The sequence below is a fragment of the Pseudomonas putida genome (assembly GCF_028682475.1).
GTDB classification, from domain to species: Bacteria; Pseudomonadota; Gammaproteobacteria; order Pseudomonadales; family Pseudomonadaceae; genus Aquipseudomonas; species Aquipseudomonas putida_AG.
The window spans coordinates 1-57,671 of record NZ_JANHLE010000003.1 but is presented as its reverse complement, the minus strand read 5'-3'; the positions used below and the strand labels follow the sequence as shown (position 1 = coordinate 57,671).

The following is a 57,671-nucleotide window of genomic DNA, read 5'->3' as shown; positions in this document are numbered from 1 at the left end:
CTTCAGCCAGGCCGCACACAACAAGATCGTCCCGACCCTGTTGCGCGACCCCGCGGATCACCTGCAGGTCATGCAGGACGAAATCTTCGGCCCGCTGCTGCCGATCAAGCCCTACGACACCATCACCGGGGTGATTGCCCAGATCAACGCCCGGCCGCGGCCACTGGCGCTGTACTACTTCGGCAACGACGCAGACGAAGAGGCCCAGGTGCTCAGCCGTACCTGCTCAGGTGGCGTCACCCTCAACGGTGTGCTCAGCCACGCCAGCACCGAGGGCCTGCCGTTCGGTGGCGTCGGCCCCAGCGGTATGGGCGCCTATCACGGTATCGATGGTTTCCGCACGTTCAGCCATGCCAAGGCGGTATTGCGCGCCGTACCGAACCCGGCCTGACCCCCACTTCATTGTTGAGAGAGAACTGTCATGAAAGCTGCCGTATTCCACCAGGTAGGAAGCCCGCTGGTCATTGAACACGTAGGCATCAGCAAGCCGGGCCCGCGCGAAGTGCTGATCCGCACCAAGGCTGTCGGCGTCTGCCATTCGGACCTGCACGTGATCGATGGCTCGTTCCCGTTCCCGGGGCCGCTGGTACTGGGCCACGAGGCGGCCGGGGTGGTCGAGCAGGTCGGCGCTGAAGTGCGTTCGGTCAAACCCGGTGATCATGTAGTGACCTGCCTGACCGTGTTCTGCGGCCATTGCGAGCATTGCGTGACCGGGCATCTGGCGCGTTGCGTTTCGCCGGAAACCAAGCGTGGTGCCGACGAGGAGTCACGCCTGACCTACGTGCAAAAGCCGATTCCGCAGTTCGTCAACCTGTCCGGTTTTGCCGAGCAGATGCTGGTGCATGAGAACGCCTGCGTGGCGATCCGTCGCGACATGCCGCTGGACCGCGCCGCGCTGCTCGGCTGTGCGGTCACCACCGGCACCGGCGCGGTTTTCAACACCGCCAACGTACGTCCGGGCGAGACCGTGGCGGTGATCGGTTGCGGCGGTATCGGCCTTGCCGCCATCAACGGTGCGGCGCTGGCCGGGGCAGGGCGGATCATCGCCATTGACATGCTCGACTCCAAGCTTGAGCTGGCCCGCCAGTTCGGCGCCACGGATGTGGTCAACGCCAAAGACGGCGATGCCGCCAAGCAGGTGCTGGAACTGACCCGCGGCGGTGTGCATCACGCCTTTGAATGCATTGGCCTCAAACAGACCGCCGAGCAGGCCTTCGCCATGCTCGCCCGCGGAGGCACCGCGACAGTGATCGGCATGCTCAAACCGGGTCTGAAAATCGAGGTGGACCCGCTGCAGCTGCTGCACGAGCGGCGTATCCAGGGCTCGTTGATGGGCTCCAACCGCTTCCCGGTGGACATGCCGCGGCTGGTGGATTTCTACATGGCCGGCAAGCTCAAGCTCGACGAAATGATCTCCCAGCGCATCAAGCTGGAGCAGATCAACCAGGCCTTCGACGAGCTGCGCCGCGGTGAACTGGCGCGCTCGGTGATCATTTTCGACGAATGAGTCACGCCCCCACGATCAGGCTGCCGCCCCGCCTGGCGGCAGCCCCAGGCCTACGGAGTTGATGGATGGACATTGAATACACCGCGTTCGAACAGGCCTTTCGCGAGGAGGTCCGGGGTTATCTGCGCGACCACTTGCCCGGTGAACTGTCCGAGCGCATCGCCCTGGGCAAGCGCCTGAGCAAGGCGCACCAGGTGCAATGGATGCAGACGCTCAACGAGAAAGGCTGGCTGGCACCGGGCTGGCCGGAAGAATATGGCGGCACCGGCTGGAGCGCCGTGCAAAAGCATATCTTCGACGAAGAATGCTTCGCTGCAGGGGCGCCGAAGGTGTCGTCGTTTGGCCTGAAAATGGTCGCACCAGTGATCATCAAGTTCGGCACCGCCGAGCAGAAAGCCCGCTTTTTACCGCGCATCCTGACCTGCGAGGACTGGTGGTGCCAGGGCTATTCGGAGCCGGGCGCAGGTTCTGATCTGTCGTCACTGAAGACCCGTGCGACCCGCGAGGGCGATCACTATGTGATCAACGGCCAGAAGACCTGGACCACCCTGGCGCACTTTGCCGACTGGATGTTCTGCCTGGTGCGCACCGACCCCGAGGCCCGCCAGCAGCGGGGGATCTCCTTTGTGCTGATCGACATGCAGACCCCGGGTATTACCGTGCGGCCGATCATCACCCTGGACGGCGAACACGAAGTCAACGAAGTGTTCTTCGACAACGTGCGGGTGCCGGTGGCCAACCTGGTCGGTCAGGAGAACGAAGGCTGGACCTGCGCCAAGTACCTGCTGACCCACGAGCGCACCAGCATCGGCGGTATCGCCCAGAACAAGGCGTTGCTCGCACGTCTCAAGCATATGGCGGCGCAGGAGCTGTGCGATGGTCGGCCGTTGATCGAGGCGCCGTTGTTCCGGGCCCAGGTGGCCGAGGTCGAGATGCAGCTGATGGCCGCCGAGATGAGCACCCTGCGAACTTTGGCGGCGGCACAGGACGGCGCGGCACCGGGGGCGGAAAGCTCGTTCCTGAAGATCAAAGGCACCGAGATTCGCCAGGCCATCACCTACCTGATGAGCAAGGCCGTCGGCCCTTATGCGCTGCCGTTCATCGAGGATGAACTGGGCTACGGGGAAGAACCGTTGCTGTACACCGATTACAGCAGTGCCGCCACCTACCAGTATCTGGACGCGCGCAAGGCCTCGATCTATGGCGGCGCCAATGAAATCCAGAAGAACATCATCGCGAAAATGATCCTCGAACTCTAAGGCGCCCCGACCATGGATTTCAAACTGACACAAGAGCAGTTGATGCTGCAGGACACCGCCGCACGGCTGGTGCGCGACACCTATGGTTTCGAGCAGCGTGAGCACTATCGCCACAGCGAACAGGGCTTCAGTGCTGCGTTCATGCAACAACTGGGCGAACTGGGCCTGTGCGCGGTGCCCTTTGCCGAGGCCTACGGAGGGTTTGGCGGCAGCGGTGTGGAAAACATGCTGATCATGACCGAACTGGGGCGCGGTCTGTGCCTTGAACCCTACCTGCACTCGGTGATTTTCGCCGGTGGTCTGGTCGCCCAGTTGGGGAGCGAAGCGCAGAAGAACACTCTCTTGCCGCAACTCGGTAGTGCCAGTCTGCAACTGGCCGTCGCGCTGCAAGAGCCGCAAAGCCACTACCACTTGCACGACGTGCAGACCGTGGCCACGCCCGTGCCGGGCGGCTGGATCCTCAATGGCCGTAAATCGGTGGTGATCGGCGGGCAAAGCGCCGGCTTGATCCTGGTGTCGGCCCGCAGCAGCCACAGCGCGCGGGACGAGCAGGGCATCAGCCTGTTCCTGGTCGATCCGCAGGCGCCTGGCGTGCATCGGCGCTCATTTCCGACCATGGACGGGCGCATGGCCTGCGAGCTGTATCTACAGGACGTGCAGGTCAGCGCTGAGGCGCTGCTCGGGCAGCCGGGACAAGCCCTGGGCGCGCTGCGTTACCAGCAGGGGCGCTGCCTCGCCGCACAGTGCGCCGAAGCGGTGGGCAGCATGGAGGCAGCCTGTGCCTTGACCCTCGACTACCTGAAGACGCGTCAGCAGTTCGGTCAGCCCATCGGCAAGTTCCAGGTGTTGCAGCACCGCATGGTGGATATGCGCATCGAGCTGGACCAGGCCACTTCCATGGCCCTGCTCGCCGCGTGTGTCGCCGACCAGCCGGACAGTGAGCAGCGCAGCCGTACACTGGCGGCGGCGAAGTTCATCGTCAGCCGCGCCAGCCGTTTTGTCGCCGACCAGGGTATCCAGCTACACGGTGGCATTGGCCTGACCTGGGAATACCAGCTGTCGCACCATGCCAAGCATCTGCTGATGGTGGCGCGTCAGTTTGGCGATGACGATCACCATCTGCAGGCGTACGCGAAGTTGATGCAAGTAGCCTGAACAGCCCCTCGGCAGGCTGGCAACAGCGACCCTATGCAAAGGAGTGTTCCATGAATAATGTCGTTGAACTGCCGGCCGAGGCCGGCCCGCTTACCCAGGATACCCGCGCGGTGTACCGCAAGGTCATCCTGCGCCTGTTGCCTTACCTGTTCCTGGCCTATGCCATCAACACCATTGACCGCTTGAACGTGTCCTTCGCCAAGTTGCGCATGGCCGAGGATATCGCCCTCACCGATGCCGCCTACGGTATCGGTGCCGGGATTTTCTACCTGGGCTACATCCTCTTCGAAGTGCCCAGCAATATGTACCTGCAGCGCATCGGCGCACGTGCCACGCTGACGCGGATCATGGTGCTATGGGGCATGGTGACGGTGGCCACGGCCTTCGTTACCACCGCCGAGCAACTGATTGTCGCGCGGTTTTTTCTCGGCGTGGCCGAAGCCGGCTTCTTCCCGGGGGTGATTCTCTACCTGACCTACTGGTTTCCTCCGGCGCTGCGGGCACGAATCACTGCGGTGTTCCTGATGGCAGCGATGATCGCCGGGATTGTCAGCGGTCCCTTGGCCGGCGCGATCATGACCCACTTCGATGGCTGGCTGGGGCTACGCGACTGGCAGGTATTGTTCGTCCTCGAAGGCGTTCCAGCGATCCTGCTAGGGCTGTTTGGCTGGTTCTGGCTGGTCGACCGGCCGGAGAATGCCCGTTGGCTGAGCGCGGGTGAGAAGCAGCTGCTGGCTGCCGCGCTGGCCCAGGGGCGACCGGCTGAAACCGTCCATGCCAGCCTGGCCGAGGTACTGCGCAATCCGAGGGTGTACATCGCCGGGGTGGTGTTTTTTTGTCTCTACAGCGGTTCGAACACGGTGTCTTACTGGATGCCGACACTGATTCGTGGTTTTGGTGTGGAGGATCTCAAGACTATTGGGCTGCTGGCCAGTATCCCTTACGTCGCTGCCCTGGCCGGGATGTATCTGCTGGCGCGCAGTTCCGACAAACACCTGGAGCGACGCTGGCATGTGGGCTTGACGGTGTTGGTGGGCGCGAGCTGTTTCTTCCTGCTCGGGCCGGCCCAGGGGCATCTGCTGCTTTCGGTGGTGCTGATGAGCATCGGTGCAGCTGCGGCGATGTCGTCCCTGTCGTTGTTCTGGAGCATTCCACCGGCGCTGCTGGCACCTTCGGCGGCACCTATAGGCATCGCAGTAATCAGTTGCATTGGCGGCCTGGCCGGGGTGATCAGCCAGGTGGTGGTAGGCGCGATCAAGTCGGCAAGCGGAGATCTGTACCTGGCTTTCGATGTGATCGGCGGCGTGCTGGTGGTGGGGGTAGTGGTGTTGCTGGTGGGGATTCCTGCGCGGCAATTAAGTGAGCGCAGTGCTGCCTGAGCCGGACGTGTGGCGGACAGCTAACAACCGGTTTTCCTTGTCACCTGTTTTTTGGTGCAACTGTCTACAGGGAGGACAAGCGGGCTCGCCCGCTTGATCATGCCTACCAACCCTTGACCCCATGCATGTCGGGTAGTCTGTGGGCGATACCCTTGTGACAATCGATACAGGTGGCTTCGCCCTTGGCCAACGAGGTGGAGTGCATGGCCGCCGCGCGTTTGCTCTGGCGGGTGAAATCCATGAACTCGAAGTTGTGGCAGTTGCGGCATTCGCGTGAGTCGTTGGCCTTGAGCCTGGCCCACTCATGCTCAGCCAGCTCGCGGCGCAGGGCCACGAACTTGTCGCGGGTGTCGATGGTGCCGAAGATTTTGCCCCAGACCTCTTTGGAGGCCTGCATCTTGCGCGCGATCTTGTGCGTCCATTCATGCGGCACGTGGCAATCCGGGCAACTGGCGCGCACGCCGGAACGGTTGCTGTAGTGGATGGTTTCCTTGAGTTCGACGAACACGTTGTCACGCATTTCATGGCACGACACGCAGAACTTCTCGGTATTGGTCAGCTCCAGCGCGGTGTTGAAGCCGCCCCAGAAAATGATCCCGGCAATGAAACCACCGAGGGTCAAAAAGCCCAGGCTGAAATAGACGCTTGGCCGACAGAGGATGCCCCAGTACTCCTTAAGCAGGGCGAACAGTGCTTTCATGGCGCCTCCTCAAGGTTTCTTCGTGGCGTTGGCGTCGTCTTGCAGGATTTTGTCGATGGTTTCGAAGCTGTTGCCCACCAGCGGCTGCACTTCTTTCTGCGGCACATGGCACTGGTTGCAGAAGTAGCGGCGCGGCGATACCGCCGCCAGGGCCTGGCCGTCGCGGTCCATGTAGTGGGTAATGCTGATCATCGTCGCTTGGCTGCGGGCGCTGTTGGCGCGGCTGTGGCACGACAGGCACTTGTTGCCGTTTATGTCGATCTGGTAGCCGCGAATGCTGTGGGGAATGGTCGGCGGCTGATCAGGGTAGTTGCGCTCGCGCTTGAGGTCCTTGTTTTCATCGTTGGCAATCGGTGGCGCCGGCATGCTCTGGGTCAAGGTACCACCGGGGCGGCGGCCATCCGGGCCGGGCGCATCGAGCGGGTAGTTGATTTCGGCAGCGATCACCACGCCAATCGCAGCGAGCAGGCACAACGGCAGGATTCGAAAGGTCATGACGGTGCTCCTCAGGCGACGCTGATCAACTCGATGCGTATGGCGCATTTTTTGTAGTCGGTCTGCTTGGAGATCGGGTCGGTGGCGTCGAGCGTGACCTTGTTGATCAGCTTGTTGGCATCGAAGAACGGCACGAACACCAGGCCTTGCGGCGGCTTGTTGCGCCCGCGGGTTTCGATGCGCGCACGGATTTCGCCACGCCGGCTGATCAGCTTCACTTCGCTGCCGCGCCGCGCATTCAGGGCTTTGGCGTCGTCGGGGTGCATATAGACCAAGGCGTCGGGCACGGCCTTGTACAGCTCTTCGACCCGCTGGGTCATGGTCCCGGTGTGCCAGTGCTCAAGCACCCGGCCGGTGCTCAGCCAGAACGGGTAGTCGGCATCCGGGGCTTCGGCCGGCGGCTCATAGGGCAGGGCGAAGATGATCGCCTTCTTGTCCGGATAGCCATAGAACTGCACGCCGCTGCCGGCCTCGACGTAAGGGTCAAGGCCTTCACGGTAGCGCCAGCGCGTCTCCTTGCCATCGACCACCGGCCAGCGCAGTCCGCGCTCGTTGTGGTATTGGTCAAACGGTGCCAGGTCATGGCCATGACCGCGGCCAAACTGGGCGTACTCCTCGAACAGGCCTTTTTGCAGGTAGAAGCCGAACGCCTTGGCCTCATCGTTCTTGTAACCGGCCTCCAGTTGCTCGACCGGGAACTGGTCGACCTGGCCGTTCTTGAACAGCACCTCGAAGAGGGTCATGCCCTTGTATTCCGGCGACTTGGCCAACAGCTCGGCAGGCCAGGTTTCATCCGTGGTAAAGCGCTTGGAAAACTCCACCAGTTGCCACAAGTCCGACCTGGCATCGCCGGGTGCAGTGACCAGCTGGTGCCAGAACTGGGTACGGCGCTCGGCGTTGCCAAAGGCGCCTTCCTTTTCCACCCACATGGCGCTGGGCAAGATCAGGTCGGCAGCCTGGGCCGAGACGGTGGGGTAGACATCGGAGACGATCACGAAATTCTCCGGTTTACGCCAGCCGGGCAGTACCTCCTGCATGATGTTGGGGCCGGCCTGCATGTTGTTGCTGGCCTGGGTCCAGTACACGTTGAGCACACCGTCCTTGAGCATGCGGCTTTGTTGCACCGCATGAAAACCGACCTTTTCCTCGATGGTCCCAGGCGGCAGCTTCCAGATCTTTTCCGCCGTGGCGCGGTGCTTGGGATTGCTCACCACCAGATCGGCGGGCAAGCGGTGCGAGAAGGTTCCGACTTCACGGGCGGTACCACAGGCCGAAGGCTGGCCGGTGAGGGAGAAGGGGCTATTGCCCGGCTCGCTGATCTTGCCGGTCAGCAAGTGAATGTTGTAGATCAGGTTGTTGGCCCAGACCCCACGGGTATGTTGGTTGAAACCCATGGTCCAGAACGACACGACCTTGCGTTTGGGGTCGGCATAGAGTTCGGCCAGGGCCTTGAGGCGTTCGGCGGGCACGCCCGACTCCTTGGCGGCGCGCTCCAGGGTATAGGGGCGGACGAAGGCGGCGAACTGTTCGAAATCGATATCGCTCCAGGTGTTGGCCTTGTCAGCGTTCTTTGCTTTGGTCTCGAGCGGGTTGTCCGGCCGCAGGCCGTAGCCGATATCGTCGGCACCCTGGGCGAAACGGGTGTGCTTGCTGATGAAGTCCTTGTTGACCGAGCCGCTTTCAATGATGTGATTAGCGATGTAGTTGAGGATCAGCAGATCGGTCTGTGGCTTGAACACCATGGGAATGTCGGCCAGTTCGAAGCTGCGATGCTCGAAGGTCGACAGCACCGCGACCTTGACCTGCGGCTGGCTCAGGCGCCGGTCGGTGACCCGGCTCCAGAGAATCGGGTGCATCTCGGCCATGTTCGAGCCCCAGAGCACGAAGGCATCGGTGGCCTCGATGTCGTCGTAGCAACCCATCGGCTCATCCATGCCGAAGGTGCGCATGAAGCCCATCACCGCCGAGGCCATGCAATGGCGGGCGTTAGGGTCGATGTTGTTGCTGCGAAAGCCGGCCTTCATCAATTTGTTGGCGGCGTAACCTTCCCACACCGTCCATTGCCCTGAGCCAAACATGCCAACCGCACTGGGGCCTTTGTTCTTCAAGGCCTCCTTGAACTTGGCTTCCATGATGTCGAAGGCTTTCTCCCAACTGACCGGCTGGAACTCGCCCTGCTTGTCGTACTGGCCGTTCTTCATGCGCAACAGCGGCTGGGTCAGGCGGTCGTTGCCGTACATGATCTTCGACAGGAAGTAGCCCTTGACGCAGTTCAAGCCGCGATTGACCTCGGCTTTGACGTCGCCGTGAGTCGCCACCACGCGGTTGTCGCGGGTGGCGACCATCACGCTGCACCCGGTGCCGCAGAAGCGGCAAGGCGCCTTGTTCCAGTCCAGGGTGACCATGTCCGCCTCGGTAATCAGATTACTGGCGGTGGTATAGATCGGCAGGCCGGCTGCCGCTGCGGCAATGGCGGCGGCCTGGGCTTTGGCGAATTCGCGGCGGGTCATGCTCATTCGGTCTCTCCTGCGGGGTCGAGGAGTTCGTGATAGATCAACGCCGCATTGAGTACGCCCGGCAAATTGTTGATCTGGTCGATGCGTTGCAAAATCTGGTTTTCATCTACCGCCTCAAGCACCACCACCAACTTTCCGGCGCTACTTTGCTGATGCAACTCCAAGCCATCGAGCAGGCACAAGTTGGCTTTGACGGCATCAAACAGTTCCGGGCGGGCAAGTACTACAAGGCTGGCAATATGTCGGGCTTCGTCCATGCGCGGGCTCCACTGGATAGCGTTGGCGGTCTATCAGTTGGGCGGCCCGGGCGGGCCGTAGAGCATTTGCAAAAACCAGATGATGAAACCGTAGCCACCGACGATTGCCACCGATAGCAGGGGGAACAGGCAGGCGACGAGGAAGACGAACAGCAGGGCTTCCTTGCGCCGTACAGGTTTTTGTTCTTCAGCCAATGACATTGGAGGCTCTCCAAGCAGACTTGGGTTGAGCGTAGATCACCTTGGTGAGGCAGTTACATCATGACCGCTGAATTAGACCGGCGGCTTTTTGCCTATCTGTGGAATTTCATAAGATTACTTATGAGACTGGTAAGATTATTGATTATCACTTGCCTTGCGCCAGGTCCCGGAAACGCTATTGCGATTGCTTGGGCTGGCTTCGTAAAACAGCTCGCTTGGATGCTTCGGATCTAAATCAAAATCTGATCTACGCTGAATAATGGCGATCAAATTAGATGTAACCACATTCTAACCACGTCCATCTGCCGTCCAATGGACGCCCAATATGATCCGATGAGGATTGTTGTATCGGAAAGCAGGATGCTGAGATGAAAAGTACATCGGTGACCAATCTTCACTTTCGCACTCCCACTTTGATATCGATTGACCCACGTGGCTTGCCGATCATCACTGTGGGTTACCATCGATTGTCTGTTGCTGAAAAACCTCAGGCACGGATCGAACGCCAATTGCATAACGCAGCGCGCCAACTGAGTTGTCAATGGGACACACGATTGTGGGCTGATGGTGGCGATACCGGTGTTCCCAACCAGTCAACACTTTTCAGCCTATCGAGCCAGGCTTTGTGCTCCGACAGTGTGGATTCCGGGTGGAAGATTGCAATGTTTGGTGATGCCGGCCAGTCGGTTGAGGACTGGGATGGGCGCGGCGGACACCGTGAAACTCGGTATGACTATCTTATTCGGCCAATCAGCGTATATGAGCAGATGGGCGAAGGCGCCCGGCGTTGCGTGGAGCGCTTTGCCTATGGCGATGCCGCACAAACCGCTGCCAATCGCTGTGGACGGGTCATTCGCCAAGACGATACCGCCGGCAGCCAGGAATTTCCAGCATACGGGCTATTGGGCCAGTGTCAGGTGCAGACTCAGTGGTTCCTGGGATCGCTGGAAACACCTGACTGGCCAGACACAGTGACCGCACGTGATGAGCTGCTGGAACACAATGAACAAGGCACAGCGATGTCGTATACGACTAGATGGCAGCATGACGCGCTAGGTGCAGCGCTGCACCAGACCGATGCAGCAGGCAATGTTCAAAGTTGCAAGTATGACGTAGCGGGGCAGTTGCTACTCAACAAACTCAAGCCGCTTGAAGAGGGCCCCACCACGGTGGTCCGGGATATTGTTTACAACGCCTTCGGCCAAGTGACGTCGCAGCTACTTGGCAATGGCGCCACCACCACCGCGAACTACTCGGCGGTGGATGGTCGACTTGAAGAGTTGAGAACAATTAAAGCGAACAAAGTGTTGCAGGCGCTTAGCTACAACTACGACCCAGTGGGTAATGTACTAAGCGTTCTGGATACGGCGCAGCCCACGGACTGGTTCAACGGAGAACAGGTCAATCCGATGAGCGTCTATCGTTACGACACCCTATACCAGTTAGTCGAGGCCAGTGGACGGGAGAGCTTGCAGGCGATTATTCAACCGGGCCTACCAGATTTGAGGCTACCCGGGGGCGGTGATACCAGTCGGCGGCGTAATTACACCCAGCGCTTTGAATATGATGCCAGCGGCAATCTGCTGACACTGAAACATGATCAACTGCCAACGCGGGTTATGAAAGTGGACCCGCGCAGTAACCGGAGCCTTTATCAAGCTGATGCGGCCAATCCACCGGACATCAGCCAAGGGTTCGACGCCAACGGCAACATGCTCTGCATGCAAAGTTCACAGGAATTGTACTGGAATGTACGTAATCAACTGCAGCGTGTTACGCACGTTGCACGCCAAGGCGGCGCTAGTGACAACGAAGTGTATGTGTACGGCGCTGGTGATCAGCGCAGGCGCAAGGTGCGGGTGCGGCAGGCCAGGACGGTTGAGCATGTGTCCGAAGTGCGCTATCTGCCGGGGCTGGAGATCCGGTGGGACACCGCAACGGGGGAAGTGATGCACAACCTGACTGTGCAGGCTGGACGTAGCCAAGTCAGGCTTTTGCGCTGGCGTGCGAGTCGCAGGACGTTACCGAGCCCGCAGTGGCGTTATGGGCTGCATGACCATTTGGGCAGCAGCACGTTGGAGCTGGATCATGATGGGACGGTGATCAGTCATGAGGGTTTTTACCCATTTGGTGGAACGGCTTGGTGGGCGGCGCGCAGCGAGGTGGATGTCCAGTACAAGGTCATTCGCTACACCGGCAAGGAACGCGATACAACCGGGTTGTATTACTACGGCTACCGCTATTACGCACCCTGGCTAAATCGTTGGCTCAATCCAGACCCTGCAGGTGATATCAATGGGCTGAATGTGTACAAAATGTGCGGCAACAATCCAACCACACATTTTGATAATGATGGGCGCCATTGGCCGATGAGTACTTCAACTATTACACGTAGCCCTTCCCGAATAGTTACTGACATTGAATCAAGTACTGTACAAGACCAACAGTACCCTCCACTAGGGCTAGATGCGAGGCCAGGTGTTCTCTGGGGCGACTCCAGTGAATTTCTTGACTCGGCCCATGCTTATTTTATTGCGGATTTTAATCAGAAAGCAGAGAAAATAGAGCGGCGCCTTGATCATGTTAGCAAGCTTCTATCTGACGAATTTGTACATACGATAAACCCAGTCGATCCTTACGAAGTGACCTCGGTGCACAAAAATGGGCTGGACTCGTTTACTAATGCATTCACACCCGAAAGGTGGGTGCTAAAGAGTAACTACAAGTCAAGTAAGGTCAGTGAGTATCATGCGAATGATGTCATACGCCATCAATATAAGTTGATCTCGAAAGGCATTGGTTTTTATGGCACACTCCCCAGTGTTATCGAAAATCGCTTTGTGGTGAGTAGACCCACGAACGAAATCGGATCGCGATTTTCCTCAAAGTCACCCGCGCTGCTAAAAAATTTTCTTACTCAGACGCCGATCGGTAAAGGGACACTGATTGCCTTAAATGACTTTGGTATGGAGCCACTATGGGTGGACTATCAGAAAGATTCTCTACTTTTCAGCGCTACATTACCGGTCGCGCACCTATATCTTGGTGTAAGACCAATTTCCAGACCTCAAACGTCTCAGCGCTTACAACGCTCGTTATAGGAGTGTAGCTAACACTTCTTGGTCCTGACGTTTAAAGGGTCAGTTACGCCGGGTGCTGCCTTACTTGAGACTGCTCTTGAGGAATTGTTCGCGGTCTTGATGCATCTGCAAATGGGTTTTTCCCGCCGCATACTCCAGACCGGCGAGGCCCATTTTCAGCCCAAGGTCGGGATGCCGCGCCGCATGAAGAATAGCCTCTGCCAGACTGGACGGATTGCCCATTTCGAAGGTGAGTGCGGTGTCCTTGTCGGTAATATCGAGGATGCCGTAAGTGTCTGAGGCGATGACCGGGGTGCCTTGGCTGAACGCGTCAAAAATGATCCTGGGTTGTTCCTGCTTCAAGGTGGGCACCAACACCCAGTCATGCTGGGAGATGACCTTGAAGAATGCCTCTCCGTAATTGACATTGTCTTGATACTTCACACTAACGCCGCCATGGCGTTGCCCTGCAAAGCGCCGGCAGGTGTCTTCCAGATCGCCTGAGCCCATGATGGTGATGTTTATATTCACGTCGTGCGAATGCAATTGCTCGATGGCGGCGAGCACGACAAGGACGCCTTTGTCGGCGACGAGGCGTGAGGGGAAGAGGATATTCAGTTTGCCATCGGTTTTGTCATTGAATCTGCGCTTGACCGCTTCCGGGGTTGAAAAGTTGCTGTTGTCGACCCAGGTTGCCGGATTGATAAGTGTTCGGCGCTTATCGTTGCCGAGAAAATAATTCCGGTAAAATGACTGGGTGAATATTCTTGAGTTTGCTGCCCGCAAACAGCACCTCAAGAGTTTTTTATGCGCGTAATGTTCAATTCTTTTTCGGGTGGTTTTCGCGTCGCCCCGACGGAGCATCCAGAAGGACGATTCGATGACGATAATCCATTGAAAGGACATGAACGGCTTGAGCAGCAATAAATAAAAAGACAGCGGGAATGCCCAGCCGGCACCATCGGAATGGACGATCTTTGCTTGTCTGCATGCCTTGATGACGGTGATAAAGTTTGGCAGAAAATTTTTCAGTACCGATGGAATGCCACGGTCATTCTTCAGTTCGAAAAGCCACTTTATGTCAAGGTCGCTAATGTCTTGCAGGCCCTCCAGGCTTCTGCTTTTGACCACCGGGCAGCAGATGCCGAAGTTCTGTATATAGTTCAAGTGCAGTTTCAGGTCTTTGGCCCACAACGGGTCGGTAAATATTCGCCCTTGGTTGTCTTTTTTTATCACGATCCTGGTGAACAGGATGTAAGGCGCATTGATCATATTTTCCTCACATGGAGTTGCTGACTGCTGCAAGTGATCTTCCCTAAGCTATCAACCACTTCATGTGATGAACAGGCTGCCAACAAGGACAGCACTGGTACCATAAAAACTGATTTACCTGAGTTTCGCCTTGACCTGCCAATTGTTTGTTTACCCATAAACCTGAAGCCTGCGCCACCTGTTTGGCCAAATGTGTTCATCCCGACGGTGGTTGCAGGAAACGCAGTCCAGTGTCGTGTGCGAGCCAGCACAATGATGTCCAATTGTCATCGTGACAAACGAAAGGATAGCCATGCCCTACAAAATCGGGAGGGATCGGCAGCTTTTTTTTAAACAGCGCCGCCAGGCTCCCGGTAGGAGCGGGCTTGCCCCGCGATGCGATATATCTGACAGTTCGCAATCGCGGGGCAAGCCCGCTCCCACCGGGAGCCTGGGAGCCTGGCTGGCTAGAACTTGACCTTGACCCCAAGCATCCCTTCGTAGCCGTGGCTGTCGTTGTCCAGCCCTTTCTCGTAGCCGGCAGAGACATGGATCGTGGTTTTCTCGCTGACTTGATAGTCCACACCCAGGTTCACTTCAGTCCAGGTACCGCCCAGGTCAGTGGTGAAGGGGATAAAGCCGTCACTGGACGAGAACTCGGTTTTCGGTGAGCTCTTGAACTCGTGCCAGATGCTTGGGCGAACCCAGATGTTGGTGCGGTGCAGTTTGCCTTTGTCGTCCTCACGGAACAGGTCTTTGTCGATGCGTACCCCCAGACGGCCTGTCAGTGAATCGACGTCTTCGAAGCGCACCTCGGAGGCGGCATCGTGGCTGTCATTGATCTTGATCTTGCTGACAATCACTTGGGCTTGCGGCTCGATCTTCAGCGATTCGTCCTTGTTCAGCTTGAACGGATAACCGGCTTCCAGCGACGCGGTGATGCCTTTGCCCTTGGTCTTGAAGCGCGGCAGGTCTTGCGGGTTGGCCTGGATATCGAAGTGGTTGAATTGCAGCACACCGTCCAGGTACCAGCCTGCCGGGCCAAAGTGCGTCCAGTAGCCACCCAGGCCAACGGCGCGCACCTTGGCATCGCCGGCGGCAGTGCCATCGGTGTGGTCGATGTCACCGGCGATCTTGCCGGCGGACAACGAGATCCCGGCCTGATCGGTACTGCCATCGGTGTCTTCACCGTGGTACAGGTCGATACCGACCTGGAACGCTTGCTGGCTGTAGTCATAACGGCTGCCATTGCTCAGGTCCTGGTCACCCTGGCCATAGATCAGGCGGCCCCAGCCCAGCGATGGGCCATAGTCACTTTGGGCTTCGCCAGGGAGCGGGTCGACCGAATTGCGAACTTCTTCGCCCATGCGTTCGTGCAGGGTATCGACCAGCATGCGGCTGTAGCGCAGGGTCATGCCGGGGATGGCGCTGTACAGCGAGGTTTCCGGGCGGTAGTTCGGCACCTGGGGTGAAGGTTGAGGGCGATTGTCGACGGGCTTCGGTGCCGGATCGACAGGGGTAGGGTCAACGGGAGTCGGGTTAACCGGGGTCGGATCAACGGGAGTCGGGTCAACCGGAGTCGGATCAACCGGAGTGGCATCCTTGGTCGAACGCAGGTACCAGGCCTGCGCGTTGCTGTCGTCCAGGCTGGCGCGGTGCAGGGTGTACTCGTACGGGCCAGCCTTGACACGGCTGAGCAGTCTGAACGCTTGCTCCTGGGTGGTGCCACCGTTGATCGCATCGACGACCTGGATACCGTTGCCTTTGGTCAATGCGCCGGGGCCTGCGGCGTTCTTGATCTGCAGGTTGCTGCTGCCGCTTGCCTGGCCGCCATCGATGACCAGCTTGTCGGACGGCGATTGATCGTCATACAAATAGGTATTGAGGGCGATGGTGCCGTTGTTGCCCTGGTACTGATTGACCGTGAGAGTCTTGTAGCTGCCGCCGGAGGGCGCGCTGAAGTCGATCAGGCTGTTGTCGTTGCTCAGGCTGCTGAGGTTCGAGTCGTCGGTGAGCTTCCACAGGCTGGTGTCACTCATGCTCAGGTTCGAGGTGCTGCCCGCTGCGGTGGTGGCACTACCATTGACCTGGGAGCTGGCCAGGTTGAGGGTGGCAAGACCCGCTTGGCTGGCATTGGCATCGACGTGCAGCCATTGGCCGCTGCCGCCTGCGATCACATCTTTGAAGTCAATGTCAGCCGTACCGTCCACTGCGACCGTCGCGCCGTTCTGGTTATGCAACACCGTGCTGCTCAGGTCGGCCTGGCTTGCACCCGCGCTGCTGCCTTGCAGGTACAGGGCCGAAGCATTGCTGCCAGCGGCGCTGACTGTCGACTGTTCGGCGCTGAGCTGGCCACCGTCTTTGACCAGCATGCCATGGGCGTCGGCGCCCTGGGTGATGACGCTGGCCTGTTTGAGGGTTGCCGAACTCGGGGCGCTGCTGACCAGTACGCCATGGGCACCAATGCCGCTGGTGCTGGCAACGCTGTTATTGGCTTGTAACTGACCGCCGCGTTCGGCCTGCAAGGCGGTCGAGTTGTCGCCGTGGGTGCGGATGCTGGAGTCCTTGAGCTCCAGGGTGGCGCTCAGGCCGTCCTTGAAGTTGCGGCTCACCCGGGCACCACTGGCGTTGGCGCCAAGGGTTTCGACGGTCACGCTGTTGGCCTCCAGCACCACACTGCCGGGCTTAGGGCCGCCGATACCAGCGTACAGGCCAATCGAGCGATCACCTTCGGTTTTTACCGACACGCCATTGAGCTGCATGCTGCCGCCATCATCCACGGCGGCGCCGTAGGCCTGCTGGCCCTTGGTCAGCAGGTGGGTGCCGTTGGCAATCAGCAGGGCACCTTCGTTACGTGAGGCCAGGGCATGCGGGAAGGTCAGGTTGGACTGCACGGGCGAGCCGTTGCCGCTGGTAGTCACGGTGCCACCATTGAGGATCACGGTGGCGTTCTGGTTGGCGACCACGCCCATGGCATTGTCGTTGCCGGCGGTGTAGACGTTGACGTTGTCAGCAGTGACGGTCGCATTGGCGGCGCTGATCCCGGTCGAGTAATTACCCTCGGTGCTGACGGTGCCGTTGCTGATCTGGACGTCCGCGCCATTGACTGCGTTGATGCCATAACTGGTTTGCGGTGAGGTGCGTACCTGGCTGTCAGTGAGAACCAGGCGCGAACCTGCGCCATCGACCAGCACACCCGGCGACCAGGGGCCGGTGGCGTTGAGGGCGTCGACAGCGATTTTGCTTTTGCTCACCTGGACCTCGGCACCGGCGACAACATTGAGGCCGATCGAGCGGGCACCGAGTACCGAGATATCACTGTTGGACACCTGGGCCTGGCTACCGGCACCTTCGACTGACACGCCGTGACCGAAGATACCCTGAGTCGCCAGGACGCTGTTGTCGAGTACCAGGCTGCCGCCGGCCATGGCCCTGGCGGCGGCGGCAGGGTTGGCAATATTGCCGCCACCACTGACACTGATGTGGCTGTCCTTGAGCGAAATGCCGCTCGCGTCGGCCCGCGCCCCGCCTACGGAGGCACCGCTGGCGTTCACGTTCAAGCCGCTACCGGTGATCTGCGAACCGCCTAAAGCGTGGAGCACCGCAGTGGTTGTGGTACTGCTCGCCGCATTGGTGGAATTGAAGGTGCTGTCGGCCAACACCATCTCACTACCGCCCTCGGCACGCGCGCCGCTGGCTGACGCGCCGCTGGTGTTGACCGTGATGTCGCTCGCGCTGATACGGCTGGCGCCTTCGGCTTTGAGGCCATGACTGAGGTTGCTACCGCTGGCGGCGCCGCTGGTGGTCACCGTGGTGCCGTTGCTCAGCGCGATGCTGGCACCGTCCTTGGCCAGCACGCCAACGGAGCCTTTGGCCAGGGTGCTGATGGCGCCGCCGCTGAAGTCGATGACGCTGCCATTGCCGCTGGCCAGCAGCGCGACGTTGTTACTGCCGGTGGCGCTACCCATGCTCACCTGGCTGTTGGCAAGGCTGATCACACCCACATTTTGCGCGGTGACACCGGTCATGTTGCTGGCGGTGAAGGGCACGCCAAGGGCGGTCTGCGGGAGCATTTCGATCCGTACGCCGCTGCCGCTGATCTTGCCGCCGTCTTCTGCCAGCAGGCCTTTCTGGCCGTTGGCCGTGGCGCTGGTCACGGCGCCGTTGACGACACTGCCGTGCTCGAAGCTGATCTGCACACCCGCACCGGCTTTCACCCCGATGGCATTGGCCGCCTTCAGTATTACGCTGGAGCTGTCCGGGGCACCGCTGGTGATGCCGATGCCATTGGCCAAGGTCACACTGATCGGCGCAGGCACGCCGAGCATCCCCAGCAGGGCGACGCGGCCGAAGTTAAAGCCGGCGCTCGATGGCTGCGGTTCTTCGCGAAGTTCAGTCGCGATCACCACGTCCTCTGCTTGTGCATCCTCGATGGGCAGGTAGCACAGGCTGCCGAGGATCAGGCTGATGGCCAGGGCCAGACGGTTGTGCACCAGATGGTCCAGAGGCAGTGCACTTTCGTTGATGTGTTTCATGGCAACCTCCAAAAATGTATGGAGGAAGTGTCTGCCTAGGCAGCTATTTGCTCTGTAGGAGTGGCCTTAGCCGTTTGTAGGAACTTCACTGAAGGCCGCGCTGGTCTAGGCTTGTTGATCAGGCCGGCGTCGGCCTGCCAGGAGGCGTTCCATGAGTCGGGTGATGATCGTCGAGCCGCTACCGTTGTTGCGTCTGGCCATCGGCCAGGTGCTGCAGCGTCTGGGGCACCAGCTGGTGGCCGAGGTCGATAACGGCCAGGATGCGCTGCTGCACGCCCGTGGCGACGCCCCGCAGCTGGTGGTGCTTGAACTGGCGATCAGCGGGCTCGGCGGCCTCGACCTGATTCGCCGCCTGAAGCTGCGCGACCCGGCGTTGCAGCTGTTGGTCTACACCGGGCAGAGCAGCAGCCATTTCGCCCGGCTGTGCGTGCAGGCCGGGGCGGACGGGTTTGTCAGCAAACACGATGAGCCGCTTGAGCTGGAACGGGCATTGAGCGCGGTGGCGCATGGGCGCCGCTATTTTCCCCGGGACGCGCTGAAGGCGCCGGCCCCGGTGGGCGGCAAGGAGCTCGACACGCTATCGGCGCGGGAACTGACGGTGCTGCAGCTAATCAGCGAAGGGCGCTCCAATCAGGCCATCGCCGAGCAACTGTCGATCAGTTACAAGACCGTCAGCACCTACAAAACCCGATTGCAGGAAAAGCTCCAGGTTAATTCACGCCTGGCATTGGCGACCATCGCGCAACGCAATGGCATCGGCCAGTCGGCCGCAGCGCCACCGGCCGAACCTGAGCAGTCGCCTGAGGCGCTCGATGACCCGATCCAGCAAACCTTTTTGCGGACACTGCTTGATACCTCGCCCAACCCGATGTTCGTACGCGACCGCGAGGGGCGTTTGCTGATGTGCAACCAGTCCTTTCTGGCGCTGCACCACACCTCCCGGGAGCGGGTGCTGGGTGAGCGGCTGACGGACGCCTTCTGGTACACCGCCGAGCAAGGCCGCAAGTATCAGGCTCATTATGATGAGCTGGTAGAGAAAGGCGAGACAGTCAGTTCTCAGGCTACTCTCGAGTTCCTGGGTGAGCCTCATCATGTGCAGTTCTGGGCCGAACCCTGGCGTGACGCGAAAGGCACTGTTCTGGGCATGGTCGGCGGTTTAGAGGACGTGACTGATTGGCAGATCCTCCTCGGTCAATTGCGCGATGCTCACGAACAGGCCCAGGCCCGGTATCGGGAAGTCACCCGTTTTGCCCGGGTTGTTCATGAGGAGCTGAACGATCCGTTACAGCGCCTACGATCCAGTCTGGGCCCCGCGAACTTGGCAGATTCCGGCCAAGTCGCCTTGCAGCGCTTGAGCCAGCGTCTGGATCAGCTCGATCAGTTGCTCAACCTGGATCAGTTGCGTCCACCGCTGGTTCCGCTCCAGCTGGACATCGTCCAGTGGATCACTGCGCGACTGGCGGCTTTCAATGCACAGTTGCCCAACGCTGCCGTACTGCCGACGCTGGCCTTGGAAGGAGTAACCGCCAGACAGCTGTGGGTCGATGGCGAACGCCTTGGCATGTTGTTCGACAGCCTGATCCAGCACCTGAGTGAGGAGGCCGTGCAAGCCCCGCTGCGCATCAGTCTGGCCACGCGGATGCAGGTCAATGGCGTAGTCACCCTGAACCTCGCGGTCACGCTCTGCCAACCCCTGGCTCACCGTCAAGGCATTGCCTTGCAGTTGTGTCGAAACCTGACCCAGTCGATGGAGGGTAGCTTTCGCGTTGTCCACGAGAATGGCGAAACGGCGTTTCTGATCGAACTTGAATGCCCTGCAGCACTGCCAGGCTGAGTGCTGTCGGGCATACCTTCAAAATCCGCTCTCACGCAACAGCACTGCAGCTAAATGGATCAGGCCATCGCCCAGCCAGCTGCGGCGTTCCCCGTCGATCTGGATCAGTACACTTGCGTTTACTGGTGACTCAAACGGGCCTTGAGCTCGGCTTATCGCTCGATCTGGCGATTCCAGCGGGCGTTCCATTCCGGGCGTTGGCTGTTGACCTGGTCCCAGTCGATGGTCACGGCAGTCTGCAGATAGGTCTGCATGGCCTCGACCTGTCCACGGGTCTTGTCGCTGGTCGGGGTGTTGGGGTTGGACGGGATCTGGTCACCCAGTTCTAGGGCCGGTGCCTGCGCCTCGGGGCTGAGCAGGAACTCGGCAAGCTTTTGCGCAAGCTCAGGCTGGTCGTTGTTGGCGGTGACGCATTCGGCCTGGTTGAGTACCACGGCACCTTCCTTGGGCGCAGCGTATTCCACCGGGATGCCTTTGAGTTTCAGCGCCGCCACTTGGGTGGGGGTGAGGGGGAACAGCGCGGCTTCGTCGGTTTGCACCATTTCAGAAAGCTTGGCCGAGTTGGGGATGTACTCCAGCACGTTCGGACCAACGTTCTTCTGCCAGGCGCTGAAACCCGGGTTGACGTTGGTATCGCTGCCGCCATGCAGACGGTTATACATCAGGAAGCCGTGCAGGCCGAAGGTGGATGATGCCATCGACTGGAATACCACCTTGTCCTTGAAGCGGGTGTCGGCCAGGTCGTTCCACGAGGTGGGTGGCGCCCAGTTTCTTGCCTTGAACAGGCGGCTGTTGTAGGCAAGCCCGGTAACGCCCAGGCTGACGGCGGCAGCCTTGTCCTTGATCAGGGCCTTTTCCGGCAACTGGGTTAGCATCGGGTTGGGTTTGAGCGTGCTGCACAGACCCATGCCGATGGCGCGGTACATGATGCCGTCATCCAGCACCATCACGTGAATTGGCGGTTTGTTCGGCGTGGCCTGCACTTTGGCCAGGATGTCGGCCGAGGTACCAGGGACGATCACCACTTTCACGCCGTTGGCCTGCTCGAACTTGGGCAGGATATCGTCGCTGAACAGTCGCTCCATGGTGCCGCCGTTCATACCCAGATACAGCGTGGGTTGAGCCATGGCGGGCAGGCAGGCGAACAGGCCGGGCACGGTGCAGAACAGCGCGAGCATACGTTGTTTTTGCGTCATGACAGGTTTTCCTTGTGGTGATGGTTGGACTGAAAACGATGGATGGAAAAGGCCGCCAGGCTGGTGGCCGGTGCGCCGTGAAGGATGCATTGCGCCAGCGCTTCGCCAGCTGCTGGGCCAATCTGAAAGCCCGCACCGGCAAAACCGAAGCCATGCAGCAGGCCTGGTTGGCACAGGCTGGGGCCGAGCACCGGTTCGCCATCAGGCAGGTAGCCTTCGGTGCCGCTCCAGGTGCGGATGGCCTGTGCGCCGGCCAGGGCCGGGTACAGTTCGGTGGCGTTGCGCAGGATGTCGAGCACCGCCGCCTGGCCCGGGCGGGCCGTGGTCGGTGAAAGAGCAAAGCCGCGCCCGCCGCCCAGCACACAATTGCCGCGCGCGACCTGGCGAGCGTAGATGCCGCCGCCTTCGACTCCGGTGCTGGCCGTCATGAACAGCGGCAGCGGTTCGGTAACCAGCATGGCCGGATGGGCTGCCGTCAGCGGCACCGGTTCGCCGAAGTCCTCGGCCAGCTGCGCCGACCAGGCACCGGCGCAGTTCAGCAGCCAGGGCGCCTTGAAGCACTGGTCGGTACTGGTGCGCACAGTGAAGCGCTGGCCGTCGTGCTCCACGTCAAGCACTTTGCATTGCTCGTGCAACTGGGCACCGCTGTGCCGGGCAGCCTGGGCGAAGGCTGGTGACACCAGGCGCGGGTTGGCGTGGCCATCCTCGGGGCAATACGATGCACCGACGGCGATGTCGCCGACCCACGGGAAGCGCTGACGCAATTCGCGGCGTTCCAGCAGTTGCAGGCCCAGGTCGAAGGCCTGAGTACGCTGGGCATAGGCTATCAAGGCGTCGAAGTCGGTTGCGCTGCGTGCCAGTTTCAGGTGGCCACAGCGGGCATATTCGCCGTCGATGCCTATCCAGTCGCGCAGTTGCCCCCAGATGGCATGGGCTCGCATCGACAACGGCAGCTGAGCCAGCGAACGGCCCTGGCGGCGCACGCCGCCGTAGTTCACTCCGCTGGAATGCGAGCCGCAGAAGTCACGATCGAGCAACGCCACCTGCTGACCGCAGCGGGCCAAGGTCAATGCGGCGCTGCTGCCGACGATACCGCCGCCGACGATGATGGCGTCCACTTCAATCAGCTTCATGGTTGTATCTCCAGGCCGAAGGGCAGGGGCTTGACCGGCGCCTGGCCACGCAGGCGCCCGACCTGGTCGAGGGGCTGGCCGCTTTCGCAGGCAATCAGCTCGGCCGCGGCGGCGCCGCACACACGGCCCTGACAGCGGCCCATGCCGACCCGGCACATGGCCTTGACCCGGTTGATTTCCCTGTGCCCGGCGCGCACGGTGGCGCGGATGTCGCCGGCGCTGACGTGTTCGCAACGGCACACCGTGAGCGAGTCCGGGGCTTGCCGTGCCCATTGTTCGGGGAACGGGAAGGCTTGCTCCAGGCCTTGGCGAAAGTGCTGCAGGATGGTCAGACGCTTTTCCAGCTGCTGCTGGCGCTCTGGGTTGCCGGAGTTGCCGAGGTCGGCCAACAGCGTCAGCGCAGCCAGTTCACCGGCCATTTCGGCGCCGTCCGCACCGAGGATGCCGGCACCGTCGCCCGCCAGGTACACGCCGGGGCTGCTGGCCCGGCCTTGGGCGTCGCGCACGGGGAGCCAGGCGCGGTTGAGGGTGTTCCAGGCGAACTGGCACCCCAGCAGGTCGGCCAGTTGGGTTTCACTGCGCAGGGCATGGGCGAATGCCACGGCGTCGCATGGCAGATGATGCTGCTGGCCGTTGCGCGACCAGCGCACGCCGCTGGCACGCTGCTCGCCGTCGATGCCCAGCAGCGTCACGCCCTGGTGCACCGGCACCCCCTTGCTTGTCAGCCAGGCACGGTAATAAAGGCCTTTGGCAAAGGTGCCGGGTTGCAGCAACAAGCGTGGCAGAGCCCGTACCTGGGCGCTGAACGGTGAGGTGTCAAGCACCGCACTGACCGTGGCACCGGCCTTGGCGTACTGGTAGGCCACCAGGTACAGCAGCGGTCCGCTGCCAGCCAGCACTACCCGTTCGCCGATGGCACAACCCTGGAATTTCAGGGCGATCTGCGCAGCGCCCAGGGTGTACACCCCGGGCAAGGTCCAGCCGGGAATCGGCAGCACCCGGTCGGTGGCGCCAGTGGCAACGATCACCTGGTCATATGCCAGGCGGTCAGCCAACTGGCCCTGGTGCAGTGTATCGAGCACCTGCTGCTCGGCGTTCCACACCAGGGTTTCGGGGTGGTAGTCGATGTGACCACATAGCTGTTCAAGGGTACTGTGCAGCGCCTGGGCCTTGCCAGCCTCGAAACCATACAGGGTCTTTGCCGGGCGGCTGAAGTTGTCCGGCTGCTGGCGGTAGATCTGCCCACCGCCGCGGCTGGCTTCGTCAAGCAGGACCGGGCGTACGCCGTGGGCCACCAGGGTTTGTGCAGCGCGGATGCCGGCCGGGCCGGCGCCAATGATCACGATCGCACTCATGGCCGGCGCCCCGAGTCGCGGGTAACGCACTGGCCCGCTTGCAGAAAGGTGGAGCAGGCGCGCACCCGGCGGCCGTCCTGCAGGCGCACCCAGCAGTCCTGGCAGGCGCCCATCAGGCAGAAACCGGCGCGCAGTTCGGCGCTGAAATCGCTGCCACGCAGGTGCTCGGCGTTGGTCAGGATGGCGGTGAGCAGGGTGTCGCCGTTCATGCCCAGGGCCGGTTGGCCGTCGAGCAGGAAGGGCAGGGGCTCGCGGTCGTGTTCGGCCACGCGTTTGAACAGGGGCATAGGGGAACTCCGTGTCATTGCTTGCCCACCAGCACGCGGTCCAGGCCATACACACGGTCCAGGGCGATCATGGTCAGGGCAGTGACGGCGATCACCAGTGCCGATACGGCGGCCATCATCGGGTCGATGGACTCGGTGGCGTACACATACATGCGCACCGGCAGCGTCTGGGTGGCCGGCGAGGTGACGAAGATCGACAGGGTCACCTCGTCGAAGCTGTTGATGAACGCCAGCAGCCAACCGCCGGCCACGCCGGGCAGAATCATCGGAAGGGTGACCTTGCAGAACAGCGTGACCCGGCCGGCGCCGAGGCTTTGTGCGGCCTGCTCGGCGCTGCGGTCGATGCCGATGGCGGCGGCCAGCACCAGGCGCAGCACGTAGGGGGTGATCACCACCACATGGGCGAACACCAGCCAGGCGAAGCTGCCATTGACCCCCAACAGGGCAAACAACCGCAACAGGGCCACGCCCAACACCAGGTGCGGGATGATGATCGGCGACAGCAACAGGCCGTTGAGAAAGCCCTGGCCGGGGAAGCTGTAGCGGGTGATGCCCAGGCCCGCCGGCACGGCGATCAGGGTGGCCAGCGAGGCGGCCAGGGCCGCGAGTTTCAGGCTGTTGTAGAACGCGTCGAGGAAATCGGCGCGCTCGAACACGGCGCTGAACCAGCGCAGCGAGAAGCCGGCGGTAGGCAGGCTCAGGGTGTTTTCCGGGGTGAATGCCACCAGGCATACCACCACCAGCGGGGCGAGCATGAACAGCATCACCAGGGTGTGGAAGGACAGGGCCAGCGGGCCGTTACGGGTCATGGCTTCAGACTCCAAGTGCGCGTTTGTAGCGACGTTCGATCAGCCGGTTCCAGCTGAGCATTACCAGCAGGTTGACCAGCAGCAGGGCAACGGCGATGGTGGCACCCATCGGCCAGTTCAGTTCGGCCAGGTACTGGTCGTAGATCATGGTGGCGACCATCTTCAGCCGGCGCCCGCCCAGCAGGCCGGGGATGGCGAACGAGCTGGCGGCCAGGCCGAATACGATCAGGGTGCCCGACAGCACGCCGGGCATGATCTGCGGTAGCACGATGCGGCGGAACACCGTCCACTGGCTGGCGCCCAGCGACAGCGCGGCCTGCTCGGCAGCCGGGTCGAGTTTCTGTAGCGAGGTCCACACCGGGATGATCATGAATGGCAACATCACGTGGACCAGGCCGATGATCACCGCAAAGGGCGTGTACAGCAGCTTCACCGGCTGCCCGCCGAGGGCACTGATACCCTGGTTGACCAGGCCGTCGGCGCCCAGCAGCAGGCTCCAGCCAAAGGCCCGCACCACCACCGAAATCAGCAGCGGGGTCAGCACCAGGATCAGGAATATCGAGCGCCAGGGGGCGGCCATGCGGCTGAGTACCATGGCCTCGGGGATACCGATCAGCACGCACAGCAGGGTGACCAGGGCGCTGATCCAGAAGGTACGCAAGAAAATCTCGTAGTAGTAGGTGTCGGTCACCAGGCTCAGGTAATGGCTGAGGGTGTATTGGCCGGTCTGTATGCCACTGGTGTAGTCAAATGCATTGAACGACAGCAGCACGGTCAGTCCCAGCGGTACCACCAGCAAAGACAGGAACAGCAGCAGGGCAGGGCTGCTCAGGCCATAGCCCCAGGCGCTACTGCGCAGTTTTACCGCGCTCATGCAGCCACCTCGCCCGCGTTCAGCACCCGCAGCAGGGCATCGCTCCAGTCCAGACCTACGGGGGTACCCTCGTCCAGCGGCGCGCTGCCATCATTGGTCTGGACCACGGCCAGGTTGCCTAGCACCGTATCGACCCGGTACAGCCACTGGCTGCCAAGGAAGTAACGGCAGTTGATGCGGCCTGCCAGCTTGCCGCTGCCGGCTGGGCCGAGACTGATCTTTTCCGGGCGCAGGCTGAGGGTCAGCGGGCCTTGGGGTGCCACCTGTGGTTTTCCGCCGAGGCCGGTTACGCCACGAAGGCGGTTGGCCTTGCCGACAAAGTCGGAGATGAACGGCGTGCCTGGGTGTTCGTAGAGGCGGTAAGGGTCATCGACCTGGGTGATACGCCCGGCTTCCATTACCACGACCCGGTCGCTGATCGACAAGGCTTCGGCCTGGTCGTGGGTGACCATCAGGGTGGTGATGCCGACTTCGTTCTGAATGCGGCAGATCTCGAACTGCATTTCTTCACGCAGGTGCGCGTCCAGGTTGGACAGTGGCTCGTCCAGCAGCAGCACTGGCGGTTCGATCACCAGCGCGCGGGCCAGGGCCACACGCTGACGCTGTCCGCCGGACAGTTCCCTTGGGTATCGTTCGGCATGGTTGTTCAGACGCACCAGCGCCAGGGCCTGGTCGACACGGCGGGCGATCTCGGCATTGCCGACTTTGCGCATGTGCAGGCCGAAGGCGGTGTTATCGCGCACGGTCATGTGCGGGAAAAGCGCATAGCTCTGGAACACCACGCCCAGCCCACGGCTGGCCGGCTTGGCGTGAGTGATGTCGCGGCCATCAAGGACGATGCGGCCGCTGGTAACTTCGACGAAGCCGGCAATCATCTGCAGGGTTGTGGTTTTGCCACAGCCGGAAGGGCCGAGCAGGGAGACAAACTCGCCTTTTTCGATGGCCAGTGACGAGCTGGCCACTGCCTCCATGGCGCCATAGCGCTTACATAGTTTGTCGATCAACAGGAAGGTCATGGCTGTGCTCCATCGTAAACGGAGCCGGGGTCATCCGGCTGTTTCAGGGTGGGCAGAGCGCCAGCGACGAAAAGCAAAGCTTTACGGACGTTGGCGCTCGCTTCTGTGGCGGCGGCCGATGTTGTGATATCGCCCTATGGACCGGAGAGTAGGGCAATGATTACGATGGCGACAAAGGATAATTTCACTGAGTGACAGCTATTTTTAAATAATTCCACTGAATGAAATTTATAAGGGGTTAGTACAAAATGGATTCCGATAAACGAATTGAGCAAGCCAAAGAAGTAGGCGTCAGTGCCGTGTCCCGTTTGTTTGCCGTGATGCGTGCGCTGGGCAATTGCGGCGGCGAGGGGGAAAAGGTGAGCCAGCTGGCGCAGCGGGTCGGTCTGGCCCAACCTACCACCCATCGTTTGCTGCGCAGCCTCATCGAAGAAGGCATGGTCGACCAGTGTGCAACCAGCAAGCGCTATCGCCTGAGTTTGGATTTCTTTGCCCTGGCAGCCAAAGCCGGGCAGGCCGGTAACCTACGCGATGTGGTGCGCCCCAGCCTGCTACGCCTGTCAGCTTCGTTGGGCGATTCGCTGTTTCTGCTGGCGCGCTCGGGGTTTGACGCGGTGTGCCTGGATCGCAGCGAGGGACCGTACCCGATTCGTACCTTCACTGGCGACGTTGGCGGCCGTGTGGCCTTGGGCGTGGGGCAGGGCAGTCTGGCGATCCTGGCCTTCCTGCCGGAGGAGGAGCGCGACGAGGTGATCCGTTACAACCTGCCCCGGCTCAAGGATTTTCATCATTACGATGAAGTCATGCTGCGCGCCGAAATCGACAACGTCCGCAGCCTTGGCTACGCCGGGCGCAATACCGGCGTGCTCGACGGCATGGCCGGTCTGGCGGTGCCGATCCTCGACCGCAACGGTTATGCGGTGGCGGCCCTGAGTGTGGCAACCATCAGCGACCGCCTGGGGCCAAACCGCATGCCGACCGTGGTGGCATTGCTCAAGCGTGAGGCCGCAGCGATGGGTGAGCGGATCAATCCTTTCGACCCTGTGCTCCGTCGTCCCTCTCACGTATTTGGCTGATGGCACGGGATGAAAGGAAAGTTAAGCTCAATACTTGCGAAAAACGTGGCGCATCAGTTGGTTGCCGGCCTGCGACAGTTTTATTTCTCCAGATTCGAAAGCAAGGACAAGCTCACAACGGCCACGCGCCGAGTTGTTGAGCCTGCTGCACGCCAATATTCAGGATGTATTCAATGAGTACGGGGTGCAGATCATGTCGCCGCACTATCTGGCCGATCCGCAGGAAGAGAAGCGTGTGCCCAAGGAGCGTTGGTTCACTGCACCGGCGCAGGCGCCCGGTGAGAAAGGCGCAGGGCAGTGATCGTGGGATATTGGCCTGTGGGCACCAGGCAGGATGGGGGGCGCCTGATGCCCGAGGCAGGTATCAGTTATGCCGTAACATCGAAACGCATATGCTCACCCAGGCCACAGACCATCAAGCTGGCATGGAGTTTCAAATCGCTATGCTTGCGACTTTGCTTGAGCAGTTCCTGAATGACCTTCTTCACTTCTTTTTCGGCCTGTTTGCGTTTTTCGCTGATCAAGCCTTGCAGTGGAAGTTGGCCGGTCAAGGTGGTGTCGATATCACAGACAGTTGCCCAGCCTTGGTGATCGCGCATTTTTTCCCGCGCAGTGGCTGAACTGCCATCGATGGTTTCGGGGATGGAGTAGGTCAATTGAAAATCATGAGTGGACATGGCGCATGGTCCCTATGGCGTATGAGTTAGACGCCTGCTGTTACAGCACGGCGCGTGCTCAGGCACTGACATCCTTGTTGGCGCGCTGATAAGTTATGTTTGAGATTAAAAGTAATTGTAGGAAGGATCTTACAATCTTTTTAATACTCGTAACTGTCGAGATGTCTATCTTCCGAAAGTTGCTGGGAAACATAACTTATTGAACTTTTCTCGTCCACTGACGGGGGCAGTTAACAATGCATCGATTTTGCTGAAGACGCTCGATGCACCGAGAACTGGCTGAATTATTCGGAATAGAAATCAGGTCTTTTGGGAATTTCGGCCACCTGTTGTGGTAAAGATGCACTAGCCTGAAGCGCGCGGCCAATGCCCGCAGAGGCTAAAAACGCCCGGCACAGGGCGAGATGAATTGACCGTGGAGCAGGGAATGGGGCACGACAAGGCTAGGGACAGTTGGCTGTCCAGATTTCAGCACGGGTTGCGTTCAAGTGTGATGTTGCTGGTGTTGTCCGGGCTGTTTCCGGCCTGGGCCAGTGCGGTGTCTGCCGCATCGCCCGCGCAGGCCGATTCGGCCCAAGGTTACGTTGCTACTGCTACCTGCCTTGGCTGCCATACCGAGCAAGCAAAACAGTGGCAGGACTCCGACCATGGCTGGGCCATGCGCGACGCCACGGCTGCCAACGTTCTGGGCAACTTCAAGAACGCGCAGTTCGATGAGGCTGGGGTCAAGGCCCGGTTCTTTTCCAAGGGCAAGCGCTTCTTCGTCAACACCGAGGGCGAAGCGGGCAAGGCGGCGGATTTCGAAATTCTCTACACCTTCGGTCATTACCCGCTGCAGCAGTACCTGGTGGCCTTGCCACGCGGGCGGCTGCAGGCGTTGACCATTGCCTGGGACAGCCGTACCAGGGAACAGGGCGGGCAACGCTGGTTTTCCCTGTACCCCGGCCAGCGCTTTGCCCCCAACGATCCCTTGCACTGGACCGGCCGCTACCAGAACTGGAATGGCATGTGCGCCGACTGCCATTCGACGCGGCTGATGAAAAACTACAACGACCGCGACGACAGCTTTGACACTACCTGGCAGGAAAAGAACGTCGGTTGCCAAAGCTGCCACGGGCCTGGCCAGGCCCATGTCGATTGGGCAAAAACGGCAAAAACCGGTGAAAAGACCTATGCCACTGCAACCGAGGCAGGACTGGCGGTGGATTACAAAGCGCTGGGTAGCCAGGGCCTGGTCGAGCAATGCGCCTTTTGCCACAGCCGTCGACAAACCCTCGGCGTCGGGCATATGCCGGGGCATCCACAGCTGGACCAGAGCCTGCCGGCGACCTTGCGCAGCGATCTCTACCACGCCGATGGCCAGATCGATGGCGAAGTTTACGAATATGGCTCGTTTACCCAGAGCAAGATGTCTGCAGCGGGGGTAGGCTGCACCGATTGCCATAACCCGCACACCAGCAAAGTGAAGATCGAAGGCAACGGCCTTTGTCTGCAGTGTCACAACAGCCAGCCACCGGTAGCCCGTTTTCCCAGCTTGCAAGCCAAGGACTACGACAGCCAGGCGCACCATCACCACCCTGCGGGCACACCCGGTGCGCAATGCGTCAACTGTCACATGCCGACCAAGACCTACATGGTGGTCGATCCCCGGCGTGACCACAGCCTGCGCATTCCACGGCCGGACCTGGCGAGCAAGGATGGCAGCCCGGACGCCTGTACGGCCTGCCATCAGCAACAAACGCCAGAATGGGCGGCCAAGGCCATCGACGGCTGGTTCGGCCAGCCGCAGCGCCCGCCGCACTATGGCGAGAATTTCCACGCGGTGCGCAGCGGCGAGGGGATCGCCTTCAGCGAACTCAACGCAGTGTTGGCCGAAAAGGGTAAACCGGCGATTGTCCGGGCTTCGGCCGCTGAGCAGATGGCCGATCTCGGTGCCCGCTCGGTCATCAGCCTGGGCTGGGCGCTGCAGGACAGCAGTGCATTGGTCCGTGCCTATGCCGTTTCGGGCTTTGCCAGCGTTCCCCCGGCGCAACGCCTGCAGCCGTTGTTGCCGCTGCTCAAGGACCCGACCCTGGCGGTGCGCGATGAAGCTGTCAGGGCGTTGGCCGATGTGCCGGCAGAGCAGCTTCCGGCGGAATCGCGCGAGTCGTTCAAGTCCCTGCTGGCCGACTACGAACAGCGCTTGCGCGGCAACGCCGACCTGCCCGGTGGGCGCCTCAATCTGGCCGTGCTGTTGAGCCGTCAGGGGCGCGACGCAGAAGCGATGGACGAGTATCGCCAGGCCTTGAAGCTGGACCCGTATTTCGTCCCCGCGCGGGTCAACCTGGTGACCCTGCTCAGTGCCTCGCAGCAGCTCGATCAAGCCGGGCAGGTCCTGCGCGAAGGTCTGGCCCTGGACAAGATGCCGGTCGCCGACCATGGCAACCTGGCGTACATGCTCGCCTTGCTGCTGGTGGAGCAGGGCAAGGCCGAGCAAGCACTGGAGTGGATGCAAACGGCAGCAGAGGCGCTGCCGGGCAACACCCGGATTCGCTACAACCAGGGCTTGCTGTTGTCGCGCCTGAACCGTCGCGATGAGGCTATCAGTGCGCTGCGTAGTGGTCTGCAGCAGTCACCGAACGATCCTGACCTTTTGTACTCGTTGATCTATCTGCATGCCCTGGCAGGCGAACGTAACGAAGCGTTCGAGTATGTGCAGCGCATGCGCAAGGTCGCCCCCGATGATCCTCGTCTGCAGGGGATCGAGCCTTACTGGCAGCAGCAGTGATCGAACTCAGGCCCCAGCTGCGCTGATACGCGCGGGGCCTCCCTGATAAGATCAGCACCTTCAGAACCGCCACACCGCACCCCCGCCAATCACGTGCAGTGGCCACACCGATTTCGTCGAACTCGCTCCATTGCTGCCAACCGAGGCTGGTCAGCAGCCTCCATTGTGCGTCCAGGTCATAAGAGGCGCTTGCCAGCACCATCTGCGGTACTTGCATATCCAGCTTCAGGTCATCGATGTTCAAGCGGTGCAGTCCAGTCCAGTCCAGTCCAGTCCCAAGATCATGCTCCCCGGGGTTCCGTGAAGGACCTTTGATTTTACGTGAGGCTGTCGTGTATCCCGATGTCCGCAGTGCTAATGAGCGTCAGCGGATGGTTGCCGGGGCGGCTGGACTTTACGCATCAACGGCACCAGCGCCGTGGTCACCGCGAAGCACACCATGATCATCAGAAAAGCGTCGGCATAGGTCAGGGTTTGCGCTTCTCGCCAGGTCAGCGCCCACAGTTGATGCAGCGCCGCCTGGCTGGCATCGAGGCTGTTCTGCCCAAGCAACTGGGCGTTGACGCTCCATTGCTCAAGCCAGGCATTCATGACTTCGTTGCGGCTGTTGAGGTGCTCGGCCAGCCGCAGAAAATGCAGGTTGGTGCGGTCGTTGAGTACGGTGGCGCAGGCCGCGATACCGATGGCGCCACCGAGGTTGCGCATCAGGTTGAACAAACCCGAGGCCAGCTTCAGACGCTCCGGGGCCAGGGCGCCGAGGGTGAGGGTGACCACCGGCGGAACCGCCATCTGCTGGGCAAATCCGCGTATTGCCTGCGGTAACAGCAGCTCTTTGGCGCCCCAGTCATGGGTGATTGCGGAGAAGTCCCACATCGACAGGGCAAACAGGCTCAGTCCGAGCATCAAAATCCAGCGCAGGTCGATGCGGTTGGCCAACAGCGCATACACCGGGATCGCCAGCAGCTGGAATACCCCGGTGGAAAACACCGCCAGGCCGATGTCCAGCGCGCCATAGCCACGCACGTGCCCGAGAAACAAGGGGGTCAGGTAAATGGTGGCAAAAATGCCGATGCCGGTGACGAAGGAAAACAGGCAGCCCAGGGCAAAATTGCGATCGCCCAGGGCGCGCAGGTCGACGATGGGCTCGGCAATCTGCAGACACCGCCAGATGAACAGCGTGCCGCTGAGGCCGGCAATCCAGGCCGTTGCAACGATGGTGCTGTCGCTGAACCAGTTCCAGCGCGGGCCTTCTTCCAGGGTGTACTGCAGGCAGCCAAGAAACACCGCCATCAGCAGCATGCCCAGGTAGTCGGCGCCCTTGAGCAGGGCGAGGTTGGGTCGGTCGACCTTGACCAGCATCGGCACGACCACGGTAACCAGCAGGCCAGGTACCAGGTTGATGTAAAACAGCCAGTGCCAGGAGGCAATGTCGGTGATCCAGCCGCCCACTGCCGGGCCCAGGGTGGGGGCCAGAGAGGCAATCGCGCCAATGGTCGAGGCGGCGATCACCCGCTGCTTGCCGGTGAAGTACATAAAGGCCGTGGTGAAGACCAGCGGGATCATCGAGCCGCCGAGAAAGCCTTGCAAGGCGCGAAAGGCAATCATGCTCTGGATGTTCCAGGCCAACGCGCAGAGTAGGCTGGTCAGGGTGAAGCCTGCAGCCGACAGCGCGAACAACCAGCGGGTGCTCATCACCCGCGAGAGCCAGCCGGACATAGGGATGACGATGATCTCTGCGATCAGGTAGGCGGTCTGCACCCAGGCCGTGTCGTCGGCGCCGGCCGACAGTCCACCGCCGATTTCCTTGAGCGACGCGGAAACGATCTGGATGTCGATCAAGGCGATGAACATGCCGACGCACATGCTGGCGAAGGCGGCGACTTTCTGCGCCGTGCCGAGTGTAGGCAGGGGGCTGTTCATGGCCGGCTTGCCAGCGCCACATCGCCCGGTTGCGGCGCTTCACGGGTATTGACCTCGGCCACCACCGACAACCCCGGGCGCAGCGCACCGAAGTCGGCGTCGGCGCTGTCCAGGCGTACCCTGACCGGCACGCGCTGGACGATCTTGGTGAAGTTGCCGGTGGCGTTTTCCGGCGGCAGTACGCTGAACTGTGCACCGGTGGCAGGCGCCAGGCTTTCGATATGACCGTGAAACTCACGGCCGGGCAGGATATCGGCGCGGATGCTGACCGCTTGACCCACCTGCATGTGCGCCAGCTGGTCTTCCTTGAAGTTGGCGTCGATCCACAAGCCCTTTGCCGGCACTACCGAGAGCAGCTGGCTGCCCGCAGCGGCGTAGGCGCCGACCCTGGCGCGGCGGTTGCCCACATAGCCATCGACGGGGGCGCGCAACTCGGTATAGCCGATGTTCAGCAGGGCCTGTTCGCGATCGGCCTGTGCCTGTTGCAGGGCGGCCTGGGCCTGACCACGCTGACTGTCGATCACGCTCAGCTGGCGGTGTGCGGCCATGAGTCCGGCGTCTGCCCGGGCGCGATCGGCGCGGGCGGCTTTCCAGGTGGCTTCGACCTGCTGGGCGCTCTGTAGCGACACGGCCTGGGTGCGAACCAGGGTCTGGTAGCGCGTGTGATCGCTTGCGGCGCGCTGCGCTTCGGCATCGGTCGCGTCGATCTGGGCCCTGGCCTGGTTGATTACCGCCTGTTGCAGCTGTTCGATCGCATCCAGATTGATCAGGCTGGCCTGTTGCGCGGCCACGGCGCCCTCGGCCTTTGCCAGGGCCGCGCGATAGTCGCGTACATCGATGCGGGCAAGCACATCTCCAGCCTTGACGAACTGGTTGTCCAGCACCGTCACCTCACTGATATAGCCCGGCACTTTGGCGCTGATGATGGTGACATCGGCGCCTACATAAGCGTCGTCGGTGTCTTCGATGAAGCGGCTGGCCAGCCACCAGTGGCTGCCATAGCCGACGGCGCCAAGCAAGGCGAGCGCCAATAGCCCCAGACGCACTGCTTGCTTGCGGCGGGCGGGTAAAGAGGCGCCGGCCTCGGTGTGTTCGGGCTCAATGCTGACTTTAGCGTTCATCGCGAAATGACCCCTGTGAAGGGTTGATGGGCAACGGGCGAGAAAATATTATGACCATAATATTGCACGATGAATTTCATAATGAAAGTCACTGCAACGAACAACCGCTGCCGATTGTCGGTTTGCTTGGCGGGCATGGGGGAGGGGCCTGACCTTGAGTAAAACCAACTCTTTGCCCGGCAACTTTGAACTTGGCCCAAGGTTCGCCTAAACCCTCTAACGAGGGCGCGTGTTGTTCAACGATTCGTTGCTCCAGCGTTAATGAGCCGCGACCCGCGCCTGGCGCGCTACGTGCAGCAACCCGGCTAAAAACCGGGCAATTGTCGATCGAGCCCTCCACGGAGGGCTTTCTCATGTGCCGGACAGATGCGCTGCAGAACCGTGTCGGGGCAGGATCTAGAACTTCGCGTAGTTCAACGCATCGACGATTGCCGAGCCGCCGATGCCGGTCAGCGACAGTAGCAGTGCGCGCACCAGTGGCTCATCGGCATAGCGGGAGAAGGCACCGGTGTTGAGTGCCACAATGCGTTCGCGAATCAAGTGAACCTTGTTGATGTATTCGGGGTTGTTGTCCGGGGTTTCCAGCAGGTATTGATCGATTCTTTGCAGGCCGATGGTCCGTGCTTTTTCGGCCGCCCAGCGCAGCGACAGGGCTGAACTGAGCAGAATCAGCCCGGTCAGGGCGAATGTGATGATCATCCCGGGCGGTGTTGACCAGTTGTCGAACAGGCTACTGCGGGAGGCGATCAGAATCAGCAAGACCAGAGTCGGTGCATAGATCAGCCGACTGACCGCGGCTGTGCGCTTGGCGACCAGCGTCAGCCCGACCCATTCGTCGATGCACGCGTGCGTATGCAAGCCGAAAATGCGTCGGTGCTCCTGGCGCAATGCTTTTGGCCAGATCGAAAAGTCGTTGCTCAGTTGGCGGATGAAACGGGTCAGCAGGCGGTTGGCATCGACTACCCAGAACACCAGCAGATTGAAGGCCAGGGTAGGGAGTAGCCAACTCCAGATCTGGAGATGCAACGTGCCGCGTGTTGGCGAGCCATCCATGGGCCACAGCACGAACAGCGTGCTGGTGAGCACCAGGAAGATCCAGGTCGCGAGCGACGAACGCAACAGCCTGGCACCGAAGCTTCCGCAAATGCAGTGCTCGCGCCAGTACACCAGAAACAGCCCGGGGACACGCGGGTCGTTGCCGGCGAATGATTGCAGGCGGCTGTCATGAATCGTGCCGAAGCTTCGCGGTGTGTTAGGCGAGAGCGGCAGGAAGATATGGTACAGCCACAGCCCCACGGCTTTTGCCAACCGGTGCAGTGGACGCAGGCTGCCATCCCGGGTCAATTGTCGCAGTTGATGCCACAGACCGACCCGATAGCGCTGCATCAGACTACTGAGCTGAAATTCGCGTTCGATCTCCTGGCGGTTCAGGCACAAGCTGCGCCAGCCCCATAACAGCGCAGCAACGCAAATCAGCACCGCCAGCAAACGCAGCGCCAGTGTTGGCCAGGCGCTGATGCCCTCGAACAGGAACATCGGTTCGCCCAGGCCATTCTCGGTGAGCCAGTCACGATTCTTGTAGGCTTCCAGCAACGCCAGGACGAAGATGCCCAGCGGCACAAGCACGTACCAGGCGTTGGCGCTGAAGGTACTGCTGAGCAAAGGCGTTTCTTGCGCAGCAGTGGCCTTGTGTTGCCACCTGCGACGGTTCAGGTCCGAGCCGATCAGTCCCATCACAATCAGGCCGAAGCTCAGCCACAGCCACTCTATTGGCCCGGTACGGGTGACGTACCAGGCAGTGACGGCCGCCGCGCCATACAGTGACGGCGGCAGCCATGCACGCAGCCCCCGGTTCGCTTGGCGAAGGTTGCTGCTCCACCAGCCCAGCAGCCCCAGCATCAGCAGCACCAGCGCAAGCGGGCCCGCCCGGAAAAGCGATTGCATACCACGCAGGCGCTCTATGAGCGCCTGCGCGGTCTGCGGATAGGGCGGCGGCGATGGGTCCTGCAGGCAATCCACGTCCATGATGTTTTGCGGGCGGATGTAGCTGGCCTTGCCTGAGCCATCGCCGCCGTCTGCTGCACAGTTGGAGGCGCGTTGTTGTACAGGCTTGCTGTCCAGAGCGATGAAGCCGCTCATGCCCACTTCATAGATGCCGGGCGACAGGAGTTGCGATCGGGAATAGTCGAATTTACGGCGCTTGGCCTTGAAGGGCTGCGGCGACAGGGCGGCGAGCACCGAGATATAGACTGCACTTTGCAGGCTGTCGCGAAAGGGCGGCATGTCTTGCTGCAAGGCGCGGTTCAGGGTCAGGCCGTAGGGCGCCGCAAGGACCAGATTGCGCGTCACCTGGGCTTGGCCTTGCTGCAGCATGCGTGCATCCAGATCGGTGGAAAAATACAGCTTGTTCGGCATGCGGCTTTTGAGCGCTTGCAGCACCAGCAGCTTGTCATAAGTGTCCAGGCCCATCACGCCGATGGCACCGATGCCGTTTTTGTTGGCACGGCGGTAGGCCTGGTCCTGCGCCTGAATGTGGTCGGCGAGTCGGCGCAGATAGTCCAGTTGCGAGTTGCCGTCCGATCTTTCCAGTGGACCAAGGTCGAGCTCGCGATGGTCTTTGTCGGTTTTCTGCTCGGTCTTGGCGATGGCTTCTTCCGGCAGCCGACCGTCCAGACCCCGCAAGTAGCTGAAATGCAGGACCCAGTGATCGACATTGGACGCGTTGCCAGGCGCAAGCCCGGCTTGATCGCCGACTTGTGCGCGAAAACTCTCGATCAGGGCGCGGCTGTAGAAGCTGTCCCATTCAGAGATCAATGCGACGCGATTGGCCTTGCGCCAGCCGGCGCCCTGGAAACACTCCTTTTCTTTCCTGGGCGGGGCACAGCCTGCGCCGGTAGCCGGATCGACACTGCGCCGTTTGAGCTCCTCCAGCAGCAGCTGAGCCAATCTGGCGTCGTCGCTGACGGTGCGCAACAGCTTGAGTTTTTTCATGGGCGTGACGCGGGTTCGACCCTTGGCATCGAAGCCACGCATCAGCAGTTTTTTATCAGCCGTGGCCAGCGGCGAGTAGATTTCGACGAGTTGCGGAATCTCGACGTCTCTGCCATTGAAACTCATCTGGTAACGGGCATGGGCTTCCTGGAGATAGATCTCGCGCAGCATCGCCGAGTCGGCCGGGCCGATGACTTTCAGCGTGTCTTTGCCCGGATCTGCAGCCAGGGCATTGCGCAGCCGCTCCAGCTGGCCCAATGGGTCGCCCTTGAGCACTTCCTGCTTGAGCCAGAGCAGACGGGTTGACGTCTCGGGCCGGGGTGGTTGATTGCTGCCCAGGGCGGGCTCGAAAGGGTTACTGACGAAGCTTTCGTAGGGGATCTCGACAGCGCCATCGGCCATGCTCCAGCGCAGATCGGGGGTCATGGCGAAACAGCCGATATGCTGCTCGTCTTCGGGCACCAGGCGCGCACTTTTCAGGCCCGCAAGAATGGCATACCGCGTGCGCCGACGCAGCTCGATGGCTTCGGCATAGGCACCATCCTCCACCAGTGCCACCAGCAGTTGGGCGTTGTCGCGCGGCAGATCGGCCGCGCACGGCAGCGGGGCGGGCGGGTCGCGTTTTTCCCTGGCGCGTTTACGGTAGCGCTCCAGCGCATCGAAGGGGTCCTGCCACAGGCGTGCTTCAATGGGTATTTGCGGCTGGAACTGGGCACCGACCGGGCGCGTTTCAAGGAACGGGTCGCGGGTCAGCGCAAAGGCAGAAATCACCAGGCTCAGCACCACTGCACTGCCGGGCAGCCATACGGAATAATTGCCTGTGGAATCCTTGTTGGTATCCATGGCGCGCAATCCAGATCAGGTCGCCCTTGACGCAGGAGCGGGACCGGATCCAGAAGCCGCTAGCGGCGGCTTGCACTACGTCGATGGGGTCGGACGTGCGAAGCGGCGAGCGTGTGCCGGGCCGATAGAGCCTGGCTAATTGATTTTAGTGCAGGTGCGTGTTCGGGCAAGGTGCGCGCGTATCATTTCAACAAAATGCCCCCTGGCGGGGCTATGCTGAAGCTGTATCCCCTTCGGGCATTTATTATGCGCAGGCTGTTGCTAGTGCTCGCAGCCAGTGTGGTTGCGGGTTGTCAGGCCCCGCTGCCAGCGGCGAATCCGCAGATGGCATGGGTCGATTTCTCCACCCCATTCCCCAACGACCGATTGCTGTTGGCCGAGCGTCTGGATAAACAGCGCCTGAGCGACGGGCGCTTTTTCCAAGTCAGCCCCGGCAGCCATGAGCTGGTGGTGCGCTTCGACTACGAAGTTACCGGCGGCGGGGGCATGGGCATGATGGGCGGCCCCACCGTACGCATCTGCTACCTGACCCTGAACTACGCACATTTCGAAGCGGGGCAACGCTATGTGCTCGAGGGCCGCTCGATGGCGTTGACGCCTGAGGCACGGCTGTACAACGCCAAACGTGAGATCGTTGCACAAGTCAGCGACTTCTATTGCCTCATGTGATGTGACGTCGCTGTCGTTTACCCGGCTTGCTGCTGGACGATCACCGTCTGCGCTGGCATCGGGGCCGGGAAGCCGGCCTCGCCGAGGGCATCCTTGATGGTGCGGTTGGTGTCGAAATACACCTGCCAATAATGCTCGTTATGGCAGTACGGGCGCACCGCCAGCACCGGGCCGACCAGGTTGAATTCCAGAATCTCCACATCCACCGCAGGCTCCGCGAGCACATTGGGCAGTGCGGCGATGTGCTGTTTGAGCAACGCTGCGGCCGCCTTCCAGTCGGCTGCGCCAGACAGCTGTGCCTGAAGATCGACACGGCGGTATTGGTTGTGGGTGAAGTTCTGGATGTTGTCGCTGAAGATCTTGTTGTTGCCGACCAGGGTCAGCACGTTGTCCGGGGTGTTGATCGCGGTGGCGAACAGGCCGATCTCGGTGACCGTACCGATCACGCCGCCGGCGCTGATGAAGTCACCGACCTTGAACGGGCGCAGAACGATAATAAAGGCACCGGCCGCAAGGTTGGCCAGCAGCCCCGACCAGGCCATGCCGATGGCCAGCCCGACCGCAGCGAGCAGCGCGGCGAAGGTGGTGGTCTGCATGCCGAGGTAACCGAGGATGCCGATTACCAGAATGATGTTCAGCGTCACGGTGATCACCGAGCCGACATAGCGCAGCACGGTCGGGTCGAGCTTCTGCTTGGTCAGCGCCCGTTGCACCATGCCGACGGCAAAGCCGATCAACCAGCGCCCGACGATCCAGAAGGCGATGGCGGAGAGAATCTTGACCGCGAAAGCGGCCCCGTACTGTTGCACCAGCGCGAGGAACGCGTTGAACTTCGCGGTGGTCACGTTAACAATGGTTTCGTCCATGGCTGGGGCTCGAAAATGAGGGATTGGCCTCAAAACGCTAGCACAAGCTGTGTGCCGCGCCAGCTAACGGGTGGCACGCTTGACGGTGTATAGTTATTCATTGTGATTAAAATCAAATCGAACTGACGAAGATCAACATCATGGCAACTACCGCGAAAACCCGATCTGTCACGGCTCACGTCCCTGAGCAACTGGCCCAAAAGGTTGATTTGATGGCAGTGCGTCTGGAGCGCTCCAAAAACTGGATCGTCAAGCAGGCTCTGTCCGCTTGGATAGAGCAGGAAGAAGAGCGTAGTCGCCTGACCCATGAGGCTTTGGCCGATGTTGACGCTGGCCGCGTTATTGACCACCAGGCTGTCCAGGCCTGGGCTGATAGCCTCAGCACCGACACACCATTGCCGGTGCCGCGCTGATGGAGTTGAAGTGGACAAGCGCGGCGCTTGCCGACGTTTCTCGACTGTACGCGTTTCTGGCCTCGGTAAATCAGCCTGCCGCCGCACGAACGGTGCAGCAGCTCACAGCCGCACCTACCACACTGCTGATCAACCCGCGCATTGGCGAACGCCTGGAAGAGTTCGTGCCAAGGGATGTGCGCCGAATTCAGATCGGCCAATACGAGATGCGTTACGAGATAGTGGATTCGACTATCTTCCTGCTGCGGCTGTGGCACACCCGCGAGGATAGATAGCAGGGTGAAAACAGTGCGACTGACGTTCGCGTTTGGCCATGAACCTATCAACCCGGTAGGCCTGAGACTGATCGAAAAACCTTAGCGTACGTTTTTTCCGAATTCTGTAGGCGCCTCATGGGCATGGGAGTGGATGGTCAGGGCACCCGGTACCTTGGTGCGTTCCAGGCCCCCATGGTCCAGCCAGCGCAGAGTCTGCTCATAGGCACGCTGCAGCAACGACTCGGTCTGGTCGAAGTTGAACACCGATACATCAACAGGGCACAACGGCGGGACGATGTGCAGGCTGGTGAGCGTACGGAAGTGTTCGATGTCGCTGACCAGTTGGCGCATGCTCATCAGATTGACGGTGTGCAGGGCCAGGGCTACCAGGCCTCGGGGTGGTTGGGTGAGGGCGCAACTTATGCCCGTGGGGATTACCACGACATTGCTGGCGCCCAGGGCCACGGCAGTCGAAATAGGGGTATTACTTGCCACGCCGCCATCAACCAGAAACCGATCGGCGATTTGTACGCAGGGGAACACCAACGGGATGGCAGCACTGGCTAGCAACGCCTGCTCGAGTTCGCCACTGGACAGCACGGTCTCGGCCCCGCTGAGCAGGTCGGTGGTGACGATGTGCAGGGGCAGTGCTGCCTCCTCGATGCGATGGATGGGCAGTGCCTGGCCGAGCAAGCGGTTCAAGGCCGCCGGTTGCAACAGAAAGCCACGCCGTTTGAGCAGGCCTTTACAGGTATCGAGCCAGGAGAGCGGGAAAATGTCGGTTTTACTCAGCCCGCGCCAGAAGCCCGCGAGCGCTTCGACGCCATCGGCATCGGGTCTGGCGGCAAAGTAGGCACCGTTGATAGCGCCTACCGAAGCGCCCACCACCATGTCGAAGCGAACATTGGCCTCAACCAGGGCCCGCAGCATGCCCACCTGCACCGCCCCCAGACTGCCGCCGCCAGCGAATACGATTGCGGTTGTGGTGGCCATGCTCGAAGTCTCTGTGCCGCACTGTATCGAAGTAGTGTAGTTAACGCAGCGCCGTGTATCCCGGTGGGAGCGTCTGCGCGAGCCACTGCTGGTCAGTGATGCAGCTTATGTGTTCAGTCCGATAGTCCTGGAGGAACGGGTTGTATTTGTTTTCTTCGCTGTGATGATGGCGGAAGCCACACTTCGATTGGGCTGCACAGGACTGGCTGTTGTCAGCAAAGTAGCCACACCATAACGCCTTGAGCTTCAGGGTTTCAAAGGCGTGTCGCATCACTTCTCGCACGGCTTCCGGAACAAGGCCTTTGCCCCAGTACGGGACACCGATCCAGTAGGCGATTTCGCCTTCCTGCTCACTGATCTCGAAGTTGCTGTTGCCACCGATGAGAATACCGACACAACCGACCGCACGGTGATTTTCCTTTAATTCGAGCGCATAGACCTCGGGGTGATTGAAGACGGTGCGGATGATCTCGGCGCTGTTCTCGACACTGGTGTGCACCGGCCAACCCGCGATGGGGCCCACTCGGTTGTCTTTGGCATATTCGTAGAGATCGGCGGCATCGGTGTCTTGCCAGGGGCGCAGCAACAGTCGTTGCGTTTCAAGTCTCATGTCCGGTACTCGGCTCTGGTTAGCTCGGGTGGGACAGCGTAGAGGCCGGTGTACCTTCGGTACATGCCAGAAGCTCGGCAGTTTCGGCACTTTTAGAAACTGCCTGGCCGATGGCTGATAAGCTTGTCGGCCTTTTTGGTTGCAGCGTTGAGACGCGATGCATCACATTCCGAAACTTAATGCGCCTGACGACCCGATACGGATGGGCGACACCACGCTGGCCGAAGGGCGAGGGCTGCCACTATGTTTCGGCCATGCCTACCTGACGTTGCTGGTGTGCCTGTCCGGGAGCGCCCGTTTCACCCTTAACTTCAAAGAGCGTGCGGTCAGGCGCGGTGATGTGCTGGTGGTGGCTGAAGACACGATTGCCTTGCTCAAGCGTCGTTCACGCCGATTCAGGGTATTTTTTTGCCTGATGCCCAAAAGCTTTGCGGCGGAGGTCGCCTACCAACTGCCCAACCCCTTGTTCGTATTTCTGCATGACCATCCTCATTGCGTTGTCGCCGAAGACGACCGGCCGCTGATCGAGGGGTGGCTGGCGCAGATGCGCGATATTGCGCAGTGCTGTCCGACCTACCGGCACATCATGCTGCGCAATCAGCTACAGAATCTCTTTCTGAAGATTGCCGAGCAACTTCCAGCCACGCCAACAGGGAGCATGGCATTCAGCCGCAAGGAAATGCTCAGTTGGCGTTTCTGGGCGTTGATCGGTAAAAACTGCCTGCAGCACCGAGAGGTGAAGTTCTATGCCGATGCGCTCAACATCACACCGTTCTACCTGTCTCAGCTAACCAAGGCGTTTTTCAATGACAGCCCCAAAGGTCTGATTGATCGGCAGGTGACCTTGGAGATCAAGGCGCTTCTTTCCTACAGCAACCTGGCTATTGGCCAGATAGCGGACGCGCTTAACTTCGCCGACGCGTCCTACTTGTGCCGCTATTTTAAACGTCAAACCGGGGTTTCGCTTTCCCGCTATCGCAGGCAGGAGCAGGCGCAGCGTACTCCTGCCTGAAACACCCGGGCTTTCTGCGCCACATTGCGTAGAGTCGATGCGTCAGGGCGCACTCGACGAAGCGCTGTAGCACAGGCATGAAGCTGCCTCCAGCCCCTTGCGGTCGAGGATCGTGATCTCGCCCCTGGTGTATTGAATCAGTCCCTGATTCTGTAGTAACCCGGCCGCTAGCGTCACACCGCTGCGACGTACCCCCAACATGTTTGCCAGACATTCATGGGTAAAGTGGAAGTGGTCGCCATGGGCACGGTCGTGGGTCATCAATAACCAGCGCGCCAGGCGCTGTTCGATGTCGTGAAAATGAATGCACGCCGCAGACTGGGCCAACTGCATGACCTGCAGGTGCAGGTAGTGATTGAGGGTGGTGCGCAGCGCGGGAATTTCGCTCAGCACGGCGTGCAACTGTAAACGGCTCAGGCGTAGACAACTGCCAGACGTATGCACCGAAGCCTGCATCGGCGCGGTCGGCACACCCAGGACCAGGCTGGCCCCCAGCATGCCTTCATTGCCGACCAGGCTGATTTCGAGAGGGTGGTGGTCGGGGAGCGTCGCCATCAGGCAGATGACAGCCGTGCGTGGGAAGTAGGCGTGTTCAATCGTGTGCCCAGGTACATACAGCACGCTGCCGGACAAGAGTTCAATGCACTCGCTTTGAGCGCCGATCCTGTCGCGATCGGCTGGCGGCAGACGCACAAGCAATTGGTTTTCTACCGTGAGAGGCCGGTTGACTGACACGTGCATTTCCTGCGGCACCGGGAATGTTGGGCAGGGTGACGACAGGTACCTTGCCGTCCTTAGCCACAGTGTGGGGGCTGCAGGGGTAGGAGTCTGTTCGCTAGAGCACCTAGCTGGCCAGTTCGCTGGGGGCGGGGCGAGCGGGTAAATAGGGCAGCAGCCGCTCGGTTTCCTTCTTCACCACGGCGTAGCATTCGCAACTGAGCAGTTCCAGGCGGGCCCTGTCCAGCACCTTGATATGCCCGCGACTGTATTCGATGATGCCCAGGCGCTGCAGCTTGCCAGCAGCGTCGGTGACCCCTTCGCGGCGAACCCCGAGCATGTTGGCGATCAGTTCCTGGGTCATGCACAGTTGGTCGCCTTGTAGACGGTCCAATGACAACAGCAACCAGCGGCACAGTTGCTGGTCGATGGAGTGATGACGGTTGCACACGGCGGTCTGCGCCATTTGGGTAATCAGCGCCTGGGTGTAGCGCAACATCAACAGTAGCAGCTCGCCATGGCGATTGAACTCGTCTTTCAGGCGTTGCCCCGGCAAGCGGTAGGCATAGCCGGCACTTTGCACAATCGCGCGGCTTGGCGTGCTTTCACCGCCCATGAACACCGCGATGCCGATCAGCCCTTCATTGCCGACCACGGAAATCTCCGCTGAAGCCCCGTTTTCCATGACATACAGCAGAGAGACGATGGAGTCGGTGGGAAAGTAGACGTGGCGCAAGGCATCGCCGGATTCGTAGAGTACTTTGCCCAAGGGCAGCGGGGCCAGCTCCAGATGCGGTTGCAGGCGCTCCAGCGCAGCGGGGGACAGCGCGGCCAGCAGGTGGTTGTGGCGTGGCTCGGGTGCAGCGTGCATATCTGCCACCGTGGGCGATTGAAGGGGCTGACACCCCAAGATTACTCCAATGCCGCGGGTGACGTCATTGCCTCGGACGGAGCGCTCGCCCTAAGCGGTCTGGCGCACCGACTTAACCCCACCGTTCGACGATGATCCAGAGAGAACGCAACCTTTGTTGCGGTGAAATGCGGAGTTCAGCATGAACAGGCACAACGATCCGAACCTGGTCCAGGGGCCAGGCAAACCGCTTGCCCGCCACCCTCAATCGCTGCCCATTCCGGGCGAGCATGTGTTCAACCGCGGGCAATCTGCCAATGAACCGCTGCCCTCCACCCAGAGCGGCAACGAACCTCCTCGTCGCGAGCGGCCACGGCCATGAGCCACGACTGGGATACGCCCATGAACCCGTTCTATTTCGTCATCGCTCGGGAGACCGGCAATGTGATCCGGGTGATCCAGCGCGACAGCCGCCCGGCCAACACCCGCACGCTGATTCACCGTAGTGCCTCAATCTGGCACCGTGACCGTTACGTCGACTTTTATGCATCCGGAACAAACCTTATCCACGCTTCCCTGGTGCTGGATGACTTCAGCAACAGCGAACTGGAGACCTAAGGTACCGGTACAACGCACGCCTGGTGCCGGGCAATCACGCTGTGTTGCTGACCATCATCCTGCAACTGCAACCACGGCTCGCTGAGTGTTACTCCATCAAGGCTCAACCGCACTTCGTCACCTTCGCCATTGATCACCTCGATGTGATAGCAGGTAGCACCAAATCGATAGTGGAGGAGGTAACCCGGCCAGTCAGCCGGTAACAATGGCTGGATGCGCAAGGTGTCGCCAGTACGTTGTAGCCCCAGCAGTTCCTCGACGATCAGGCGGTACATCCAGCCGGCGGAGCCGGTGTACCAGCTCCAGCCACCTCGCCCGGCATGGGGGGATACGGCATAGACATCGGCGGCCATCACGTAGGGCTCGACCTTGTAGGTGTCGATCAACCCTTCAGCGCCCTGGCGCACCGGATTGATCAGACGCAACAGCTCCCAGGCCCTGGCCCTGTCGCCCAAACGGGCGAAGGCCATGCTCGCCCATACCGCGGCGTGGCTGTATTGCCCGCCATTTTCGCGCACCCCCGGCACATACCCTTTGATGTAGCCAGGGTCGAGCGAGCCAGTGTCGAATGGTGGATCCAGCAGTTGCACAATGCCGATATCGCGGCGTACCAGGTAATGGTCCACAGCGTTCATGGCCGTGCGGCTGCGTTGCGCCGGGGCGGCCCGGGACAACACGGCCCAGCTCTGGGCGATGGAATCGATCCGGCACTCCTGGTTGCTCGCCGAGCCTAGCAACTGACCATCATCGAACCAGGCGCGGCGGTACCAGCCGCCGTCCCAGGCATGCGCCTCGAGGTTGGCCGCCAGGGTCTGCGCCTGCCGGGTGCAGTGCAAGGCGAATTCACCATCAGCGTGGTGCTGGGCGGTACGGGCGAATTGCTGCAGCACCTCGATGCCGAAGAAACCCAGCCAGACACTTTCGCCCAGCCCCTGTTCACCGACCCGGTTCATACCGTCGTTCCAGTCGCCGCTGCCGATCAGCGGCAAGCCATGACTTCCGCATTTGAGTCCCTGGCCCAGGGCGCGCTGGCAATGTTGGTAGAGGCTCTCGACCAACGGCGAGCGGCCGGGCAGGTCGTAGTAAGACTCCTCGCCGGGATTGAGCGGGCGGCCTTCGAGGTAGCCGACCGGTTCGTCCAGCACGCTGCTGTCGCCGGTCACCTGCAGGTAACGGCTGGTGGCCAGTGGCAGCCACAGCAGGTCATCGGAGCAGCGGGTGCGCACCCCGCGCTGCAGCGGTGGATGCCACCAGTGCTGCACGTCGCCTTCGGCATACTGATGGCCAGCGCACACCAGCAAGTGCTGACGCGCGCTCGCCGGGTCGGCGTGGAGCATGGCCATGCTGTCTTGCAACTGGTCACGAAAGCCGATGGCACCACCGGATTGATAGAAACCGCTGCGCGCCTGGAAGCGGCAGGCAATCACCTGGTACATCAACCAGCCGTTGGCCAGCACGTCCAGCGCCGGCTCCGGGGTTTCGATGCGCACGCTGTCCAGGGTATGACGCCAGTGCGCTCGCACCCGATCCAGCTCTACTGCAGCCGCTCTGAGGCCGCGGTACTGCTGGACACGCCGGGTGGCAGCGGTGGCGTCCTGCTCAGCGCCCAGACGGAACACCACTTCAGTACTTTCGCCAGCGCCGAGGGTCAAGCCGACTTGCAGCGCCGCGCAGGGGTCGAGCCCGCCACCGGTTCGGCCGGACAACCGCACCCGGCGCAAGGCGGCTGGCGCCTGCAAGGTGCCGTTGCGCCCGAGAAACTCGCTGCGGTCGCAGGTGATGCTGCGGTAGGGCAGATCGCTGTCGAGAAACGCCACCCGCTCGGAAAACTCGATGGAATAGGCGTTGCGTGCAAACAGTGCACCGCTGAAGGGGTCGGCTTCACTGACCACGTGCATGGCCGACTTGCTGCGCAGGTCGCCCAGAACCCATTCGACAAAACAGGTTGCCGACAGCCGCCGCGCCCGTCCGCTGGTGTTGGTGACCTTGAGCCGGGAGAATTTGACCGGCGCGTCCAGCGCGACAAACACCCACAGCTCACTGCTCAGATCGTCGTCGGCATACTCGAAGACGCTGTAGCCAAAGCCATGCCGGGTTCGATAAGTGCCTGGTCCCGGGCAAGGTTGCGGGGTCGGCGACCAGAATTGCCCACTGTCCTCGTCGCGCAGGTACAAGGCTTCGCCACTGGGATCGCTGACCGGGTCGTTGTGCCAGGGTGTGAGCCGGAACTCGTGCGCATTCTCACTCCAGGTGTAGGCGCTGCCAGCTTCCGAGACGATGCTGCCGAACTGCGGATTGGCCAACACATTGATCCACGGCGCCGGCGTCGGCCGACCGGGGATATGCGTCATGATGTACTCGCTGCCATCGGCACTGAAGCCGCCATAGGGGTTGGCGAGTTGCAGGGCCGGCTGGCGCACCTGTCTTGGCGTTGCAGCAGCCGGCTCAGTGTAGGTGGGGGACGGTTCGAAGGCCGCCAGCAAGGGCTCGGCACGGCGCCGGTGCAATTGCTCGGCAAGGCTGCCGTGGCTGTCGTTGAGCACCAGCCGCGCCGCTGCGAGCATCAAGGTGCGGTCCTCGCCGGACAGCTGTTGCGCCGGGCGTACGAACAGGCCGCCGGGGTGATCGAGCAGGGCGGCTTCGCTGCCGGAGGTCACCACGCCCATGATCAGCTCCTGCAGTTGCTGGCGGTAACCGGCCTGGTCTTCGTTCCAGATCACCAGATCGACCACCAGACCTTTTTGCCGCCAGTAGGCATGGGCGTTGACCATCTGTTTGACCAACTGGATATTGCCGGGGTCGCTGATCTGCACCAGCACGATCGGCAGATCACCGGAAATCGCCTGGCCCCAGAGACCGGACTGATTGCGTCGATTACTGGCCAGCAGGGCGCTGTTGGCCCGCAGGGTGGCGTTGGCGTAGATCACCGAGGCTGCCATTTGCTCGTACAGCCGCGCATCGACCAGAGAACCGTTGAGCTGACGCAGCAGCACCTGGCTGTGGGTCCAGGCCAGGTCAAAGACCCGGTCGGCCAGATGCCGGTCGCGGTATTTGGCAATCTGCTGCAGGCAGGCTTCGCGGCTGCCGGCTACGCCGGTAACCAGGTCGATGGTTGCCGTTTGCCCGGGTTCCAGGCTGATACGGCAACGGATCGAGACGATCGGGTCGAGCACCGCCCCGGCGCTGCCGCTTAGCTGCACATGCTCAGGCGTCAGGGCCTCCGGGTCGACCAGGGTCCGGCCGCGGCCGATGAAGCGGGCGCGATCGGTTTCATAGGAAATGGCATCGATGTCGACGCCATGGGCGGCCAGCAGATGACACATCCACGGCGCGGCTTCCTGCTGCGAACGCGGGCGGCGGCTACAGACGATCGCCTGCAGCGCCGGTAGCAGTTCGGTCTGCACAAACAGCTTGCTGAAGGCCGGGTGCAGGGCATCGCTGATGGCCGACGCCAGTACCACCTCGGCGTAACTGGTCAGCTCCAGGGTGCGGCGACTGTCATGATGATTGGTCAGGTGCAGGCGGCGCAGCTCGATGTCGTCCTCGGGCGATACGACGATCTCGGTGTGGCAATCGAAGTCCAGTTCGCGCACCCGGAACTCGGCCCGGGCATCGCTGAAAATCGCCTCCTGACTCTTGGGCTTGTGCAGGGTCGGCTGATGGGCGGTAGACCAGTAGACACCACTGTCCACGTCGCGCAGATAACAGAATATTCCCAGGTTGTCGCAGGCAACATCCTCACGCCAACGCGTCACCGCCAGGTCGTTGCAACGGCTGTAGCCGCCGCCAGCGTTGTTGACCATCACGTGGTAGCGGCCGTTGGAGAGCAACTGTACCGCTGGGCGCCGCCGGTCCGGCTCGGTGAACACTCGCAAGCGGGTCTCGTTGGCCTTGGCGGCCTCATCGGTGGGCGGCGCCTGGGAGGCATGCAGGTATTGCGCCGCAGTTTTCGGCACGCGTTCCTGCAGCAACAGGACACTGGCCTGAAACTGCGGATCGGATTCAAAGCGTCGCTGCATCGGCTTGTCCAGCAGCAGCGAGGTCAGGGCGAGAAAGCTCATGCCCTGATGATGTGCCATGAACGAGCGCACGATCACTGCGCTTTGCCCCGGCGGCAGCCGCGCCTGGCTGTAGTCCACCGCCTCGTAAAGCCCGAAACGTCCGCTCAGGCCCTGTGCAGCCAGAAGCTGCAGGTTTTCGCAGGCGGCAGTCGGGGCTACCATCAGGGCCAGGGCGCTGGCGTAAGGCGCCACCACCCGGTCTTCGCCCAGGCCACGCTTGAGGCCCAGGCCCGGTACGCCGAAGGCGCGGTACTGATAATTGAAATGGGCATCGAGGGCGTTATAAGCCGACTCGGACACCCCCCAGGCAATACCCAACTGATTGCCATAATCGATCTGCCGGGTAACGGCGGCCTGGCAGGTCTGGTCGAGCAGGGTGCCGTCGTAGCTGGGCATCACCAGCATAGGCATCAGGTACTCGAACATCGAGCCTGACCAGGACAGCAGCACCGGCACCCCGGCATTGCTGGTGAGCAGGCGGCCGAGGGCAAACCAGCTGTCCTGCGGCACCTGGCCCTGGGCGATCAGCACAAAGTTGGTCAGGCGCATCTCCGAGGCGAGCAAGTCATAGAAGGCCGCATCGAGGCGGTGCTCGTCGGCGTTGTAGCCAATCACGAACAGTTCGCGCTGGGTGTCATACAGGAACCTGAAGTCCATCTGCGCAATCGCTGCAATCTGGCTGGCCAGGCGCGAGCAGGTGGCCATACGTTCCAGGGCCAGCGCTTTGACCGTGGCGACAGCAGCCTGGTCGGCCGGGAGCCAATCACCAACCTGCAATTGCACCAACTGCCGCCAGCTCTGTGGCGTTCGCAGCTCGGCGTCAGCGCCAGGTGGTAGCCGAAAACGCAGGATTTCGGCTTGCAGATCCAGACTCTGCGCGTGCAGGGCCTGACGCCAGAAATCGGCTTCGCTGTCCGCGGCGTCGGCAGCGGACACGGGGCTGGACAGGGCAACGGCACGCTGCAGCAGTTCAAGTAACTGTGATGTGCGATCCGGGGCGTCGGTTGGCAGTTGCTGCAGTTGCACGGTGTCGCGGTGCAGGGACTGCACCTCGTTAGCGTTCGCGCCTGCTCCCTCCAGCGCGTGCAGCCACACGTCCAGCGTATCGACAAGTCCGCGTGTCAGTCGTGCATCGTGCAAGGGGGCGTCGGCCAGCCCCAGCAAGCCGGGCTTCAACGTCAACAGCAGCGCCACCAGATTGCCGCTGTCCACGGTCGATACATACAAGGGCGACAGAGGCTTGCGGGTCTGGGTGTCGTACCAGTTGTAAAAGTGGCCCTGGTAGCGTTCAAGGCTGCTCATGCTGTCGAGCATCAGCGCCAGGCGCTCAAGCAACCGCTCGGCGCTGAGGTAGCCGAAATCTTGTGCGGCCAGGTGCGAGAGCAACGCCATGCCCATGTTGGTCGGCGAGGTACGGTGGGCGACGCTGGCATAGGGCGCCCCCTGGATGTTGTCGGGTGGCAGCCAGTTATCTTCAGGGCCCAGGTAGCGATCGAAAAAGGCCCAGTTGCGGCGTGCCAGACGATGCAGGAAGGCCAGATCCGCAGTCGAAGGGTTGAAGGCGACGCCGGCGCTTGTGCGGCTGAGCCACCAGGCGAGTGCCGGGCTGGCCAGCCAGAGCAGCAGAACCGGCGAGGCGACGAGCAGCACCAGGGGATTGAACGACAACAGGCCGACCAGTAGCAGCGCCAGCGCCGGCGCGATCCACAGGCCTCGATACAAACCATACAAGTCGTTGACGCTGCTGCGCTCGACTTCGCGCGACGGGCTCCACTGCAGCAAACGCCGCTTGCTGACAAACATGCGCCAGAGGGTGCGGGCGATCGCATCCAGGCTGTAATAGGCTTCGAAGGGTAGCCACGCCAGGGCCAGGCCGGCGCGCAGAAAGTGCAGGGCCGAACTGCGTAATGCCGCCGCAAGATGCTGGTGCAGCGGCACTTCGAGGGTTTTTGCGCGTAGTTCCAGCAGCGAGCTCAGCAGCGGCTGGAACAGTAACAGCACCAGCACCGCGAGCATCCACAGCAACGGCGCCGATGACGCTAGCCAGCCCCACAGCAGCACCGACAGAAAGGCCGCCGGCTCAAGACTGCGGCGCAGGTTGTCAAAGATTTTCCAGCGCGAGAGGGCGCTCAGGCGCTGGCAGGCCTGCCCGTCAGCGGCGGGTGAAGTCCACGGCAGCAGCCAGGGAAGCAATTGCCAGTCACCGCGTATCCAGCGGTGGCGGCGTTTGACGTCTGCGCTGTAGTGCGCCGGATACGCCTCGAACAGTTCGACATCGCTGAGCAGCCCCGAGCGGGCATAGCAGCCCTCGATCAGGTCATGGCTGAGAATGCGGTTTTCGGCAAAACAGCCGTCCAGCGCCTGTTCAAAGGCGTCGACGCTGTAGATGCCTTTGCCAATGAACGAGCCTTGCAGAAACAGGTCTTGATAAACGTCGGATACCGCCCGGGTGTAGGGGTCGACGCCGGCATCGCTGCCGAACAGCCGGGCATAGGCCGAGCGCGAGGCGCTGGGCAGACTGATGCCTACCCGCGGCTGCAAAATGGCGTAACCGGCGCTGATACGCCCGCTTTGCGCATCGAGCCGAGGACGGTTCAACGGGTGTTGCAGGGCGCCGATGAACTGCCGCGCCGCATCGCGAGGCAGTTGGGTATCGGTGTCCAGGGTAATCACGTATTGAACGTCGTGCAGTTTGCTGACATCGCCGACGATCAGCATAAAGCGATCCTGGCCCCGGTTGCGTAGCACGGCATTCAGTTCGGCGAGTTTGCCGCGTTTACGCTCATAGCCCATCCACACCTGCTCGACTGCGTTCCAGCGTCTTGGCCGATGCAGCAGGAAAAACCGTTCGGCGCCGTCAGCCGGGTATTTATGGTTCAGGGCTTCGACCTGCTCGGCAGCCAGCTGCAGTAACGCGTCATCTTCGGGTAGCGACTCCTGCGCAGCGTCAATGAAATCACTGAGCAGCGCGAAGTGCAGGTGCTCGTCGCGGTTGGCCAGAAAGCGTACTTCCAGGCCCTCGACCAGTTCCTCGACATCAGTGGCGCTGGCCATCAGGCAAGGGATCGCCACCAGGCTGCGGGCCTGGGCGGGAATTCCTTGCCGATAGTCCAGGCGCGGCAGAAAGCACGGCACCACGGTCAGCGTCACCAGCCAGTTGACCAGGCCGATGGCCAGGCGGCTGGTCATCAGCAGCACGGGGACGGCGAGCGCTGCCAGAGCGGGTGTGGACCAGCCATCGTGGTAGATCGCCCGGAGGAAGACCCCGGCAAAGATCAACGAGAGCAGCAGCACAGGGCCCAGGTAGAACGTCAGTGGCGCCTTGCGCAACAGCCGTTGCCAGCGTTCGCCAAGCGCCACGGTGGCGCTCAGGCGCTGTTCCAGTTGCGCCAGCCCCGGCCCGATCAGGTAGAAACCTACATGATCGACTGGCTCTTGCAGGGCGGCGGAGGGGGAACTGGCCAGCTCGATGGCAACCTGGGCGATGTCCGCTTCGCTGTGCGCACAGTGGCGTGCCAGACGTTCGACGACATGGCGATAATGATCGCGGCTGGCAAAGTCCATGGCCGGATAGACCGCTGCCGGGTCTTGCCTCAGGGTCCGTTCGACATGGCTCATGTGCTCGACGAACGCCTGCCAGTCGCTGGTCGACAGCATGCGCAGACTACCGATGCTGTTGCTGATCGATACCTGGTCTGCCGCCTGCTGCTGCGCATCGAGGTTCACCTGACGCTCGATATTGAGCCCGGACTCGGCGAGCATCTGCTCGACCCACGCCAGTGGCTGGCTGAGTGTGGCACTCTGGCCCTGCAGGCGCCGGGCCAGTTCGGCGACGAATCCAGCCGTCATCGGTGGCTCGGAACGGGCCATGTCAGCGACCACCAACACCACATTCTTGACGTCGCGCTCAGCGATTTCGCTGAGACGATCGGCCCAGTCGTTAGCCAGGTTGCGGTCGCCCCAGTTGGCCATGACCCGCGCGGCGACGCGCCGCAGGTTCTCGATCAGGGCCAGGCGCAACATGATCGGAATCGCCCACAACTCGCCCAGGGTCAGCGGGGTCACCGTCTGATAGGCCTCGACGAAGCGGCTCAGGCTCTCGCTGTCGACGCGGCCATCGCCATGGGCGATGGTCTCCAGGGCGATGTCATATACACGCGGCAAGTTGCTGGACGGGCCGTTGGCCAGGCGCGGCAGCTCGCGGCTGTAGCCAGCCGGCAAGTGCGACTTGGCGAGTCGGATGTGCGCTTCGACCAGGTAGTAATTGTCCAGTAGCCATTCTGCCGCCGGCGTCACCCTGCCGGAGCCGGGCAGGGCAGTGGCGAACGCGGCACAGGTGGTGGCGAGGGTAGCTTCGTTGTCTGCCAGGCGGGCGAGCAGGGTATCGGCGGCCGACAGTGGACTGAGGCGGTGCTGGCCGGCCAGCAAGGTACCGTGTTCGGCCATCTGTTCGGCGCTGAACAGCTCCGAGCGCAGCAGGCTTTCGTACTCGAACCTGCGCGGGCCAGGGTGCCAGCGGCGCAGGAGGGACCACAGCCGTTGAAACGATGCACGGGCGCGTGGCCAAGGGTTATCCATAGTGTCCTTGCTCAACGAAGTCGGGCTGGACAGTCAGTTTGCCGAGGCCTCGCGCCGGGGTCTGTTCGGTAGCGAACAGACGTGTTTCACCGTTGCGCCCACCCTAGAACCTGTCATCTACAGTCAGCCGGCACACGCCGGTGCCGGAGTGCGCCATGAAACCGTCATTGAGCCCCTTTCTCGCCATCTCGCTGATGGCGCTGTTGCTGCTGGGTACGGGCCTGCACAACACAGCCAGTGCCGCCACTGCAGAGGATCTGGACAAGGACGCCCGGCAGGCGTTGCAGATTCTCTACAAGGCCTATCCGTCGGCCGAAAACCTCTCACACAGCGCCAAAGCGGTGCTGGTTTTCCCCAACGTGGTCAAGGCCGGGCTGGTGTTTGGTGGCAGCTATGGGGAAGGCGTCTTGTACAAGGGCAAGCACGTGGATGGCTATTACAACTCGGTCAGCGGCTCCTGGGGACTGCAAGCCGGGGCCCAGTCCTATGGCTATGCAGTGTTTCTGATGACCGACAAGGCCCTGAAATATGTTCAGGACACCAAAGGCTGGGAGGTAGGCGTCGGACCTACGGTGGTGCTGGTGGACCAAGGCGCTGCGAAGAACCTTTCGAGCTCGACGCTCAAGCATGACGCCTACGCCTTTGTCTTCGACCAGCAAGGGTTGATGGCGGGGATCAGTATCGAAGGCACCAAAATTTCGTTGATAAAACGGTAACTTTTCCAGATCGCCGGAGGTTGCCGCTTGAACCTCCTCTTGGGCCGCACAACCATGCTCAACCAAAGTAAATTCAGTCCTGCAGCAGAGTTGTCCTGCGGTACGCACGCCAAGGGCGTCGTTCATGTGGTGGCGCTTTTCAAGGCTGCGGATCGGCAGCCCCAGCGATCCAGAGAGATCGCGGCGGGCAAGCTCCGTATTGCCTACGCTGCCGCCGAAGACCGGGCGCTGTTTGCTGAGCAGATGATCGGCATTGTCAGTCACGATTTACGCAATCCGCTTTCAGCCATAGGCATGGCGGCTGAAATGCTGTCACGTCGCGATCATGACCCCAAGACAATGCAGATGCTGGGCCATATCAGGCATTCAGCCGCGCGTGCCCAGCGACTGGTTGCTGACCTGCTGGACTTTACCCTGGTCCAGGTAGGGCGCGGGATTACCGTGGTTTGCGCGCCGTTAAGCTTCCACGAGGTGGTTGCGGACTGCCTTGAAGAAAACCGGCTTTCCTTCCCCACGAGCAATCTGGTCCATACCCATAGCGGCATGGGGGCGTTTTCTGCCGACAGTGACCGGCTGTACCAGCTGGTGGGCAATCTGGTGGCCAACGCTATTGCCTATGGCGCCGAGGGTTCAACCGTCACGGTGTCTACCTATATTGAGAACGACACTGTGACCCTGTCCGTGCACAACCTCGGGACACCGATTCCGGCAGCGCTGCTGAACAACCTGTTCGAGCCAATGATTCGCGGCAGCCATGACAATGCCGGGCTACGCAGCGTCGGGCTCGGGCTGTTCATCGTGCGTGAGATCGTCAGGGCGCATTATGGTGAGATTACGGTCAGCTCCACCACGGCGTTGGGGACCCGGTTTATTGCGACCTTCCCGAGGCTAGGGACAAAACCTTGAGTTTCGGCACGCAAAGGTCCTTGTCTGATCAATGAAAATTGCTGTGGGTCCAGAACCGGTGTTTCAATGCGCGGCCTGCTGTGCCAGGTACGCCAGCGCGGGCCGTTTATTAAGGACTGGATAATGCTGCTCAGAGGGATACACCGGCTGTTGGTACTGCTGCAACTGCTCATCGGCGCCGCGGGTTTTGTCCTGCCGGCGCTGATCCTCGGCGCAGGGATCGATGTCGGCTTGCAGCCGTTTTCAGCCATGTTCATGGTCTTTATCCTTGGCGTGATCAGCCTCTGCGTGCACGAAGGCGGGCATTACCTGGGCGCCAGATGGTGTGGTATGACGGTGTTGTCGGTGCGGGTGCTGGCCTTGGAGGTGCAACCGCTGCGCCAGGGCTGGAAGGTGCGCTGGTCGCGCCGCGCCAAAGGCCAGCCAGTGGGCGGCCATGTCATGGCGGCGCATGCCCCGCAGCAGCCATTGCGGCGGACAATGCTGGTGTTCACGCTGATGGGGCCGTTGCTCAACCTGTTGGTCGCGGGCCTGTGTCTGGCGCTTTTTGCGCTGCTCGGCGGCCAATTCGCAGCGCTGATGCTGGCGCTTGGAGTGTGCAATCTGAGCACCGGGCTGGCCAATTTGCTGCCCACGGTGGCTGCGGGGCGAGTCAGTGATGGGGCAGCGTTTCTGGCCTGGCTCTGCAAACCTGACGAACAGGCGTTACTCACGGCACCTGCAGACTCGGCAGCGCCGCCCGACCTTGAGCCGACAGCACCGGTTCAAGCTGACCCCAACTGAAGGTCAAGTCCACATCACAGCCATCGCCAATGGGCTGGTTGGCCAGACGCATGCCCTGGGTATCGAAACTCAGGTCGTAGGACTCGTAGCTCGCCACGTCGGGGCATTCACTGTCTTCTGTGGCCTGGGTCTGAGGCTGGGCCTTGAGCCAGCTGGCAAAATTTTTCGGCAGTTTGACCTGCCCGGAGTAGGGGCTGTACCACTTAAAACCTGTACCGATCCAGGTCCAGGGATCGACGCTGTCACCGGTCTGCAGGTTCCAGGTGTGAAAGCCCCAACTGATGCCGCCACGACCAAAGCCTGCGGCCCAGCGGTAAAACCTGACGGTGAGCCACTGGGACGACCAGTACGTAGGGTCAACGCTGATCTCGCTGGTGTAGGCGGCGCCGCTGCGGCCGAGGAAGTCGCGTCGTTCAGCGAAGAACATCGCCTGGCCCTCGGGGCTGGCGGCGAGGTGAGCCAGTTGTTGATTGATCTTGCGGATTGCCGGGCTGTCACCCTCCAGCTTGAGGGTGACCTGGGCGCCTTGGGTCCTGACCTGATAGGCGTGCTCGCCGAAGGCTTTTTTCTCGACCTTGACCGGCAGCGGTGCGGCCTCCATCGGCGCGTTGTAAGCGTCGCCACCACAGCCTTCGGCACTTGTGCGCGTAAGCATCAGGGGTAACGGGGTAGCGCCTGCGGCCTTGCTCCAGGTGCCGGTCAGCGTATCGCCTTGCGGGGCATCCAGTTGCCAGAACCCGGTGTTGCCGTCTTCGGCCCAGGGTTCGCTGGCCTTTTCCCGGGTCAGCTGGATCGGTGTGAGGAAGCGCTGGTAGTAGTAGCTGCCGTTGCTGTCGGGGGCGGCGTTGAAACAGGCGGTGATCGCGGTCTTGCCGAGGGTGCCTTGCCAGACGCCGGCAAGGTCGATGGGCGCGGCGTTGGCGTAGCCAGTAGCGCAAGCGAGGGTCAATGCGGCCAAGGGCTTGAGCATGCGGATCGGACTTCCAGATGTCTGACGGGCGGCCATCATAGCCGATGGCCAAGGCTATCGCTCAATCAGCTGGTTGCGAGGAGCCACTGTCTGTCACCGGCTTATTTGTGGGAGCCGGCCTTGCCGGCGATGGGGCGCGTAGCGGTCCTGGCCCGGCTGTGCCGGGCATCGCCAGCAATGCTGGCTCACAGGTTGATCCAGCCGGTGGGAGTGGGCTTGAGTCACTCGCCAACGCAAGACCAGAAAATACAGATGCAGTTTAGGAAGCGTCTGACATCTATTTTTTGTCGCTCTTGGTAGCGTTTCCGGGTGTTTACGCCCGCTCAGGCACAATTTCGCTTGGGTGTTGCGTGGTTTCTCTCCCCTCCGTTTAAGGACAAACGCATGTTCGCACCGGCCAATAGCGTGCAGTTCGAAT

43 protein-coding genes and 1 pseudogene (1 of these 44 running past the window's edge) are annotated in these 57,671 nt (G+C 61.3%); 19 read left to right on the top strand and 25 right to left on the bottom strand.

What is annotated here, in order from left to right; genetic code table 11:
- The 5 genes from NPS47_RS03790 to NPS47_RS03770 form a co-directional block, all read left to right on the top strand.
- On the top strand, nt 1–391 hold the 3' portion of the coding sequence (locus tag NPS47_RS03790; RefSeq protein ID WP_274293765.1) for a coniferyl aldehyde dehydrogenase. The gene continues 962 nt to the left of window position 1, outside the view; only the last 391 of its 1,353 coding nucleotides appear in the window; its start codon lies off the left edge, out of view; it ends in the stop codon at nt 389–391.
- A 30-nt stretch (nt 392–421) separates the two neighbouring features.
- Entirely contained in the window at nt 422–1,507 is a 1,086-nt protein-coding gene (locus NPS47_RS03785) for a Zn-dependent alcohol dehydrogenase (protein WP_274293764.1), read from the top strand.
- A 65-nt stretch (nt 1,508–1,572) separates the two neighbouring features.
- Complete coding sequence (locus NPS47_RS03780) at nt 1,573–2,766, top strand: acyl-CoA dehydrogenase family protein (protein WP_274293763.1); 1,194 nt, start codon at nt 1,573–1,575, stop codon at nt 2,764–2,766.
- 12 nt (nt 2,767–2,778) lie between these two features.
- Nucleotides 2,779–3,921: an acyl-CoA dehydrogenase family protein gene (locus tag NPS47_RS03775; RefSeq protein WP_274293762.1), complete on the top strand. Its 1,143-nt coding sequence runs from the start codon at nt 2,779–2,781 to the stop codon at nt 3,919–3,921.
- A gap of 50 nt (nt 3,922–3,971) precedes the next feature.
- Nucleotides 3,972–5,300, top strand: a complete 1,329-nt coding sequence (locus tag NPS47_RS03770) for an MFS transporter (RefSeq protein WP_274293761.1) — start codon at nt 3,972–3,974, stop codon at nt 5,298–5,300.
- 103 nt (nt 5,301–5,403) lie between these two features.
- On the opposite strand, the gene NPS47_RS03765 is transcribed toward NPS47_RS03770, so the two are convergent.
- From NPS47_RS03765 to napE, 5 genes are read right to left on the bottom strand one after another with little or no spacing between them, the layout of a single operon-like run.
- Nucleotides 5,404–6,000, bottom strand: coding sequence for a cytochrome c3 family protein (locus NPS47_RS03765; protein ID WP_274293760.1), 597 nt, complete (start codon nt 5,998–6,000; stop codon nt 5,404–5,406).
- A 9-nt stretch (nt 6,001–6,009) separates the two neighbouring features.
- Nucleotides 6,010–6,495: a nitrate reductase cytochrome c-type subunit gene (locus NPS47_RS03760; protein ID WP_274293759.1), complete on the bottom strand. Its 486-nt coding sequence runs from the start codon at nt 6,493–6,495 to the stop codon at nt 6,010–6,012.
- An 11-nt stretch (nt 6,496–6,506) separates the two neighbouring features.
- Nucleotides 6,507–9,011, bottom strand: a complete 2,505-nt coding sequence (gene napA / locus NPS47_RS03755; RefSeq protein ID WP_274293758.1) for a nitrate reductase catalytic subunit NapA — start codon at nt 9,009–9,011, stop codon at nt 6,507–6,509.
- Nucleotides 9,008–9,268, bottom strand: coding sequence for a chaperone NapD (locus tag NPS47_RS03750; protein WP_274293757.1), 261 nt, complete (start codon nt 9,266–9,268; stop codon nt 9,008–9,010). Before NPS47_RS03750 ends, napA begins: the two co-directional genes overlap by 4 nt.
- 33 nt (nt 9,269–9,301) lie before the next feature.
- Entirely contained in the window at nt 9,302–9,469 is a 168-nt protein-coding gene (gene napE / locus NPS47_RS03745; protein ID WP_274293756.1) for a periplasmic nitrate reductase, NapE protein, read from the bottom strand.
- Between the two features lie 368 nt (nt 9,470–9,837).
- On the opposite strand from napE, the gene NPS47_RS03740 reads away from it, so the two are divergent.
- Nucleotides 9,838–12,570 (top strand): RHS repeat domain-containing protein, encoded by a 2,733-nt coding sequence (locus NPS47_RS03740; RefSeq protein ID WP_274293755.1) that lies wholly within the window; start codon nt 9,838–9,840, stop codon nt 12,568–12,570.
- A 60-nt stretch (nt 12,571–12,630) separates the two neighbouring features.
- Here NPS47_RS03740 and NPS47_RS03735 read toward each other — a convergent pair whose 3' ends face one another.
- Nucleotides 12,631–13,854 carry a glycosyltransferase family 4 protein gene (locus NPS47_RS03735; RefSeq protein ID WP_274293754.1) on the bottom strand — a complete coding sequence of 408 codons (1,224 nt, stop codon included), beginning with the start codon at nt 13,852–13,854 and terminating at the stop codon, nt 12,631–12,633.
- A gap of 413 nt (nt 13,855–14,267) precedes the next feature.
- Nucleotides 14,268–18,335 carry an autotransporter outer membrane beta-barrel domain-containing protein gene (locus tag NPS47_RS03730; protein ID WP_274293753.1) on the bottom strand — a complete coding sequence of 1,356 codons (4,068 nt, stop codon included), beginning with the start codon at nt 18,333–18,335 and terminating at the stop codon, nt 14,268–14,270.
- 151 nt (nt 18,336–18,486) lie between these two features.
- Here NPS47_RS03730 and NPS47_RS03725 point away from each other — a divergent pair, with 151 nt between their 5' ends.
- A complete protein-coding gene (locus tag NPS47_RS03725) occupies nt 18,487–20,169 on the top strand; it encodes a LuxR C-terminal-related transcriptional regulator (RefSeq protein WP_274293752.1) in 1,683 nt (560 codons plus the stop codon).
- A 152-nt stretch (nt 20,170–20,321) separates the two neighbouring features.
- On the opposite strand, the gene NPS47_RS03720 is transcribed toward NPS47_RS03725, so the two are convergent.
- Genes NPS47_RS03720 through NPS47_RS03690 form a run of 7 tightly spaced genes read right to left on the bottom strand, consistent with a single transcriptional unit; the run spans nt 20,322 to nt 26,839 of the window.
- Nucleotides 20,322–21,365, bottom strand: a complete 1,044-nt coding sequence (locus NPS47_RS03720; protein ID WP_274293751.1) for a polyamine ABC transporter substrate-binding protein — start codon at nt 21,363–21,365, stop codon at nt 20,322–20,324.
- Nucleotides 21,362–22,498 (bottom strand): NAD(P)/FAD-dependent oxidoreductase, encoded by a 1,137-nt coding sequence (locus NPS47_RS03715; RefSeq protein WP_274293750.1) that lies wholly within the window; start codon nt 22,496–22,498, stop codon nt 21,362–21,364. Before NPS47_RS03715 ends, NPS47_RS03720 begins: the two co-directional genes overlap by 4 nt.
- Nucleotides 22,495–23,853, bottom strand: coding sequence for an NAD(P)/FAD-dependent oxidoreductase (locus tag NPS47_RS03710; protein ID WP_274293749.1), 1,359 nt, complete (start codon nt 23,851–23,853; stop codon nt 22,495–22,497). The genes NPS47_RS03715 and NPS47_RS03710 overlap by 4 nt, the downstream gene beginning before the upstream one ends.
- Nucleotides 23,850–24,140 carry a (2Fe-2S)-binding protein gene (locus tag NPS47_RS03705; RefSeq protein WP_274293748.1) on the bottom strand — a complete coding sequence of 97 codons (291 nt, stop codon included), beginning with the start codon at nt 24,138–24,140 and terminating at the stop codon, nt 23,850–23,852. The genes NPS47_RS03710 and NPS47_RS03705 overlap by 4 nt, the downstream gene beginning before the upstream one ends.
- A 14-nt stretch (nt 24,141–24,154) precedes the next feature.
- Entirely contained in the window at nt 24,155–24,949 is a 795-nt protein-coding gene (locus NPS47_RS03700) for an ABC transporter permease (RefSeq protein WP_274293747.1), read from the bottom strand.
- Between the two features lie 4 nt (nt 24,950–24,953).
- A complete protein-coding gene (locus tag NPS47_RS03695; RefSeq protein WP_274293746.1) occupies nt 24,954–25,823 on the bottom strand; it encodes an ABC transporter permease in 870 nt (289 codons plus the stop codon).
- A complete protein-coding gene (locus tag NPS47_RS03690) occupies nt 25,820–26,839 on the bottom strand; it encodes an ABC transporter ATP-binding protein (protein WP_274293745.1) in 1,020 nt (339 codons plus the stop codon). The genes NPS47_RS03695 and NPS47_RS03690 overlap by 4 nt, the downstream gene beginning before the upstream one ends.
- Nucleotides 26,840–27,087: 248 nt before the next feature.
- Between NPS47_RS03690 and NPS47_RS03685 the strand changes: the two genes are divergently transcribed.
- Both NPS47_RS03685 and NPS47_RS03680 read left to right on the top strand, forming a co-directional pair.
- Nucleotides 27,088–27,915 (top strand): IclR family transcriptional regulator, encoded by an 828-nt coding sequence (locus tag NPS47_RS03685; protein ID WP_274293744.1) that lies wholly within the window; start codon nt 27,088–27,090, stop codon nt 27,913–27,915.
- Nucleotides 27,916–28,024: 109 nt separating this feature from the next.
- Nucleotides 28,025–28,216, top strand: a pseudogene (locus NPS47_RS03680) (mechanosensitive ion channel family protein); the annotation flags it as partial.
- 67 nt (nt 28,217–28,283) lie between these two features.
- Here NPS47_RS03680 and NPS47_RS03675 read toward each other — a convergent pair.
- Nucleotides 28,284–28,592, bottom strand: a complete 309-nt coding sequence (locus NPS47_RS03675; RefSeq protein ID WP_274293743.1) for a hypothetical protein — start codon at nt 28,590–28,592, stop codon at nt 28,284–28,286.
- 493 nt (nt 28,593–29,085) lie between these two features.
- Here NPS47_RS03675 and NPS47_RS03670 point away from each other — a divergent pair, with 493 nt between their 5' ends.
- Nucleotides 29,086–31,359: a tetratricopeptide repeat protein gene (locus NPS47_RS03670; RefSeq protein ID WP_274293742.1), complete on the top strand. Its 2,274-nt coding sequence runs from the start codon at nt 29,086–29,088 to the stop codon at nt 31,357–31,359.
- 354 nt (nt 31,360–31,713) lie between these two features.
- Here NPS47_RS03670 and NPS47_RS03660 read toward each other — a convergent pair whose 3' ends face one another.
- The 3 genes from NPS47_RS03660 to NPS47_RS03650 all read right to left on the bottom strand — a co-directional run bounded on the left by NPS47_RS03660 (nt 31,714) and on the right by NPS47_RS03650 (nt 38,234).
- Nucleotides 31,714–33,279 carry a DHA2 family efflux MFS transporter permease subunit gene (locus NPS47_RS03660; protein WP_274293741.1) on the bottom strand — a complete coding sequence of 522 codons (1,566 nt, stop codon included), beginning with the start codon at nt 33,277–33,279 and terminating at the stop codon, nt 31,714–31,716.
- A complete protein-coding gene (locus tag NPS47_RS03655; protein WP_274293740.1) occupies nt 33,276–34,400 on the bottom strand; it encodes an HlyD family secretion protein in 1,125 nt (374 codons plus the stop codon). Before NPS47_RS03655 ends, NPS47_RS03660 begins: the two co-directional genes overlap by 4 nt.
- Nucleotides 34,401–34,796: 396 nt before the next feature.
- The gene (locus NPS47_RS03650) at nt 34,797–38,234 is read right to left on the bottom strand and encodes a hypothetical protein (protein WP_274293739.1); all 3,438 of its coding nucleotides are present in this window, start codon (nt 38,232–38,234) and stop codon (nt 34,797–34,799) included.
- Between the two features lie 246 nt (nt 38,235–38,480).
- On the opposite strand from NPS47_RS03650, the gene NPS47_RS03645 reads away from it, so the two are divergent.
- On the top strand, nt 38,481–38,903 hold the full coding sequence (locus NPS47_RS03645) for a hypothetical protein (RefSeq protein WP_274293738.1): 423 nt from the start codon (nt 38,481–38,483) through the stop codon (nt 38,901–38,903).
- A gap of 17 nt (nt 38,904–38,920) precedes the next feature.
- Here the strand turns inward: NPS47_RS03645 and NPS47_RS03640 are convergent, their stop codons facing one another.
- Nucleotides 38,921–39,769: a mechanosensitive ion channel family protein gene (locus tag NPS47_RS03640; RefSeq protein ID WP_274293737.1), complete on the bottom strand. Its 849-nt coding sequence runs from the start codon at nt 39,767–39,769 to the stop codon at nt 38,921–38,923.
- Between the two features lie 140 nt (nt 39,770–39,909).
- Between NPS47_RS03640 and NPS47_RS03635 the strand changes: the two genes are divergently transcribed.
- Nucleotides 39,910–40,182 carry a CopG family ribbon-helix-helix protein gene (locus NPS47_RS03635; protein ID WP_274293736.1) on the top strand — a complete coding sequence of 91 codons (273 nt, stop codon included), beginning with the start codon at nt 39,910–39,912 and terminating at the stop codon, nt 40,180–40,182.
- Entirely contained in the window at nt 40,182–40,457 is a 276-nt protein-coding gene (locus tag NPS47_RS03630) for a type II toxin-antitoxin system RelE/ParE family toxin (RefSeq protein ID WP_274293735.1), read from the top strand. The genes NPS47_RS03635 and NPS47_RS03630 overlap by 1 nt, the downstream gene beginning before the upstream one ends.
- A gap of 81 nt (nt 40,458–40,538) precedes the next feature.
- Here NPS47_RS03630 and NPS47_RS03625 read toward each other — a convergent pair whose 3' ends face one another.
- Both NPS47_RS03625 and NPS47_RS03620 read right to left on the bottom strand, forming a co-directional pair.
- Nucleotides 40,539–41,432, bottom strand: a complete 894-nt coding sequence (locus NPS47_RS03625) for a patatin-like phospholipase family protein (RefSeq protein ID WP_274293734.1) — start codon at nt 41,430–41,432, stop codon at nt 40,539–40,541.
- A 40-nt stretch (nt 41,433–41,472) separates the two neighbouring features.
- Nucleotides 41,473–42,042, bottom strand: coding sequence for a GNAT family N-acetyltransferase (locus NPS47_RS03620; protein WP_274293733.1), 570 nt, complete (start codon nt 42,040–42,042; stop codon nt 41,473–41,475).
- A 157-nt stretch (nt 42,043–42,199) separates the two neighbouring features.
- On the opposite strand from NPS47_RS03620, the gene NPS47_RS03615 reads away from it, so the two are divergent.
- A complete protein-coding gene (locus NPS47_RS03615) occupies nt 42,200–43,054 on the top strand; it encodes a helix-turn-helix domain-containing protein (protein ID WP_274293732.1) in 855 nt (284 codons plus the stop codon).
- 42 nt (nt 43,055–43,096) lie between these two features.
- Here the strand turns inward: NPS47_RS03615 and NPS47_RS03610 are convergent, their stop codons facing one another.
- A complete protein-coding gene (locus NPS47_RS03610; RefSeq protein WP_274293731.1) occupies nt 43,097–43,795 on the bottom strand; it encodes a Crp/Fnr family transcriptional regulator in 699 nt (232 codons plus the stop codon).
- Between the two features lie 103 nt (nt 43,796–43,898).
- Nucleotides 43,899–44,642 carry a Crp/Fnr family transcriptional regulator gene (locus NPS47_RS03605; protein WP_274293730.1) on the bottom strand — a complete coding sequence of 248 codons (744 nt, stop codon included), beginning with the start codon at nt 44,640–44,642 and terminating at the stop codon, nt 43,899–43,901.
- A gap of 181 nt (nt 44,643–44,823) precedes the next feature.
- On the opposite strand from NPS47_RS03605, the gene NPS47_RS03600 reads away from it, so the two are divergent.
- The gene (locus tag NPS47_RS03600; protein WP_274293729.1) at nt 44,824–45,003 is read left to right on the top strand and encodes a hypothetical protein; all 180 of its coding nucleotides are present in this window, start codon (nt 44,824–44,826) and stop codon (nt 45,001–45,003) included.
- Nucleotides 45,000–45,239, top strand: a complete 240-nt coding sequence (locus tag NPS47_RS03595; RefSeq protein ID WP_274293728.1) for a hypothetical protein — start codon at nt 45,000–45,002, stop codon at nt 45,237–45,239. Before NPS47_RS03600 ends, NPS47_RS03595 begins: the two co-directional genes overlap by 4 nt.
- Here the strand turns inward: NPS47_RS03595 and NPS47_RS03590 are convergent.
- Nucleotides 45,236–53,878 (bottom strand): GH36-type glycosyl hydrolase domain-containing protein, encoded by an 8,643-nt coding sequence (locus NPS47_RS03590; RefSeq protein WP_274293727.1) that lies wholly within the window; start codon nt 53,876–53,878, stop codon nt 45,236–45,238. The two genes, NPS47_RS03595 and NPS47_RS03590, sit on opposite strands and share 4 nt — an antisense overlap.
- Nucleotides 53,879–54,033: 155 nt before the next feature.
- Between NPS47_RS03590 and NPS47_RS03585 the strand changes: the two genes are divergently transcribed.
- The 3 genes from NPS47_RS03585 (at nt 54,034) to NPS47_RS03575 (ending at nt 56,283) form a co-directional block, all read left to right on the top strand.
- Complete coding sequence (locus tag NPS47_RS03585) at nt 54,034–54,594, top strand: lipid-binding SYLF domain-containing protein (RefSeq protein ID WP_274293726.1); 561 nt, start codon at nt 54,034–54,036, stop codon at nt 54,592–54,594.
- Nucleotides 54,595–54,621: 27 nt separating this feature from the next.
- Entirely contained in the window at nt 54,622–55,500 is an 879-nt protein-coding gene (locus NPS47_RS03580; protein WP_274293725.1) for a sensor histidine kinase, read from the top strand.
- A gap of 66 nt (nt 55,501–55,566) precedes the next feature.
- Nucleotides 55,567–56,283 (top strand): M50 family metallopeptidase, encoded by a 717-nt coding sequence (locus tag NPS47_RS03575; RefSeq protein WP_274293724.1) that lies wholly within the window; start codon nt 55,567–55,569, stop codon nt 56,281–56,283.
- Here the strand turns inward: NPS47_RS03575 and NPS47_RS03570 are convergent.
- The gene (locus NPS47_RS03570; RefSeq protein ID WP_274293723.1) at nt 56,210–57,253 is read right to left on the bottom strand and encodes a hypothetical protein; all 1,044 of its coding nucleotides are present in this window, start codon (nt 57,251–57,253) and stop codon (nt 56,210–56,212) included. The genes NPS47_RS03575 and NPS47_RS03570 overlap by 74 nt on opposite strands.
- Between the last annotated feature and the right edge of the window lie 418 nt (nt 57,254–57,671).

Excerpts from the sequence above, each read along its gene's own strand:
- NPS47_RS03785 (WP_274293764.1), top strand. The coding sequence starts at position 422 with ATGAAAGCTGCCGTATTCCACCAGGTAGGAAGCCCGCTGGTCATTGAA.
- NPS47_RS03780 (WP_274293763.1), top strand. The coding sequence starts at position 1,573 with ATGGACATTGAATACACCGCGTTCGAACAGGCCTTTCGCGAGGAGGTC.
- NPS47_RS03775 (WP_274293762.1), top strand. The coding sequence starts at position 2,779 with ATGGATTTCAAACTGACACAAGAGCAGTTGATGCTGCAGGACACCGCC.
- NPS47_RS03770 (WP_274293761.1), top strand. The coding sequence starts at position 3,972 with ATGAATAATGTCGTTGAACTGCCGGCCGAGGCCGGCCCGCTTACCCAG.
- NPS47_RS03765 (WP_274293760.1), bottom strand. The coding sequence starts at position 6,000 with ATGAAAGCACTGTTCGCCCTGCTTAAGGAGTACTGGGGCATCCTCTGT.
- NPS47_RS03760 (WP_274293759.1), bottom strand. The coding sequence starts at position 6,495 with ATGACCTTTCGAATCCTGCCGTTGTGCCTGCTCGCTGCGATTGGCGTG.
- napA (WP_274293758.1), bottom strand. The coding sequence starts at position 9,011 with ATGAGCATGACCCGCCGCGAATTCGCCAAAGCCCAGGCCGCCGCCATT.
- NPS47_RS03750 (WP_274293757.1), bottom strand. The coding sequence starts at position 9,268 with ATGGACGAAGCCCGACATATTGCCAGCCTTGTAGTACTTGCCCGCCCG.
- napE (WP_274293756.1), bottom strand. The coding sequence starts at position 9,469 with ATGTCATTGGCTGAAGAACAAAAACCTGTACGGCGCAAGGAAGCCCTG.
- NPS47_RS03740 (WP_274293755.1), top strand. The coding sequence starts at position 9,838 with ATGAAAAGTACATCGGTGACCAATCTTCACTTTCGCACTCCCACTTTG.
- NPS47_RS03730 (WP_274293753.1), bottom strand. The coding sequence starts at position 18,335 with ATGAAACACATCAACGAAAGTGCACTGCCTCTGGACCATCTGGTGCAC.
- NPS47_RS03725 (WP_274293752.1), top strand. The coding sequence starts at position 18,487 with ATGAGTCGGGTGATGATCGTCGAGCCGCTACCGTTGTTGCGTCTGGCC.
- NPS47_RS03720 (WP_274293751.1), bottom strand. The coding sequence starts at position 21,365 with ATGACGCAAAAACAACGTATGCTCGCGCTGTTCTGCACCGTGCCCGGC.
- NPS47_RS03715 (WP_274293750.1), bottom strand. The coding sequence starts at position 22,498 with ATGAAGCTGATTGAAGTGGACGCCATCATCGTCGGCGGCGGTATCGTC.
- NPS47_RS03710 (WP_274293749.1), bottom strand. The coding sequence starts at position 23,853 with ATGAGTGCGATCGTGATCATTGGCGCCGGCCCGGCCGGCATCCGCGCT.
- NPS47_RS03705 (WP_274293748.1), bottom strand. The coding sequence starts at position 24,140 with ATGCCCCTGTTCAAACGCGTGGCCGAACACGACCGCGAGCCCCTGCCC.
- NPS47_RS03700 (WP_274293747.1), bottom strand. The coding sequence starts at position 24,949 with ATGACCCGTAACGGCCCGCTGGCCCTGTCCTTCCACACCCTGGTGATG.
- NPS47_RS03695 (WP_274293746.1), bottom strand. The coding sequence starts at position 25,823 with ATGAGCGCGGTAAAACTGCGCAGTAGCGCCTGGGGCTATGGCCTGAGC.
- NPS47_RS03690 (WP_274293745.1), bottom strand. The coding sequence starts at position 26,839 with ATGACCTTCCTGTTGATCGACAAACTATGTAAGCGCTATGGCGCCATG.
- NPS47_RS03685 (WP_274293744.1), top strand. The coding sequence starts at position 27,088 with ATGGATTCCGATAAACGAATTGAGCAAGCCAAAGAAGTAGGCGTCAGT.
- NPS47_RS03675 (WP_274293743.1), bottom strand. The coding sequence starts at position 28,592 with ATGTCCACTCATGATTTTCAATTGACCTACTCCATCCCCGAAACCATC.
- NPS47_RS03670 (WP_274293742.1), top strand. The coding sequence starts at position 29,086 with ATGTTGCTGGTGTTGTCCGGGCTGTTTCCGGCCTGGGCCAGTGCGGTG.
- NPS47_RS03660 (WP_274293741.1), bottom strand. The coding sequence starts at position 33,279 with ATGAACAGCCCCCTGCCTACACTCGGCACGGCGCAGAAAGTCGCCGCC.
- NPS47_RS03655 (WP_274293740.1), bottom strand. The coding sequence starts at position 34,400 with ATGAACGCTAAAGTCAGCATTGAGCCCGAACACACCGAGGCCGGCGCC.
- NPS47_RS03650 (WP_274293739.1), bottom strand. The coding sequence starts at position 38,234 with ATGGATACCAACAAGGATTCCACAGGCAATTATTCCGTATGGCTGCCC.
- NPS47_RS03645 (WP_274293738.1), top strand. The coding sequence starts at position 38,481 with ATGCGCAGGCTGTTGCTAGTGCTCGCAGCCAGTGTGGTTGCGGGTTGT.
- NPS47_RS03640 (WP_274293737.1), bottom strand. The coding sequence starts at position 39,769 with ATGGACGAAACCATTGTTAACGTGACCACCGCGAAGTTCAACGCGTTC.
- NPS47_RS03635 (WP_274293736.1), top strand. The coding sequence starts at position 39,910 with ATGGCAACTACCGCGAAAACCCGATCTGTCACGGCTCACGTCCCTGAG.
- NPS47_RS03630 (WP_274293735.1), top strand. The coding sequence starts at position 40,182 with ATGGAGTTGAAGTGGACAAGCGCGGCGCTTGCCGACGTTTCTCGACTG.
- NPS47_RS03625 (WP_274293734.1), bottom strand. The coding sequence starts at position 41,432 with ATGGCCACCACAACCGCAATCGTATTCGCTGGCGGCGGCAGTCTGGGG.
- NPS47_RS03620 (WP_274293733.1), bottom strand. The coding sequence starts at position 42,042 with ATGAGACTTGAAACGCAACGACTGTTGCTGCGCCCCTGGCAAGACACC.
- NPS47_RS03615 (WP_274293732.1), top strand. The coding sequence starts at position 42,200 with ATGCATCACATTCCGAAACTTAATGCGCCTGACGACCCGATACGGATG.
- NPS47_RS03610 (WP_274293731.1), bottom strand. The coding sequence starts at position 43,795 with ATGCACGTGTCAGTCAACCGGCCTCTCACGGTAGAAAACCAATTGCTT.
- NPS47_RS03605 (WP_274293730.1), bottom strand. The coding sequence starts at position 44,642 with ATGCACGCTGCACCCGAGCCACGCCACAACCACCTGCTGGCCGCGCTG.
- NPS47_RS03600 (WP_274293729.1), top strand. The coding sequence starts at position 44,824 with ATGAACAGGCACAACGATCCGAACCTGGTCCAGGGGCCAGGCAAACCG.
- NPS47_RS03595 (WP_274293728.1), top strand. The coding sequence starts at position 45,000 with ATGAGCCACGACTGGGATACGCCCATGAACCCGTTCTATTTCGTCATC.
- NPS47_RS03590 (WP_274293727.1), bottom strand. The coding sequence starts at position 53,878 with ATGGATAACCCTTGGCCACGCGCCCGTGCATCGTTTCAACGGCTGTGG.
- NPS47_RS03585 (WP_274293726.1), top strand. The coding sequence starts at position 54,034 with ATGAAACCGTCATTGAGCCCCTTTCTCGCCATCTCGCTGATGGCGCTG.
- NPS47_RS03575 (WP_274293724.1), top strand. The coding sequence starts at position 55,567 with ATGCGCGGCCTGCTGTGCCAGGTACGCCAGCGCGGGCCGTTTATTAAG.
- NPS47_RS03570 (WP_274293723.1), bottom strand. The coding sequence starts at position 57,253 with ATGCTCAAGCCCTTGGCCGCATTGACCCTCGCTTGCGCTACTGGCTAC.